The following is a 56184-nucleotide window of genomic DNA, read 5'->3' on the forward strand; positions in this document are numbered from 1 at the left end:
ACCTCCGCCTGCACGGTCGTGCCCTGGGCGTCACTCGTGATGCCGAACAGCCCCGGCCCGGCGAACCAGGCCAGGAAGATCACCAGCAGGCCGGCACCGGCCGCCACGGCCAGGGAGTTCCACCCCGGGGTGAGCCCTCTGGCGGGGTCCGATCGGTTGCGCACAATCGCCATGCTCCCAGAACCTCGCGGCAAAACACAGCGAGCCCGCTCGTCCGGGCAAGGGTGATGCCAGCGGCAGAACAGCAGGAGCCCCCTTGTCCGGGGACGGTGATACCGCAGGTCCCCCGCTACCGCTCGATCGTCTCCGCGGCGGTCACCTTCCGGATGTAGAGCAGCTTGTCGCCCGGCTCGATCGCGTCCGCCTGCGGCGCGTCCACGCGATACAGGACGCCGTCGCGGACGACACCCAGCACGATGTCCGACAGATGCCGCGGCGATCCGCCCTCTTCGGACGGTTCCACCGGGCGTTCGGCGATCGCGAGACCGGACTCGGGGGTGAGCAGGTCCTCGACCATGTCGACCACCAGTGGCGTCGACGTCGCCATGCCGAGCAGGCGCCCGGCGGTCTCGCTCGACACCACGACCTGGTTCGCGCCCGACTGCTTGAGCAGGTGGACGTTCTCCGCCTCCCGCACCGACGCCACGATGTGCGCCTTCGGGGCCAGTTCGCGCGCGGTCAGCGTGACCAGCACCGCGGTGTCGTCCCGGTTCGGGGCGACGACGACGGCCTTGGCCCGCTGCACGCCGGCGACCCGCAGGACGTCGGCGCGGGTGGCCGAGCCGTGCACGGTCACCAGACCGAGCGAGGTGGCCGCTTCGAGGGCCTGCTGGTCGGTGTCGACGACGACGATGTGATCGGGTTCGGTGTTCTCGTCCCCGAGCAGCGCGTTGACCGCCGACCGGCCCTTCGTGCCGAATCCCACGACGACCGTGTGGTCACGCACCTTGGTCCTCCACTTTTGGATCTTGAAAGCCTGGCGAGAGCGCTCGGTGAGCACTTCGAGTGTGGTACCGACCAGGACGATGAGGAACAGCACTCGCAGCGGGGTGATCACCAGGACGTTCACCAGCCGCGCGGACGACGTCGCCGGGGCGATGTCGCCGTAACCGGTGGTCGACAGCGACACGGTCGCGTAATAGAGGCTGTCGAGGAAGCTGAGCCCGTCGCCGTTGGCGTCGCGGTAACCGTCCCTGTCGAGGTAGACGATCAGCACGGTCGCCAGCAGGGCGAGCATCGCGCCGATGATCCGCTTCAGGATCGACCGCAGCGGGCTGACCGTCAGTTCCGGCATCCGGATGACGCCGACGAGCTCATGGTCCGGGCGGTCGCTCAGCCTGACCGGGAAACGCTTGAGAACCCTCATGCACAGGCTCCGGCCTGGTCCGCGTCACTCACGGTCGGGAGGATAGCCGACGAACCTTGCGTTCAGCTCGGTATGCGAAGCTCAGGGCATGTCTTCGGATTCCAAGCCGTCTCAGCGGCCCGCATATTTCCTCGCCGGTCTGCTCGGCGCGGCCGGGGTCCTGCACTTCGTCCAGCCGAAACCCTTCGACGCCATCATCCCGAAGCAGCTTCCGGGTTCGCCTCGGGCGTGGACCTACGGCTCCGGGGTCGCCGAGCTGGGCGTCGCCGCCGCGGTCGCCGCTCCCAAAACTCGCCGTCTCGGCGGGCTCGCGGCCGCGCTGCTGTTCGTGGTGGTCCTGCCGGGGAACGTGAAGATGGCCGCCGACGCCGACCGCCGGAAGGCCCCGAAGGCCTTGCGCGCGGCTTTCTGGGCCCGCGTCCCGCTCCAGATCCCGCTCGTGACCTGGGCCCTGAAGGTGCGCGACCGCGCCTGACCCCCGCCGCGTTTCGTCCTCTAGTTGCGGTACTTGCACGCGCAAGTACCGCAACGAGAGGACGAAACGCTAGATCGTCGGGACGCTTCGCAGCAGGTTTCGCAGGCCTTCGGCGTCCAGCAGATCCGCCGGGCTGACGGTCTTGTCGTGTTTCACGTAGTGGAACGCCGCCCGCACCTTTTCGACCGGGATCTTCTTCAGCGCGGCCCACGCCAGCCGGTACGCCGCCAGCTGCACCGCCAGCGGCGCGAGCCGGTCTTTCTCCGGGACGGCACCGGTCTTCCAGTCGACGACCGTCCAGCCGCCGTCGGAGTCGGCGAACACGGCGTCCATCCGCCCGCGCACCGTCACGCCCACGACGTCGGCCGAGAACGGGATCTCGACGGCGTGCGGCACCCGGTTCGCCCACTCGCTCTTCTCGAACGCCGTCTGCAACGCCTCCAGCTCGGAATCGGGCGCCTCGTCGACGTCCGCCGCACCCGGCAGATCGTCGATCTCCAGCAGCTGTTCACCGCCGAACCGCTGCTCCAGCCAGCCATGGAACGCCGTCCCTCGGCGAGCGTAAGTGTTGGGGCGCACGGGAAGCGGCCGCCGCAGCCGTTTGGCCAGCGCGGCCGGATCGGCCGACAGCTCCACCAGCTGACTCACCGAAAGATGCGGCGGCAGCACGACCTGCTGGACGCGGTTCTGCGCCCGCGCGCGCTCTTCCAGCAGCACCTTGGTGTCGGAGATCCAGCCGTCCGGATCTTCCTCCTCCTCGGAGTCGCCTTCTTCCGCTTCCTCCATGGCACCGAGCACCATGTCGACCCCGTTGGTGACACCCTCCCGCCGCGGCCACAGCGGATCGACCGGCCATCGCGCCTTGCGTGAGTCCGCGACCAGCGGGTTCTCCCCGTCGCTCTCCGGCTCGTCCGCCCAGTGCTCGATCCGCCCGACCGAGTTCCCCCGCATCACCTCGCCGATTTCGAGTAGGAACTCCGACGGCCCCTTCGGCCGCGCACTGCTCTCGTTCCACCAGTGGCCGGAAACCAGCAGCGTGCGCTCGGAGCGGGTCAGCGCGACGTAGCAGAGTCGCCGCTCCTCATCCGCCTCCCGCGCGACGAAGCCCTCTTCGTGCAGCTCCAGCGCTTCCTGAACTTCCTTGCGGTCATACCCCTCGGCGACCCGCAACTCCGGCAGGTCCTCCGAGTCCCCGCGCAGCGCGGCCGGGAGCGCGGTCGAGGTCCGCAGCCACGACGACGACCGCCGCCTCCCGGGGAAGACCTCCTTGACCAGGTGCGGAACCGCGACGATCCGCCATTCGAGCCCCTTGGCCGAGTGCACGGTCAAAACCTGGACCCGGTCCGGGACGACCTCCACCTCGCCGGGGGTGAGCCCGTCTTCCGCGTGCGCGGCCGTGTTCAGGTAGTCCACAAAGGACAGCAGGGTGGCCGTCGGCGAGGTCTCGGCGAAATCCGTGACGACGTCGGCGAAAGCGTCCAGATGCGCCCGTCCGGCGGGCCCGGGGCGAGCCAGCGATTCGACGTCGAGCAGCATCGTGCGTTCCACGTCGGCGACCAGTTCGGGCAACGACTGGTCGAGACGGCGGCGCAACGCCGAAAGCTCGCCACCCACCCGGCGGATCCGCCGATACCCTTCCGCCGAATAGCGTTCCGCGGTACCGGGATCGTCGATCGCGTCGGCGAGCCCCGCCTGTTCGACCCGTTCGGTCACCAGCACCGGTTCGTCCACATCGGACTTGCCCGAAGACGGGACGGGCGAAGAAAGTTCACCGGCACGGCGCCACAACGCCGCGAGGTCGGCCGCCGCGATCCGCCAGCGCGCACCGGTCAGCAACCGCGCGGCCGCACTGCCCGCGAGCGGATCGGCGAGCACCCGCAACGTACTGACCAGGTCCGCGACCTCGGGTTCGTCGAGAAGGCCGCCGAGCCCGACGACCTCCACCGGGAGCCCGCGGGCCCGCATTTCGACCGCGATCGGCGCCATGTCGGCACGACGGCGCACCAGCACCGCGGCCGTCGGCGGTTTTCCGTTCTCCTCCAAGGTTTCGAACCAGCGTTTCGCCACCGCGTCGGCCACCCACTCGCGTTCGGCGCGGACGTCCGGCAGCAGCGCGGAGGCGATGTCGGCCGTTCCGGCGCCTTCCAGCGCGCGCAGCCGCGCGACGCCCAAGCCTCGCTCCCGCAACGGTTCCGAGATCGCGTTGGCCAGTTCCAGCACCTCGGGCGGATTGCGGAAACTGGTCAGCAGCCCGAAATCCAGTGCTGGGACGAGCCGTTCGCCGTTGTCGCGCGGGAAGTCCGTGGTGAACCGGGGCAGGTTCGCCGCGCTCGCCCCGCGCCAGCCGTAGATGGCCTGCGCCGGGTCGCCCACCGCCGTCACCGGCATCGGCGGATGTTCGACGCCGCCGAACAGCGACCGCAGCAGGATCCGCTGGGCGTGCCCGGTGTCCTGGTACTCGTCGAGCAGGACGGCGCCGTACCGCTCGCGTTCCCCCGCGACCACCGCCGGATAGCTGTCGGCGAGCTGCGCGGCCAGCGACATCTGGTCGGCGAAGTCGAGCGCGCCCTCCGCCCGCTTCCGCGTGTGGTACGCCTCGACCAGCGGAAGGAGCGCGAGCCGGAACCGTTGCGCCGTCATGACTTCGGCCAGTTTTTGGGGCAACGCCGCGCGCTGCCCTTTGGCCCGTGGCGCTTTCTCGATGACATCGCACAGCCAGGACGTGTACTGCGCCAGCCGTTCGGTTTCGACCAGGTGCTCGCCGAGTTCCCCGGCCAGCGCCAGCAGCTGCGCCGTCACCGTGGAGGGCACGCGATCGGTGTCGAGATCGTTGTCCCAAGTGGACACCACGCGATGCGAGAACTGCCAAGAGGACGTCTCCGAAAGGAGCCGCACCCCGGGCTGGACCGGTAGCCGCAGGCCGTGTTCGGACAGCAGCCGCCCGGCGTACGCGTGATAGGTGAGCACCGTCGGTTCCCCTGCGGTCACCGTCGTGCGCAGGTCACCGGTCGGGTCGATCTTGTCGAGCAGGCCCGAGCCGACCAGTCGCCGGAGCCGGGTGCGGACGCGTTCGCCGAGCTGACGGGCGGCCTTGCGGGTGAAGGTCAGGCCGAGGACGCGTTCCGGCGGCACGATGCTGTTGGCCACCAGCCACACCACGCGCGCGGCCATCGTCTCGGTCTTGCCCGCGCCGGCACCCGCGACCACCAGCGACGGCTCGATGGGGGCGGCGATGACCTCGGCCTGCTCGTCGGTCGGGCTGTGCAGGCCGAGCGCGCGGGCGATCTCGGCCGGTTCGACCTGACGGCGCTGGAGTTCGGAGATCAAGGTCCGGTCACCTGCCTGCCCTCGGGCCGCAGCGGGCAGCAACCCCTTGCCGGGCAACGATCGCAGTCCGGGTTCTCGGTGACGCCGTACTCGGGCCCCGCGGCGGATCCGGCCGCCGAGCGCACCAGTTCGAGCCACTGCTTGCCGCCGTCTTCGTCGAGCGGCGCCTGCTCGCGCTGGGTGGATCCGGTCTTGTTGTTGGACTTCGCGACGTAGACCAGCCGCGCGCCACCGGGTTTCGAACCGCCCTCGACCGCACCGAGCAGCACGGCGAGCTGGTACGCGGCCAGCTGCGGATGCTGCTCGGCGTCGGAGGCGGAGATCGGGACCTTGCCGGTCTTGATGTCGATGACGACCGGGCGGCCGTCCTTGTCCATCTCGACGCGGTCGACGCGGCCGCGCAGGAGCACGCGGACGTCGTCTTCGCCGACCGGCAGCTCGACCTCGATGTCCTGCTCGACCCCGGCTTCGATCAGTTCCTTGCGGCTGGACTCCAGCCAGGTGATGAAGTTCCGCAGCATCTTCTCGACCCGCGACCGCTCGCGGCGCGAGAACCACGGCGCCCCCGCGTCGACCCGCACCCAGGCCTCGTCGAGGGCCGCGCGGATCTGCTCGTCGCTGCTGCCGCCCGCGACCGCCTGTGCGAGCCCGTGCACCAGGGTTCCGGTGACGGCCGCGAGCTGCGCCGGGTCACTGCCGCCGTGGCGTTCGATCAGCCACCGCAGCGGGCATTTGACCAGAACCTCCACAGTGGACGGTGAGATGCGGATCAGATCGCCGGGCCCGTGCACCGGTTCGCCGGTGGAGGGCTCCAGCAAGCCGTACCAGGTGCCCGGATGCGCGCCCGGCACCCCTGCGGCGGCCAGTTTGGCGAGCTGACGCGCCGCCCGCTGCCGCCTTTCGGGCTCGCTCGCTTCGTCGCAGACGACCTCGCGCAGTTCACCGACGAGCTCGGCGAGCACCAGCGAACGGCCCGCCGGTTTCATCCGCGAGTCGAGACCGCCGTCGTCCGCGCCGTTCTCCTCCAGATCGTCGATGAACCGCGAGGGCTGCTCGTCCTCCCCCGCGACCGCGCTGACCAGCAACGTCTTGCGCGCACGGCTCGCGGCGAGATAGAACAGCCGCCGCTCTTCGGCGAGGATCGGGGCGGTGGCGGACACCTTTTCGCTGTCCACGCCGGACATGAGGTCGACCAGCCGCTCCACGCCGAGCACGGAACCGCGCAGCCGCAGATCCGGCCAGCTGCCTTCCTGGACACCGGCGATCGCCACGACCGTCCACTCACGCCCGGCGGACGCGTGCGCGGTGAGCAGCGAGACACCGTCGCTCTTGATGGCCGCGGGCGCCAGCGTGCCACCGGCGATGTTCTGCGAGGACAGGTAGTCCGCGAACGAGGCGACGCTCGCCCTCGGCAACCTGTCGACATAGCGACCGGCCGCGTCGAAGAGCGCGACGATCGCGTCGAGATCCCGATCCGCCTGGGAGCCGAGGGAACCGCCACGATCGACCAACCGCAGGAAGCGCTGCTCCAGCGCGCTGTTCTGCCACAGCTCCCACAGCACCTGCTCGACGCCGTCACCGCGCACCACGGCTTGGTGCGCCGCGTGCAGCAGCCCGCCGATCCGGCGCATCGGCAGTGACTCGACCTCGGCCAGCCCGGTGAGGACGTCGTTGGTGCGCAACGCTTCCACCAGCAGTTCGTCGCTGGATCGCTGCCCGCCGCCCGCGAGTTCCAGCCTGCGCAGGCCACGACGCAGCCGCCGCAAGGCGAGTGGATCCGCGCCACCCAGCGGGGAGGACAGCAGCATCTCGGCGAGGTCGACGTCGAGCAGTTCCGGCTCCGCGGCGAGCCGCAGCATCGCCAGCAACGGCCGGACGGCGGGTTGTTTCGCGAGCGGCAGTTCCTCGGTGGCCGAACCGATCGGGACCCCGGCGGCTCGCAGCGCGCGTTGCAGAACAAGGAAAGTACGGGCGGGCGACCGGACGAGCACCGCCATCTCCGGCCACGGCACGCCGTCGACGAGATGCGCGCGGCGGAGCTGATCGGCGATCCAGCTCGCCTCGGCGGCCGGTGTCGGCATCAGGCGGACGCGGACGGCGCCGCCCTCGGCGTCCGACGCGTCGACGAGTTTGCGCTGCGGCGACGAGCCGGGCAGCACGGCGCCGAGCTTCGTGACGGCCGTGCGGATCACCGGGGCGAGCCGATGCGCGGTGGTGAGCAGGACGGTGCGCTCGCCGTCGTCGTCCGCGTCGGCGAACAGGCGGGGATCCGCGCCGCGGAAGGAGAACACGGACTGATCGGGGTCGCCCGCGACGACGAACTCGTCCGCCGCGTGCCCGATGAGCCGGATGAGCTGCGTCTGCAGCGGGTCGAGATGCTGGGCGTCGTCGACGAACAGGTGCCGGATCCGGCGCTGCTCGCGTTCGCGCAGTTCGGGGTCGTCCTCGAGCGCCAGCAGCGCGGAAGTGACCAGCTCCGCCGCGTCCAGCGCGGGCGCGCTCGCCACGCCCAGCGCGTTGCCGCCCGCGCCCTGTAGCAGCGTGACCTCTTCGTACTGGCTCCAGAAGTGCCCGGCCGCGATCCACTCTTCGCGACCGCGGCGCCTGCCGAGTTCGACCAGATCCTCCGGGCCGAGCCCGCGTTCGGCGGCGCGGAGCAGGAGGTCTCGCAGTTCCTCGGCGAAACCTGGGACGTTCAGCGCGGGCCGCAGCTGCTCCGGCCAGTCGAGCGCGCCCGCTTCGAGGTCGCCCGCGAGCAGGTCCCGGACGACGACGTCCTGTTCCGCTCCGGCCAGCAGGCGGGGCGGCGGGAGTCCGTCGGCCTGCGCCTCCATCCGCAACAGCGCGTACGCGTACGAATGCACCGTGCGCACGAGCGGCTCGCGGATCGTGCGCGGCAGCGGATCCTCTTCCGGATCGGTGGTGAGCCGGTGGGTGATGTCGGCACGCAGGACGTCGGCCGCCTTGCGGGAAGTGGTCAGGATGAGCACGCTCTCCGGATCCGCGCCCTCCGCGATACGCCGCGAGGCCGCCGACGCCAGCAACGCCGTCTTGCCCGTGCCAGGGCCGCCGAGGACCCGGCGGAAGCCGTCGGGAGCGGCCAGCAGACGGCGGGCGCCGGAGTCCCACTGGAAGGACGGCGTGCCGGTGACCGGCGTGCGGACCAGCCGCGCGTCGGTTCCTGCCGCTGTTCGCCGCCCGTTCACGCCCACGATGGAACCACGCCCCGCCGACACAACCTCGCAGCGGCACGGCAAAGTGGTCCCATGGATGACGAACTGCACGAGCGGGTGCGCGAGGTCATCGCGAGCGTGCCCGCCGGCTCGGTCGCGACTTATGGGGATATAGCGTCGGTTTCGGGCGCCCCGTCACCGCGGTTGATCGGGCGGATCCTCGGCGAGGACGGCCACGACCTGCCTTGGCACCGCATTCTGCGCGCCGACGGGACACCGGCTCCGCATCTGGTCGACGAACAGCTGCAACGGCTGCGCGAGGAGGGCGTCATGGCCGACGGCCAGCGCGTCGACCTGCGAAAATACCGGTGGCAGCGTGATCCCGATGACGACGCCGGCCTGGGCGGACTTTTTTAGGTTAGCCTCGCCTAATGAGTTACATCGAGGCGAAGGTGACCGGTGTCCGGCGGCTGACCCCGCACATGAGCAGGGTGACCTTCTCGGGGGCGTCGATGGTGGACCAGGCGCCCGACCAGTACCTGAAGGTGTTCTTCCCGCAGCCCGGTCAGGCGGAGCCCGTCCTGCCCGCGCCGCTGGACGGTGACGAAGTGCTGTCCTGGTACAGGACCTACCTCGCGATGCCCGACGACGTCCGGCCGGCGATGCGCACCTACACCGTGCGCGCGCTGCGGCCGTCGGTGCAGGAGATCGACATCGACTTCGTGCTGCACGGCGACGAAGGCCCCGCCTCCGCGTGGGCTTCGCGCGTTTCGGAGGGCGACAGGGTCGCCCTCCTGGGCCCGCACGGGCTCTACGACGTGCCCGAAGGAACGACCTGGCAACTGCTGATCGGCGACGAAACCGCGATCCCGGCGATCGGCGCGATCGTCGAGGCGCTGCCCGCCGGGACGCGGGCGCTGGTCTACGTCGAGATCGGCGACCGCGAAGACCGGCAGGTCTTCGAAACGCGGGGGACGGTGGAACTGCACTGGGTGGTGCGGGAGCCCGGCGGCCCGGTCGGCGACGCCGTGCTGGAAGCCGTGCGGAAGGCGGATCTGCCGGGCGGAACGCCTTACGCGTGGGTCTCCGGCGAGGCGAACATGGTGAAGCTGGTGCGGCGGCATCTCGTGCGGGAGCGCGGGGTCGACAAGCGGGCGATCTGCTTCACCGGGTACTGGCGGCAGGGGCTGAGCGAAGAGGCCGCTGGGCGCGAAGCCATGCGTCAGATCGAGAGCGGCGAGGTTCCGGCCGAAGAGGACTGACCGCTTCTGGTCGCCTCGTGCGCGTGCGGCATGTCTTGAAAGGGGCTTTCAGGACACTTGGCGGGCGCAGCATGTCTTGAAAGGGGCTTTTCAGGACGTTTTTCGTCCTGAAAGCCCCTTTCAAGACATCCAGGAGGGAGCGGGTTGGCAGAGCGCACGACCGCCTGCCCCCGCAAGCGACCTCAGAGGCGAGTCCCGATCACCCGAGGTGTCACCACTGCGCGTGAAGGCCCCCTTCCCTCGGCTGAGCCGAGGGAAGGGGGCCTTCACGCGCTTCACGAGGCCTGGACTCAGTGCGGCACCCACAGCGTCACCCGGGTCCCCCGCCCCGGATGCGAATCGATCGTCCCCCGCCCGCCGACCTCGGTCAGCCGCGCCATGATCGACTGGCTGATCCCGAACCCCGGCGGCCGGTCCAGCATGCTGAAGCCGGTTCCCTGATCCCGCGCGATGACGGCGATGCCGCCTTCGCGCTCTTCGACGCGAAGCACGACCTGTTTCGTCCCGGCGTGCTTCACGGTGTTTCGGAGCGCTTCGCGGACGGCGTCGCGGATGGCGGTCCGGCGCGCGTGCGAGAGGCGGTAGTCCTCTTCGTTCTCGGCCGCGACGAGCTGGGTGCGGAGGCCGTCGCGCGCCATTTCGGTGGCGACCTCGGCGAGGTCCGCCGCGAGGCCACGGGCCGACGGCGCGTCCGGGCCGACCAGTTCGCGCCGTAGTTCGGCGGCCTGTGCCCGCGCCGTCGCGCGCATTTCCGCGAGCCGTTCCGCGGCCGCGGTTTCGTCGTCCGGCGCCTCCAGGCCCATCGCTTCCAAGGTCTGGAGGACGGAGTCGTGCATGACCCGCTGGGTCCGGAGGCGTTCGGCTCGCTGCCCTCGGCGCATCCCGATCCCCAGCGCGAACCGGGTCCCGACGCCGAGCAGGATCAGGATCCCCGCCGTGGTCACCATCGCCACGACCAGCGCGATCATGCAGCCCACCGACCGGCTCACCGCGAGCGGATGGTCGATCGGGAGCCCGCCGATCCAGGTCAGGAACGCCCGGAACGGGAAAGCCGCGATCAGCAACAGGCAAGCGGCGGGCAGTCCGAACGACAACGTCCACAACGCCACCGTCCCGACCATCCAGGTCCACGCGACGTCGATGGCGAACGGCTGGATCTCGGTGGGCGCGGCCAGGGCCACGATCGTCGTGAGCACCACGCCCACCGCGAGATCCGCGTACATCAGCAGCCCGGAGGTCTTCGCCCGGATCCCGCGGCCCCGCACCACCCACCAGACCGCGATGACGTTGAGCAGCACCGCCAAGATCGTCGTGCTCAGCACCGGGACGATCCCGGCAGATCCGTTCGCGACCAGGAAACCGATGTACACCTTGGGAAACGCGGCCACGCGGTAGAAGATCGGGCCGAGCGCGGAGTAGCGGATCGCGCGCATCAGCAGCGAGTCCGCCGAGTCTTCGCGATACCGCCAGTCGGGAACGGAATCGGGATCGGGTGCCTCGTCGGCCGGGCTCGCGCCCAGTACCGAAGATCCCTTGCGCAACATCGCCCGCACGAAGGTGACCGACTCGGACATCCTCCGCCCTCCCGTGCGTTCGATGTCGAGCCTGGCAAAGGGGACCACACCCGTCAAGACGGCCGAATGCGCAGTTCCGCGACGAGAAGTTTCACCAAAGCGCCGAGCCGCTGCCGTTCGGGCTGGACGGTCGGGATTCCGGCGGCTTCCAGCGGCGCGGCCGTCACCGGTCCGACGCACGCGCACACCACCTGACCTCGCAGTGCGGCAAGGAGTTCCTCGCGACGCGGCCCCGCCAGCGCGAGCAGGTTCGCCGCCGCCGGCGCGGAAGTGAACGCCAGGGCGTGCACCCGCCCGGCGAGCACACTTTCGACGAGATCGTGCACCGGTTCGACGTCCGAAGGCGAAAGCCAGCGATACGGCTGCGCCTGGACGACGTCCGCGCCGGAATCCCGCAGCAGTCCGGTGAGTTCGGGCAGCAGGGTGCCGTGCAGCTGGACGGCGACCCGCGCCCCGCGAACCCCGGCGTCGCGCAAGCCCTCGAACAGTCCGGCGTTGCTCTCCTCCGGCGCGGAGAACTCCTCGCGCAGCCCTTCGCCGCGCACGGCACCGGCCGCTTTCGGCCCGCGCACGAAGATCCGTGACGCCGCCAGCCGTTCCAGCAGCGGTTCGCGCAGCCCCCAGCCTTCCGCCGCCGAAAGCCAGCCGCGGAACCCGGCGCCGGTGGTGACCGCGGTGAACCCGACCGGCTCGGCCAGTACGGCGTCCGTCGCCGCGCGGAGTTCGGTGTCGTCGGGCAGCGGGACGATGCGGATGGTGGGCGCGTGCAGCACGGTCGCGCCATGTCGTTCGAGGGCGGCGATGAAGTCGTCGGCCCGCCGCTCCGCGGTGATCCCGATCGTGATGCCGTCCAGGTCAGCCATAGCGCGCGCCCATCTTCCTGATCTCCTCCGCCAGCCGCTCGCGCAGCTCCGGCGGTTCGAGTACTTCGAGGTTCCCGCCGAACCGCAGCAGTTCGCCGACGGCCGACTCCCCCGGCTCGACGGCCAGTTCCATCGTCAGCCAGTCGTCCTCGTCCGGCTCGGCACCATCTTCGACGGCTTCCCGCAACGCTCGCGTGCCGACGGCGCCCAGATAGAACGGTAGGAGTATGCGGGCGAACTCGTTCAGCCGGACCACCGCCACGCGCGAGTACATCCGCTTCTCGAACTGCTCCGACCACTCCAGCCAGTAGCGCGCGAGGTCGAAGTCGGACGGCCGCTCGAAGGTCTCGCCGAGATCGTCGAGCTCCTCGATCCGGGAGACCCGGTAGGTGCGATCGGTCCCGTCGCAGCGCGCCGCGAGATACCAGTTCCCCGCCTTGAGGATCAGGCCCAGCGGGTCGAGGACGCGCTCGACCTTCTTCTGTCCCCAGCGTTCGTACCGGACCTTGATCCGCCGCGCGTGCCAGACCGCGTCGGCCAGTTCGGACAGTCGCGGCAGGCTCTCGATCCCGCGGTGCCAGCCCGGGACGTCCAGGTAGAACCGGTCGGAGACCTTGCTCGCCCCGGCGCGCAGCTCCGCGGGCATGGCCGCGTGCAGTTTGAGCTGAGCGGCGGCGAGGACCGTGCCGAGCCCGAGTTCCGCGGCCGCGCCGGGCAAACCCGCCAGCGAAAGCGATTGCGCCTCCTCCTCGGTCAGCCCGGTCAGCCGCGTGCGATAGCCGTCGACCAGCTGGTACCCGCCCGTGCGCCCGCGCTCGGCGTACACCGGCACGCCTGCCGCGGACAGCGCCTCGACGTCGCGGTAGACCGTCCGGACCGAGACCTCCAGCTCGGCCGCCAGCTCCTCGGCCGTCATCCGGCCGCGGTTCTGCAGCAGGAGGAGGACCGACAGGAGTCTGCTCGCGCGCATGAATCCAGTATCCCCCTAAAACCTGACACATCCTGACAGGTATGGCTGACAGGGTGAACCCATGAACACCTTCGCCATGAAGAACTGGGAAGAAAACGTCGTCAGCGGCACGGAAGGCGGCCCGCGCGTCGCCTACGCCCACGCCACGCTCGCCTACAGCGGGCTGATCGACGGCGAGTCGATCGTGGACTACCTGCTGTACTACGCGGGTGAGGGCTACGACGGCGGCGGCACGACCGCGCCGGGATTCGAACGCGTCGAAGGCAGCGTGGACGGGCACAAGGGAAGCTTCGTGATCAAGCACGACACCGGGTTCGACGCGCAGGGCATCTCGTCGACGTTCACGGTGGTCGAAGGCTCCGGAACGGGTGAACTCGCCGGGATCACCGGGTCCGGCACCACCACGGGCGTCCTCGGTGAGCCGACGATGTCGTACACGCTCGAATACTCGCTCTAGGGAGGACAAGTGCTCGAGGTCGATCGCGAGCAGGTGCTGGCGTACCGGATCGCGGCGCACGGGCTGCACCGCGAGGAGACGGACCCGGCCGCGGCGGCCGTGTTCGACCTCGGCCTGCAGGATTCCGTGCGCGACACCGCGCTGCTGGGCCTCGCGGCCCGGATCGACGGCGACGTGACGCCCGCGGTCTGGGACGACGATCGCTTCGTACTCGCCTGGACGCATCGCGGCGCCCCGCATTTCCACCGCCGCGCGGAACTGGACGCGATCAGGGCGGCGCTCGTCCCGCTCGACGAGAAGGACGCGATGGCCCGGATCCTCTGGCAGCGCAAGCAGGTCGAGGACGCGGGCAGGTCCGCGACGGACGCGCTGTTCACCGCGGCGAAGGCGATCCGCGAGGTCGTCACCGGGCTGCAGACCAAGGGAACGGCGAGCGGCGCTGTCACGAAACTGATCCCCGAAGGGCTCTCGTACGCCTGCCGGGGCTGCGGCGTCGTCCACATCTACGAGCAGTTGATGCGGGTCGCGTCGATCCACGCCGGCGTCCGGCTGGAGCCGGGCGCGACCCCGGCGACGTTGGCACCACTGGAAAGGCGGGGCAGGCTCAAAACCACACCGGACGTCGGCGCGGCCACTCGCGTCGTCGAGGGCTACCTGCGGATCAACGGTCCGGCCGCCCCCGGTGACGCCGCCATCTACGTCGGCACGACACGCACCGGGGTCGACGCGATGTGGCCGGATGGCCTGGTCGAGGTCCGGGTCGACGGCAAGAAGGCCTTCCTGCCGGAAGACCGGGTACCGCTGCTGGAGAACCCACCGGAGCCGGACGTGGTCCGCCTGCTGCCGCCACTGGACCCGTTCGTCCAGGCGCGGGATCGCGCCGTTCTGGTGCCGGACAAGGCCAGGCAGAAGGAGGTCTGGAAGATCCTCGGCAACCCCGGCGTCCTGCTGGCCGACGGCGAGATCGCCGGGGTCTGGCGGGCCAAGGCGAGCGGGAAGAAGCGGCTCGACTTCACCGCCACCCCGTTCAACGCCTTCCGCCCGGCCGTGCGGAAGGCGGCCGAGGCGGAGGCCGCCCGTGTCGCGCTGGCGCGGGAGTTCCCCGATTTCCGCGTCACCTGGTCCTGACGGCGGTCCGATCGGTCCCATTCCGGGTGCCCAAGAGGTAGCCCATCGCGCAACCGCTTGCCGCCGATGATCACGGCGGCGACCGTCGAGGTCATGAGCACACAGACCGAACAGCGGACGATCACGAGCAACTGGGCGGCCACGGGCGACTTGCCCTGGCCACGTTTGTGGAACGGCCAGAACGAAGGTCCCGTCCTGTTGCCGGACGGGAGAGTCCTCGCCGCGGGCGGTGGCGACAATCGCGGCGCGGTGTCGTACGCCGACGCCGCCCTCTACGACCCTCAGACCGGACAATGGACGGTCACCGGATCGCTCGCGACCAGCCGCCGCCTGCACACGCTGACCGTGCTGCCGAACGGGAAAGTGCTGGCCGCCGGCGGCTTCCACGGACATCCGTCGACCTCGCCCAACAACCTCGCCTCGGCGGAGATCTTCGACCCGGCGACAGGCACCTGGAGCCCGACCGGATCCCTGCGCACCGGCCGCAGCAACCACAGCGCGCTCCTGCTGTCGGACGGCCGGGTACTGGTGATGGGCGGCGCGACCGACCCGCCGGGGCTCGAATCCCTGGTGATCGCGTCCGCGGAGATCTACGACCCGGCGACGGGCACCTGGACCGAAACCGCGCCGATGATCCACGCCAGGGCGGCGTTCCCCGCGGCGCCGCTGCCGGACGGCAAGGTGCTGGTCGCCGCGGGCACCATCGAAACCGGCGGTGACCTCGTCGGACTGACCTTCTGCGAGATCTACGACCCGGCCGCGGGCACCTGGACGCCTACCGCCCCGATCGGCACCCCGGCGCCACCACAGAACGGACAGCCACGCGTCGGCGCACAGGCGGTCGCGCTGCCCGACGGCACGGTGCTGCTCACCGGCGGCCACTCGGGCGGGCCGCTGGACTGGAGCTACCAGCCGTTCAGCCTCAGCGAGTCCGAACGGTACGACCCGGCCACCGGCAAGTGGGCCGACGCGGCGCCGATGCAGATCCCGCGTGACGAGTTCCGCTTGGTGCGCTTGGACTCCGGCAAGATCCTCGCCATCGGCGGTCTCGAATACGGTGGCGCCGACGCCGGATACCAGAACTCCGAGATCTTCGATCCCGCCACCGGAGCCTGGGGTCCGCTGATCGGGCTCACCGTCGGCAGGACGATGTTCGGCGCGGTCAAGCTCGCGGACGGCCGGGTGCTCATCGCGGGCGGCGCCGCCGTACTGGGCAACGCCAGCCCGAACGGCAACCACGTCCTCATCACCAAAACAGACCTCTTCACCCCGTGACCCCCTCTCCCGCGGGGTCAGGGGTCGACGGCCAGGCGGTAGCCCCGTTTGACGACGGTCTGGACGAGTTTCGGGGCGCCCAAAGAGCTTCGGAGGCGCCCGATGGCGGTTTCGACGGCATGCTCTTCGCCGCCGTCGGGCAACGCGGAGATCAGCTCCCGCCGCGAGAACACCCGCCCCGGCGACTCCGCCAGCGCCCGCAGCAGCGCCATCGGCGCGGGCGCGATGTCGCACCACTGCCCGTCGACCACCGCCGCCTGACCGCGCAGTTCGATGCTCCGCCCGCCCGCCGAAAGCCGCGCCGAGCGGGCTTCGAGCGCTTCGGACACCGTCCGCGCCAGCGCCCCGATCCGCGATCGCGCGGGCTGGACCGTCGGGATCCCGAGCGCCGCCAACGGCCCCGCGGTGATCGGCCCGACGCAGGCCGCCACGACCCGTTTCTCCAGCGCCCGCACGATTCCCGGCAGCCGCCCGGTCCGCCTCGCCATCGCCAGCATCGACGCGGCGGCGGGCGCGCTGGTGAACGGCAGCGCGTGCACCGAGCCGTCGAGGACGGCGTCGAGCAGCCGGTCCAGCGGGCCGGGATCGGCCGGGCCGACCCAGCGGTACACCGGCACCTCGATCACTTCGGCCCCCGCCGCGCGAAGACTGTCCACAAAGTACGGAAGCGGCTCACCGTGCAGCTGCACCGCGATCCGCTGACCGTCCACACCGGATTCGAGCAGATGCCGCAGCACCTCGGCGTTGCTCTCCGACGCGGGCGAGTAGGCCTCCGAGAGCTCGGCCGCGCGGATCGCGCCCTTGGCCTTCGGACCGCGCGCGAGCAGCGAAGACCGCCCCAGCCTGTCCAGCAGCTCCTCCCCCAGCCCCCAGCCTTCCGCCGCCTCGATCCAGCCGCGGAAACCGATCCCGGTCGTCGCGACGACGACGTCGACCCGGTCCTGAAGCAGGCGCATGGTCGCCGACCGCAGTTCGGTGTCGTCGGCGAGCGGCACGATCCGGATCGCCGGGCCGTACCGCACGGTCGCACCCTTGCGCACGAACAGCGCGCCGAGCTCGTCCGCCCGCCGCGCCGCTGTGATCCCGATGACGAATCCCGCCAGGGGAAGGACTTCTGTCACGGCGAAGCCTCGACCTCCACCACGCCACCGGAGACCCGCACTCCGTACGCCTCGACCGAGACACCTTCGACGTCGAGGCAGGTGCCGGTCCGCAAATCGAACCGTTCCTTGTACACCGGCGAAGCCACCACCGGGACACCGCCGGCGTCACCGACGATCCCCCGCGAGAGCACCGCGGCACCACTGACCGGGTCCATATTGGACAGTGCGTACCACCGGTCGCCGGGCAGCCGGAAGATCGCCACCTGGACCCCGTCGTCGAGCAGGGCGGCGACCCCGGACCATTCGGGGACGGCGCCCGCCGCGCAGACGGCGGTCCAGGTGCGCTCGATCGAAGTCGTCACTGTTTCACCTCCGGGATGCCCAGCAGCACGGGCACCTTCTGGTCGCGTTCGGTGCGGAACGAGATCGTCGGGTCCGGCGTGCCAGGCGCGTTGACGAACGAGCTGAACTTCGCCAGCTTCTCCGGATCCTCCAGCACCCCGCGCCATTCGTCGGCGTAGTCGCCGACGTGCTTGGCCATCGCCGCGTCCAGGTCCTCGCAGATGCCGAGCTTGTCGTCGACGATCACCGCGCGCAGGTGGTCGAGTCCGCCGTCCATTTCCTCGACCCACGGCGCGGTGCGCTGCAACCGATCGGCCGTGCGGACGTAGAACATCAGGAACCGGTCGATCGTCCGGATCAGCGTCTCGGTGTCCACTTCGGACACCAGCAGATCCGCGTGCCGCGGGGTCGCGCCGCCGTTCCCGCCGACGTACAGGTTCCAGCCCTTGTCGGTGGCGATGACGCCGAAGTCCTTGCTCCGTGCCTCGGCGCATTCCCGCGCGCAGCCGGAAACCGCGGACTTCAGTTTGTGCGGCGAGCGCAGGCCCCGGTAGCGCAGCTCCAGCTCGATCGCGAGCCCGACACTGTCCTGAACGCCGTAGCGGCACCACGTCGAACCGACACACGACTTGACCGTGCGCAACGACTTCCCGTACGCGTGCCCTGACTCGAACCCGGCGTCGACGAGCCGCCGCCAGATCAGCGGGAGCTGATCCACGGTGGCGCCGAACAGGTCGATCCGCTGCCCACCGGTGATCTTGGTGTACAGCCCGAAGTCCATCGCCACCTGCGCGATCACCATGAGCTTCTCCGGCGTGACCTCGCCGCCGGGGATGCGCGGGACCACCGAGTAGGTGCCGTTGCGCTGCAGGTTCGCCAGGAACTTGTCGTTGGTGTCCTGCAGCGTCGCCTGCTCACCGGCGAGGATGTGCCCGTTGCCCAGCGTGGCCAGGATGGACGCGATCGCCGGTTTGCAGATCGCGCAGCCGGTTCCGGTGCCGTAACGGTCGATCATCTCGCTGAACGTGCTGATCCGCGTGGCCTGCAGGATCTGGAACAGCTCCGCGCGGGACTGGCCGAAGTGCTCGCACAACGCCTTCGACTGCTCGACACCACAAGCCGTCAGCAGCTTGCCCAGCAGCGGGACACAGGATCCGCACGCCGTGCCCGCCCGCGTGCAGCCCTTGATCTTGGCGACCGAATCGCAACCCTCTTCGGTGATCGCGTGCGTGATGGCGCCCTTGGAAACCGCGTTGCACGAACAGATCTGCGCGGCATCGGGCAGCGCGTCGACACCGACAGCGGCACCGCCACCGGCCGGGGCGAGGATCGCGCCCGGTTCAGCGGGCAGCGGCCTGCCGACCATCGCGCGCAGCGTGTTGAACTCGCTCGCGTCGCCGACCAGCACCCCGCCGAGCAGCGTCTTCGAGTCGTCCGAGATCACGAGTTTCTTGTAGGTCCCGGCGACGGCGTCGTTGAACGCGACCTCCAGCGCGCCCTCGGTCGCCGCGTGCGCGTCGCCGAAGCTGGCGACGTCGACACCCATGAGCTTCAGCTTCGTCGACATGTCCGGCTCGGGGAACGTGCCCTCGCCGCCGGTCAGCCGCGCGGCGACGATCTCCGCCATCGCGTAGCCGGGCGCGACGATGCCGTACACCTTGCCGTCCACGGCCGCGCATTCACCGATCGCGTACACCGCCGGATCGGACGTCCGACAGGAGTCGTCGACGAGGATCCCGCCCCGCGCGCCGACCTCCAGCCCGGACGAACGCGCGAGGTCGTCACGCGGGCGGATGCCGGCGGAGAACACGACCAGGTCGACGTCGAGTTCCGTGCCGTTGCCGAGCTTGGCGAGGTACCGTTCGCCGTCCGGCTCGATCGCGTCGGTCGAGGTTCCCGTGTGGACGGTCACGTCGAGTTCGGTGATCAGTCGCCGCAGCAGACCGCCGCCGCCCTCGTCGACCTGCAGCGGCATCAGCCTAGGCGCCATCTCGACCACGTGCGGCGAGAGTCCCATGTCCCGCAAGGCTTTCGCTGCTTCCAACCCCAGGAGCCCGCCACCGATGACGACCGCGGAACGCCGTCCGCGACCGGGTCGCTGGGCGGCTTCCCGGATGGCGTCGAGGTCCTCGATCGTCCGGTAGACGAAACAGCCGGGAAGATCGTGCCCCGGCACCGGAGGGACGAACGGCCGCGAGCCGGTCGCGAGGACGAGCGCGTCGTACGACTGCTCGTACCCGGACTCGGTGACGACCACCTTGCGCTTCCGATCCACCGAGGTCACCGCGTCACCGAGCCGCAGTTCGACCAGCGGGTCCCCGGCGTAGTCGGCGCCTTCCAGAGCCAGCGAAGCCGGATCCCAAGTGTCCACATAGGACGTCAGGGCGACCCGGTCGTAGGCGGGGCGCGCCTCTTCGGCGAGCACCACGACCTGCCATTCGCCGTTCTTGTCCTCCGCGCGCACGGCCTCCACGAGCCGGTGCGCGACCATACCGTGTCCCGCGACGACGAGTTTCCGCATCAGACCTCCGCTCCGGCGAGCGCCAGACCTCGGGTGCTCGCCACCTCCGTCTGCTGTTTGCGCAGGTACACCGCCCAGGTGACGGCGAAGCACAGCCCGTAGAAGACGAGGAAGGCGACGAACGCCGGCACCCCGCTCTCGGTGTCCGCGAACGACTGCCGGAAGGCCAGGTTGATGAACAGCCCGCCGAGCGCGCCGATCGCCCCGGCCAGCCCGATCAGCGCACCGGAAAGCTTGCGCGCCTTGAGCATTTCGAGCGCCTCGTCCGCGCCCTCGCTGATCGCGACCTTCGCCTTGGCGCGGAAGATCGCCGGGATCATCTTGTACGTCGAGCCGTTGCCGACGCCGGTGAGCACGAACAGCACGATGAACGCGACGGTGAACAGCGCCAGCGAATTCGACGTCGAAGCGAGGATCAGCACCACGGTCGCCGCGGCCATCCCGACGAACGTCACGAAGGTGACCTTGCCGCCGCCGATCCGGTCGGACAGCCAGCCGCCCGCCGGCCGCGAGAACGAGCCGAGCAGCGGTCCGAGGAAGGTCACCGCGGCCGCCTGCAACGGCGTCCGGCCGAACTGGTTCTGCAACACCAGGCCGAACGCGAAGCTGTAGCCGATGAACGAACCGAACGTGCCGACGTAGAGGAACGACATCACCCAGGTGTGCGGATCCTTGACGACCTCGCGCATCGCCTTGGTGTCGCCCTTCATCGAAGCGAGGTTGTCCATGAAGAAGTACGCGCAGGTCGCGGCGACGATGATCAGCGGGAGGTAGATCGCGAGCACCAGCCGGGGCGCGGTCGCGCCGACGGTGCCGATGACCAGCAGGCCGATCAGCTGGATCGCCGCCACGCCGAGGTTCCCGCCGCCCGCGTTGAGCCCGAGCGCCCAGCCCTTGTGCTTCTCGGGGTAGAACGCGTTGATGTTGGTCATCGACGACGCGAAGTTGCCGCCGCCGACCCCGCCGAGCGCGGCGATCAGCAGGAACGTGCCGAGCGAGGTGCCCGGTTCCATCGCGATCGCGGCCAGCGTGGTGGGTGCCAGCAGCAGCAACGCGCTGACGATCGTCCAGTTCCGGCCGCCGAACCTCGCGACGGCGAAGGTGTACAGCGGCCGCATGAGCGCGCCGATCACCGTCGGCGTCGAAACGAGCAGGAACTTGTCCGCGGCCGAGAAACCGTACTGCGGTCCCATGAACAGGACCATGACCGACCACAGTGTCCAGACGGAGAAGCCGATGTGCTCGGCCAGGATGGAGAACCAGAGGTTCCGCCGGGCGACCTTCTTCCCGGTCTCCTCCCAGAACCGCTCGTTCTCCGGCTCCCAGTGCTCGATCCAGCGCTTTCCACGAGCTGCCATGAGGTCCTCCTTGGTGGATGCGTTCGGGTTCACTGGGCGGCCAGCCATTTCGCGACCCCGCCGACGGCGTCCTTGCAGCCGCCGCAGCCGGTCGTCGCGCGGGTCGCCCCGGCGAGGGCGGGAACATCGGTGGCACCGGCACGCCAGGCCTCGACGAGCCGTCCCTTCGTCACCGCGTTGCAGCGGCAGATGACCGCCGACGCGGGCAGATCGGCCGGGCTCGACGCCGACGGCGCCCCGGCGGGCAGCGCGCGTCCCAGAAGGACGGCGAGCCGGTCTTCTGGCACCGGCGTGCCCCGGTCGTAGAGTTGCGTGATCGTCGCGGCCGCGTCGGGCAGGCCGAGCAGGATCGCGCCCGCCACCTTGTTTTCGCGGACGACGAGCTTGCCGTAGCGGCAGCCCGCCGGGTCGCTGAAGGTGAGCACCTCGGCGGTCGGGTCGTCCGCGCCGGTCATCGTCTCGCCGAGCGCGGTGAGGTCGATGCCGCGCGCCTTCAGCCGGGTCACCGCCTGGGTGCCGTGGTAGCGCGACGCGGATTTCGTCCCGGTGACCAGGTCCGCGACGACGGCGGCCTGTTCCCAAGCGGGCTGCACGAGACCGCCGAAAGCGCCGGGATGCCGGGCGCAGTCGCCGATCGCGTGGATCCGGCCGTCGCTGGTGCGCAGCAGATCGTCGACGACGATGCCGCCGTCGACGGTCAGCCCGGCGTCCACGGCCAGTTTCGTCTCAGCGCGGACACCGGTCGAGACGACGATGAGATCGGCGGGGACGTGCGTGCCGTCGTCGAGTTTGAGCCCGTCGCCGCTCACGTAGCGCGCCGCTCCGACACCGAGCCGGAAGCCGACGCCGAGTTCTTCGAGCTTTCTGGTCAGCACCCGCGCGGACTCCGCGTCCAGCTGACGTTCCATGATGTGCGGCATCGGATGCACGACGGTGACGAGGTTTCCGCGCCCCGCGAGTCCTCGCGCCGCCTCCAGGCCGAGCAGCCCGCCGCCCAGCACGGCGACCGGTGCGCCCAGTTTGGCTGCGTCGAGGATCCGGGCACAGTCGTCGAGCGTGCGGAACGCGACGACGTCCGGGCCTGATTCGAGACCTTCGACCGGCGGCATCCACGGGTTGGCGCCGGTGGCGAGCACGAGCGCGTCGTAGTCCACAGTGGACCCGTCGTCGAGGTGCACTCGCCGGGCCGTGCGGTCGATCGCCGTCGCGGCGACCCCGCGGCGCAGATCGGCCTTCGTGCGGGACGGCCAGTCGTCGTCGTGGAGCCGGACGACCTCGGGCCGCATGGTCCCGGCGACCACCGAAGACAACAGCACGCGGTTGTAGGCGGCGTGCGTCTCGGCGCCGACGACGGTGAGCCGGACGCGTTCGCCGTCGGGATCACGGCGGCGGATGTCGTCCGCCAGCCGGGCGCCCGCCATCCCGTATCCGGCGATGACCACCGACCGGGGGCTCACGCGACGACCCCGGCGGGGGCGAGCGCGACCGCGCACACCTTGAACTCGGGCATCCGGCTCGTCGGGTCGAGCGCCGGATTGGTCAGCAGGTTCGCCCGGCCCTCACCGGGAAAGTGGAACGGCAGGAACACCAGGTCCGGGCGCAGCGACGACACGCAACGGACCCGCGCGACGGTCTCCCCGCGCCGGGACCGCACGACCGCGAGGTCGCCCTCGGCCAGCCCAGCCCGGGCGGCGGTGTCGGGATGAACTTCCACGAAGGCCTCCGCTACGACGTCGTTCAGCTCCTTGACCAGCCGGGTCTGCGCACCGGACTGGTAGTGCTGCAGGACCCGGCCGGTGGTGGCCTGCAAGGGGAATTCGTCGTCGGGCACCTCGGCCGGGCCGACGTGGTCCACCGGCACGAACCGCGCGCGGCCGTCCGGGTGCGCGAAGGCGCCGAGGAACATCCGCGGCGTGCCGGGATGCGTTTCCGCCGGAACGGGCCAGTACAGCGCCTCGCCGTCGCGGAGCCTGTCGTAGGTGACGCCCGAATAGTCGGCGACACCGCCCTTGGACGCCCGGCGAAGCTCGGTGAAGACGGTCTCCGCGTCGGCGGGGAACCGGCCTTCGGGCTGACCGAGCCGCCGGGCGAGTTCGGAGAGCACGAACAGATCGGTCCGCACGCCGGACGGTGGGTCGATCGCCTTGCGCCGCAGCAGGACCCGGCCTTCGAGATTGGTCATCGTGCCGTCTTCCTCGGCCCACTGGGTGACCGGCAGGACGACGTCGGCCATCGCCGCGGTCTCCGAAAGGACGAGGTCCGAGACCACCAGGAAGTCCAAAGAGGACACCCGGTCTTGGATCTTTCCCGCCCCGGGGGAAGAAACGACGAGGTTGCTGCCGAACACCATCAACGCGCTCGGTCCGTCTTCGGTGCCGAGTGCCTCCAGCAGTTCGACGGCCGAACGGCCAGGCCCAGGCAGGGACTCCGGCGGCACACCCCAGACTCCGGCGACGTACTCGCGGGCGACGGGGTCGTCGATCTTGCGGTAGCCGGGCAGCTGGTCGGCCTTCTGCCCGTGCTCGCGTCCGCCCTGTCCGTTGCCCTGGCCGGTCAGGCAGCCGAACCCGGATCCCTTACGACCGGGAAGGCCGAGCGCGAGCGCGAGATTGATCCACGCGTTGACCATCGCCGTGCCGTTGGCGTGCTGTTCGGTGCCGCGTGCGGTGAGGATGTAGGCGTTGCGAGCCGAGGCGAGTTTGGCGGCGACGCGGCGCTGGTCCGCGGCGGAGACCCCGGTGACCTGCTCGACGCGTTCCGGCCACCACGCCGCGACCGAACGCCACAGTTCCTCGAAACCGTTCGTTCGCGCGTCCACATAGGACTGATCGAGCAGGCCGTCGGCGACCACGGCGTGCAGGATCCCTTGCGCGAGAGCGAGATCCGTGCCGGGCGCGGGTGCGAGGTGCAATCCGGCCAGTTCGGCGGTCGGGGTCCGGCGGGGGTCGACGACGATCAGGTCCGCGCCCCGCAGATGCTGCGTGAAGGGCGGCATCGTCTCGGCCGGGTTCGCGCCGATCAGCAGGACGGCGTCGGCGTCGGCGAGATCCGTGACCGGGAACGGCATCCCGCGGTCGGCGCCGAACGCCTTGATCCCGGCGGCGGCCGCCGACGACATGCAGAACCGGCCGTTGTAGTCGATCTGCGAGGTGCCCAGCGCGACGCGGGCGAATTTCCCCAGCAGGTATGACTTTTCGTTGGTGAGCCCGCCGCCGCCGAAGACGGCGACCGAGTCGGCGCCCTTCGCCGCCCGGATCTCGGTGAGCCGACGCGCGACGAGGTCGAGAGCCTGCTCCCAGGTCGCGGGCCGGAGTTCGCCGTCGGTGCGGATCAGCGGGGTCGTCAGACGGGAAGGGGAAGTAAGGAGTTCTCCCGACGTCCAGCCCTTCTGGCACAGGCCACCCGCGTTGACCGGGAAGTCGCGCGGGGTGACCCGGGCGCCGTCGAGGCTCATTCCGCACTGCAGGGCGCAGTACGGGCAGTGCGTGTCCACCGCGGTTCGGGTGGGAGCGGCGAGCGGCACGGGCACCTCCTCCAGGCGTCGATTGCGCCTGAAGGTAGGTAGGCCGTGTTACCTGGAAACTCCTGAATGTTTCAGGCGTTTGACATTGCCCACCCCCGGCGGACGTCACACGGTGAGGTGGCGCGAGGGGCTGAAGGGGCCTTTCCCGCATGCGACGCGACGAAAGCTCCCTTCACCGCGTGACATGCGGCGAAAGGCCCCTTCAGCAGCTATGCACCCGGTGTATAGACGGTGCGTATACACACTGTGTATAGTCGCCCGCATGTCCATCGGGAACACCCTGCTCGGCCTGCTCGAAGCCGGCCCCAAGCACGGTTACGACCTCAAACAGCTCTACGACAAGCAGTTCCGGCAGGACCGCCCGCTGCACTACGGGCAGGTCTACTCGACGTTGAACCGGCTCCTGAAGAACGGTCTCGTCGAGGAGAACGGCGTCGAGGCGGGCGGCGGTCCGGACCGGAAGCGGTACGCGATCACCGACGCCGGCGTCACCAACGTCGAAGAATGGCTGAAAAGTCCGGAAAACCCCTCGGTCTACCTGCAGAACACGCTCTACACCAAGGTCGTGCTCGCGATCCTCTCCGGCCGGGGCGCCCAGGATCTGCTCGACGCCCAGCGTGGCTCCCACCTCCGCGCCATGCGTGAGCTCACCACCCGCAAAACCGGCGGCGACCTCGCCGACCAGCTCATCTGCGATCACGCGCTGTTCCACCTGGAGGCGGATCTGCGGTGGCTGGAGCTCACCGCGGCCCGCCTCGACGATCTCGCGCGCCAACTGGCCCGCTGAAACCCTGGGGACCACAAAGTGGAAACACCGTTGTTACAAGGGCTGGGCCTGCACAAGGCTTTCGGCCCCGATCAGGCGCTCACCGGGGCCGGGCTGACGCTCGAAGCCGGGGAGATCGTCGCGATCATGGGCCCGTCCGGCTCGGGGAAGTCGACCCTGCTGCACTGCCTGTCCGGCATCCTGCGCCCCGACCGCGGCGAGGTGCTGTTCCGCGGCCGCGAGCTCGCGAACATGCCCGACGCCGAACGCAGTGCCTTGCGGCGCACCGAATTCGGTTTCGTCTTCCAGTTCGGGCAGCTCGTGCCGGAACTGACCTGCCTGGAAAACGTCGCGTTGCCGTTGCGGCTCGGCGGGATGAAACGCCGTCCCGCCGAGAAGATCGCGCGGGACTGGCTCGACAGGCTGGAAGTCGGCGACTCGGACGACAGCACCCCCGGCCAGGTGTCGGGCGGGCAGAGCCAGCGGGTCGCCATGGCCAGGGCGCTGATCACCGAACCGTCGGTGATCTTCGCCGACGAGCCCACGGGCGCACTGGACACGCTCAGCGGCGAGCTCGTCATGCGCCTGCTTTCCGAGACGGCGAAGCAGACCGACGCCGCCGTCGTCCTGGTCACCCACGAACCGCGGGTGGCCGCCTACTCCGACCGGGAGGTCATCGTGCGAGACGGCCGGACACGTGAACCGGTGGTGACCCGGTGACCGGACGCGAAGACCTGTTGCTGGGGTTCCGGCTGGCCGTCGGGGGTGGCCGGGGCTCGATCGTCAGGCTCGTCCTGAGCGCCGTCGGCATCGGGCTCGCGGTGGCGATCCTGCTGACCGGCGCCTCCGCGGGCACCGTCACGGAGAACCGGGACCAGCGGGCGTTCGCCTCGTACGTGCGAAGTGAACCGATCCCGGGCGTCGCCCCGCTGGCCTACCTCCCGGCGACGACCGACTTCCGCGGTCAGGCGATCTCGCTCGTCCACCTGCGGCCCACCGGGCCGAACTCGCCGATCCCGCCGGGTGTGGACCGGCTGCCCGCGCCGGGCGAGGTCTTCCTTTCGCCGAAGCTGGACGAACTCGTCGCGGCCGACACCAGCGGCCTGCTGCGGCCGCGGCTCCCCGGCAACCCGGTCGGGGTCATCGCCGCGGAGACCATGCTCAATCCGAACGACCTGGTCGCCTACGTCGGCTCGGACACGTTGCGGTCCGGCCCCATGGTCTACGGCTTCGGCGCCGAGCGCGGCTACGACGACATGGTCGAAAAGGGAGTCCTGGCGCTCCTGCTGATCGGGCTCTTCGTCCTGCTCACGCCGGTGTTCATCTTCATCGGGACGATCTCCCGGCTCGGCGGCGCCACCCGGGACCGGCGGCTCGCCGCGTTGCGGCTGGCGGGCTCGTCGGTCGGTCAGCTGCGCCGGATCACCGCGGCGGAATCGCTCGTGGGCGCCGCGGCCGGGCTCGTCGCCGGCGCCGCGTTGTTCCTGCTCTTGCGCGGCGCGGTGACGAACTTCCAGGTGTTCCGCTTCGGGCTCTACTCGAAGGACCTCACACCGGCGTGGCCACTGGTCGTGCTGATCGTGCTCCTCGTCCCCGCGCTGACCGTGGTGACGGCGTGGTTCGCCCAGCGGCACACGATCGTCGAACCGCTCGGCGTCGTCCGGGAGTCCACGCCGCCGAAGCGGCGGTTGTGGTGGCGGCTGCTGCCGATCCTCGCCGGACTCGCCTTGGTGCTCCCGGATTTCGGCGTGGCGAGCGAGCTCGGCCGGGCGGCGCTGATCGCCGGGGTGGTCCTGCTGATGCTCGGGATCCCGGCACTGCTGCCGTGGCTGCTGGAACGCGTCGTGTCCCCGATCAAGGGCGGGTCACCGTCGTTCCAGCTCGCGATCCGCCGCCTGCGGACCGACAGCGGGACGCCGTCGCGGGTGGTCGCGGGCCTCTGCGTGGTGCTCGCCGGGGCGATCGGGTTGCAGAGCCTGATGGCGGGCCAGGTCGCGTCGCAGGACAAGTACCAGGACACGACGGACGGCCGGACGATGGTCTACGCCGAGGGCCCGGTGGCGGACAAGGCGGTGGCCGCGGTACGCGCGGTGCCGGGTTCGGCCGATTTCCAGTCCGTGCGTTCGATGTTCGTCACCGCGAACCCCGCGGACGCCCTCTCCTCGCTCGCCGTCGCCGACTGCCCCACGATCGAAGCGTCGACAGGGGTCACGGGCTGCCGGGACGGCGACGTGTTCACCGAATCGGTATCACTCCACAAAGGACAGTCGGTGACGCTGACCGACGACACCAAACGGGAACAGCCCTGGACCGTTCCGGCCACGCCGCGGCCGTTCGGCGGGAAGCCGTCGGGGATCACCCAGCTCCTCGGGGTGCGCGTGTTCGTGACACCGTCGGCGATGGCGGGTGCCGACCTGTCCGCCGCCTCGGTCACGATGAGCCTGCGTGGCGGGGCGGTGAATCCGGACTTCGTCGAGCTGGTACGGAACTCGGTCGCCCCATTCGGCTGGGAGGCCACGGTGGTCGCGTACAACCGGGAACGGCTCACCGACGAGGCCCGGATGTTCGGGGACGCGCGGAACATCCTGCTCGGCGGCGCGCTGTTCATCCTGCTGCTGGCCGGGGTGAGCCTGCTCGTGCTCGCCCAGGAACAGGTCCGGGAACGGCGGCGGGCCCTCGGCGCGCTGTCCGCCACCGGGGTCCCGGTGCGCGTGATCGTCCGGTCCCTGGTGTGGCAGAACGGGATCCCGCTGCTGCTGGGGATCGTGATCGCGACGGCGACCGGGATCGGGATCGCCGCGGTGGGCAGGCGGATGTTCTGGGACGCGGTGTACATCGACTGGACCGCGGTCGGGGTGCTCGCCGCGGCGGCGATCGTGATGGTGCTGCTGGTGACGGCGTCAACGCTGCCATCCGTGCGCTCGGCGGCGAAGGCGGAGAGCCTGCGCACCGAGTGAAAGCCGGTGAAGGCCCCTTCTTTCGAGGAGGGGCCTTCACCCGTCTACAAGACGGCGCTGACGTCGCGGGCGGCGGCGCGGAGCCCGTCGTGCGCCGCTCGCGTCGACCGGGGGTCGAGAGCGTTGGCCGCCAAGCGGAAGAGGACGGCCCGCAGGAGAAGCTGGGGCCATTGCGGGAGATGTGCCCAGCGTTCGAGCAGATCGATGGTGGCGCCGCCCCAGGCCAGCGCGTCGACCGCGACGATCGCGGCGCCCCATTCACCGGGCCGGTAGTACGGCACGAAATCGACGATGCCGGGGGCCTCGTCGCCGTCGAACAGCACACCGGCGAGAAGCTCCCCGTGGACGACCTGGTCCGGCAGGTTGACCGGTCTTCGGGACCCGGCCAGCACCTCGAACCAGCGGCCGCCCTTGTTCTCGTCGAGGGACATGTCCGCCTCGCCCCACGCGAGCTTGTCGGCCAATGCCTCGATGTCGGTGCGCCGCCCCAGGAAGTCCGGCCGCGGCAGCCCCGCCGTCGCGCGGTGCAGCTTGACCGCCGTGTGCACGACCTCGTCGTACCGGTGCTCGGCCGTACCGGACACGAACCGATTCGCCGACCAGCCACCGACCACCCACCGGCCGTCGCTGGACCGGACCGGCCGCGCGACCCGCAACCCCGGCTCGTCCACGGCTTCCAGCGCCCGGGCCGTCCACAGGGTCCGCGACTTGTCCACGACCGGCTTCAGCACGAGATCGGCGTAGCGCCAGGCGGTGGTTCCGGGCATCGGCTCCGCGTCACCGTCACGTCCGCCGAACGCCGAACAGACGTGTTCCGGAGGGCTTTCTAGGGTGGCACGCACGGCACGGGACGTTACCTCGTGAACCCTTCCACGAACGAGAAGACGCGCTGGTGACGCGACGTCTCCCACCGCGCGTGAAGGCCCCCTTCCCTCGGTTCAGCCGAGGGAAGGGGGCCTTCACGCGCATCCGAAAGGTGCCGGAAACGATCAGTAGGTCGGCAGGCTCTGGTCGATCTGCCGCGCCCAGGCCAGTACGCCGCCACCGAGGTGGGTCGCGTCCTTGAACCCGGCCTGGTGCAGCGCGGCCAGGGCCTCCGCCGAGCGCGCGCCCGACTTGCAGTGCAGCACGATCGGCTTGTCCTGCGGCAGGTCCGACAGCGCCTCGCCCGAGAGGATCTTGTCCTTCGGGATCAGCGTCGCGCCCTTGATGTTCACGATCTCGTACTCGTGCGGCTCGCGGACGTCGATGAGGGCGAAGTTGTCGCCGTTGTCGAACTTGGCCTTGAGCTCCGCCGGAGTGATCGTGTGCCCCGAAGCGGCCGAAGCGGCTTCGTCGGACACGACACCGCAGAACGCTTCGTAGTCGATGAGCTCGGTGATCTGCGGGGTCTCCGGATCCTTGCGGATCTTGACCTCGCGGTACTTCATCTCGAGCGCGTCGTAGCTGACGAGCCTGCCCAGCAGCGGCTCACCGATGCCGGTGATCAGCTTGATCGCCTCGTTGACCATGATCGAGCCGATCGACGCGCACAGCACGCCCAGCACGCCACCCTCGGCGCACGACGGGACCATGCCGGGCGGCGGCGGTTCGGGGTAGAGGTCGCGGTAGTTGAGGCCCTTGCCGTTCGGCGCGTTCTCCCAGAACACGCTCGCCTGGCCCTCGAACCGGTAGATCGAGCCCCACACGTAGGGCTTGCCGGTGAGCACGGCGGCGTCGTTGACCAGGTATCGCGTGGCGAAGTTGTCGGTGCCGTCGAGGATCAGGTCGTACTGCTCGAACAGCTCCAGCGCGTTCGACGACTCGAGCCTGTCGGTGTGCAGGTGCACCCTTACGAAGGGGTTGATCTCGGCGATCGACTCCTGCGCCGACGCGGCCTTGAGCTTGCCGATGTCGGACTGGCCGTGGATGACCTGGCGGTGCAGGTTCGATTCGTCGACCTCGTCGAAGTCGACGATGCCGAGCGTGCCGACCCCGGCCGCGGCCAGGTACAGCAGCGCGGGGCTGCCGAGGCCACCGGCACCGATGACCAGCACCTTGGCGTTCTTCAACCGCTTCTGCCCGGTCACCCCGACGTCCGGGATGATCAGGTGACGGCTGTACCGGGCCACCTCTTCCTTGGTGAGCTCGGCGGCCGGCTCGACGAGCGGCGGCAGCGTGCCTGACATCGGGTCCTCCATCTCGCGTGGATCGCGGGTCGCATCCCAGTATCTACAACACGGACAGGCGGAAACGACTTCCCCTGTTTCATATCCTGGGAATTTCCAGCAGGTGAGACGGCGGAGACTAAGGTGTCTGATTCGGCCAGGAGCCCGGCTTGCAGACGAAGCCGTTCGCGGGCACCCTCCCGCGGTCACCGCCGGGGAGATTGTTCAGCTGCGCCACGAAGTCGTTGGAGACGCCGAAGGTCTGCTGCATCATCACCGGCGCGATCCCGCCGTTGACCTGGCAGCCCACGTGTTTCCCGCCCAGGGCGTGCCCGACCTCGTGATTGATGGCGTACTGGCGATATCCGGTCATGTCGCTCTCGAAGGCCATCGCCCCCCGCACCCAGCGGGCGAGGTTGATCACCACACGCTTGTCGAAGCTCGAGCGGTAGCACGACGTCTCGTAGGTGATCTGGAACATGCAGACGTCCGCGCGATGCGTCGTTTCCGGTGTGGTGAGGCTCACCCGGAAGCTGGGGTTCGGGAAACTCGCGTCCACGCGCTGGAGCGCCTTCTTGCCGTCCCACGTCCAGCTCTTGGGATTGGACAGGGTGCCCTCCACCATCGCGGCGAAGCTGTCGTCGCCCTGATAGCTGGCCGCATCGATGCCGTCCTCGACCTCGATCGTGTAGGTGAACAGCTGCCCCGTGCCCACCTTCTCGCCCTTGCCCGGCACCACGTGATAGGTGCCCTTGCCGGACTGGGTGAAGTCGCCGCCCTTGGGCAGGTCCGCGGTCGGGATCTTGAGATCGACCGGTTTGGCCGGGTTCTCCGGGAGGACGTCGCCGCCTCCGTCGACACCCGCGCCCGGCTCGCCGCCGTTGCCGGCGGAGCCGTCGGCCGAAGTGAGGCTCGCCCCGTCGGTGGCGACCGGCTCGGCGGGGCCGGTGGCGGTGTTGAACACGACCAGCGCGGTGATCACCACGAGGATCGGCAGCGCGTACACCCGCCAGCCGTAGGTCTTGGCGAAGTGCCCGATGCCGCCCTTCTGCTTGCGCTTGGCGGCACCACCCTTGGCGCCGGGCTCGTGCGGCTTCCAGGACGCGCTGAGCGGCTGGGCGCTCGTCCGGCGGCCGCCCGGGCGGTAGCGGTCTTCGTCGAGCCGCTCCGACGGCGGCGGCGACGGCCGGTACTGCCCGGTGCGCGGAGAGTCCGAGGTCCTGGGCTGGGGGCGCGCCGAACGGCGGGCGGATGCGGAGTACTGAGACCGCCGACCTTCGCCCTGCGCGTCTTGCTTCACCCGGTCCACGGGCACCAGGGTGCCATAACCGAACTGTGATGTTGTGAGCGACCGGCGCATGGTGCGGCGTGTCCTGCCCACCCGAATGGGCTACCAGGTGCCCGATTCGACCGATTCCCACATCCCCAAAACGGCCTTTGCTACGACATTCGGGCGTTCCATCTGCGCCACATGGCCGGTTCGGGGGAGAACGAGCAACCGGGCGTGCGGAAGTAGCCGAGCGGTGCGCTCGGCGCGCCGGACGGAGATCACCCGGTCGTGCTGCCCCCAGACGACGAGTGTCGGCGTGGCGACCGTCGGCGCGACGGCCCACAGCGACGCGGGTCCGCGTGCCGACCACGTCCGGAAGATGCCGAACGTGCTGCGGGCCAGCGCGGGGGTGGCCCAGGCGAAACCGGCGCGGGCAGTGTGCTCCTCTTCGAGCTCGTTCAGCCGACTCTCGGCGAAGCGGCCCGGATCGGCGAAGCACAGCTTGATGACCTGCATGGCGCGTTCGCGCGGGCCGAGCGCGGCCAGCTGACGACGTACCCGCGGACCGATCAGCGGCAGATACGCGAACGCCATCCGCGGGTCGGAAAGCCGCTTCATACTGGGCCGGAGATCCGGCATCGCGGGCGAGATCAGCGTCAGCGTCTTCACCAGCTCCGGACGGCGGGCCGCGACGAGCAGCGCGACCGCGCCGCCCATCGAGTTGCCGAGCAGGTGCACCGGCCCGGTTTCGAGGCTCTCGATGTGGCTCGCGACGATCTCGGCGTGCGCGTCGAGACTGAAGCTGAACCCGTCCGGCGGCTCCGAATAGCCGAAACCCGGCAAATCGACCGAGGTGCCGCCAGCTTGAGGCGCCAGGAGCGCGGCGAGGTCGGTCCAGTTCGTGGACGATCCGCCGAGTCCGTGGACGTAGACCGCCGTCTCGGGGCCACCCGGAGTCCGGCGGATGTGCAATTTCACCCCGCCGACACTTATTGTTTCCCCGGGCCAAGGCGGCGGTGCGGGATCCAGCGACGGCAATGACCTGCGCGAGAGCGGCACGTGGGTCAGCGGCGGGCGGTCCCGGGCGGCACGGGAAACTGAAGACGACACAGCACCAGGATGCCCGACCCTTGGCGGTCCGGCCGTACCGGCGAGTAATCTCGAGTTCACTTCACGCGGCGGTGACCCCGCCCTGCGGAGCCCCGCTCGACTGGAGGAACGATGACCGAAATGGCGCGACTGCAGGCCCGAGGCGTCCGCCTGCCGAGAACGGAACGCCGGGCCCAGCTGCTGGCCGCCGCGCAGCGGGTGTTCGCCGCGAACGGATACCACGCCGCGGCGATGGACGAGATCGCCGAAGAGGCCGGGGTCAGCAAACCGGTTCTCTATCAGCACTTCCCCGGCAAGCTTGACCTCTACATCGCACTGCTGGAGAGCCACGTCGACGAGTTGGTGCGGCGGGTCAAGGAAGCGCTCGATTCCACGACGGACAACAAGCAGCGCGTCCCGGCGACGGTCGGCGCGTTCTTCGACTTCGTGAACAACGACGCCGGCGCGTTCCGCATGGTCTTCGAGTCCGATCTGCGCGGCGAGCCCGCCGTGCAGGAGGCGGTGGATCGCGCGACGTCGGCCAGCGTCGACGCGATCACCGAGACCATCACCGCCGACGCGGGCCTCGACGAGGACAAAGCGCGGCTGCTCGCCGTCGGCCTCGTGGGTCTCTCGCAGGTCAGCGCGCGGTTCTGGCTGGCGCACCACAAGTCGATGAGCAAGGAAGAGGCCGTCGCGCTCACCGCCAACCTCGCCTGGCGAGGCATCGGCGGTGGTTTCCCGCTGCAGCACTGACTCCGCGTTCAGTCCTCTGGATGCGGTCCTTGCGCGTGCAAGGACCGCATCCAGAGGACGAATTGGCCAAGGCTCACCGGACGCCCCCGCAGAACGACCGCCACGGGATGTTCCAGCCGTGCCAGGTCTTCGCGCGGATCCTCCGCGTAGACGACGGCGTCCGCGGGCGCGCCCGGACGGGGAGCAAGGGACCTTTGCTCTCACGTTGGTCCGTCCAGCGGCATCGTGAGGGGCCTGGTTTCGGCTATGAATCGAGCGACCGCGTTGCCGATCCGCGAGGAGTAGCCCATGCCCCACATCGCGCTCGACGAGAACCTGCCCGGTATCTCCGCCCTGTTCGCCTACCGACCGGAGACGGCGGCGCCGCTCGGACAACTCGCCGAGGTCCTGCTTCGCGGCCCGAGCAGCCTCAGCGTGGGTGAACGCGAGCTGATCGGCGCGGTCGTCTCACGCGGCAACGACTGCACGTTCTGCTCCCGAAGTCACGCTGCCGTCGCCGCCGAAGCGCTCGAAGGCGGCATGCCGGTCGTCGAGGCGGCGTGGCAGGACGTCGACGGTGCACCCGTGTCGGCGAAGGTGAAGGCGCTCCTGCATGTCGCGCTGGCTGTCCGCGAAGGCGGGAAGTCCGTGAGCGAAGACCTGATCGCGGCCGCTCGCGCCGAGGGCGCGACGGACGTCGAAATCCATGACACGGTGCTGATCGCGGCCGCGTTCTGCATGTTCAACCGCTACGTCGACGGGCTGGCGACCCTCGCCCCGGACGACCAGGACGCCTACAAGGCCACGGGCATCCGCCTGCTGGAGGACGGCTACACGCGCCTCTGAAGAGAGCAAGGGACCTTTGCTATCGCTTGCCCCACCGAGAGCGACAGCAAAGGTCCCCCGCTCTCTAGACCCTCGCGGAGCTGCGGACCAGAGCCGCGATGCGGGCCGAGACCTCTTGCGCGCGTTCCTGCGGAAGCATGTGCCCCGCGCCGGGGTACCGCACGAATTCGGCGTCCGGCAGCGCGTCGGCGATGACCTTGGCGTGCGTCGTCGGGCACAGCCGGTCCCGCTCCCCCGACAGCACGATCACCGGTTTCCCTTGGAGCGCAGCGAGCGTGACGCGGCAGTCGTGCCGTGAGATCGCGTCCTGGAATCCCGCGACGCTCGCCGGATGCGCGCACAACAACTGCTCGGCGACCGAGTCCAGATCCGCCCGCTGCGGCCGCCGCCCGAAGACGAGCAGGCGCGCGCCCGGGCGCACCACCGACAGCGGCAACGGCAAGGCGTCCCGGCGGTTCTTCGCGAGCAGCTTCGCGAGCCGCCGTTCGAACCTCGCCGCGCCGCTGCCCGCGATCCCCGGCAAGCCGAGGGTGATCCGGTCCATCTCACCGGACGACGTGGCGACGAACGCGACCCCGGCGACGCGCCGGGCCACGAGTTCGGGATGACTGCGGGAAAGTTCCATGATCGTCATGCCGCCCATGGAGTGTCCGGCCAGCACGATCGGACCGTTCGGCACGCGATCTTCGATCAGCTCGGCCAGGTCGTTCGCCAACGTCGGGATCGTCGCCGTACCCGGCTTCGCCGGCGCGGAACCACCGTGCCCGCGCAGGTCGTAGCGCAGGATCCGGACGGAGTCGCCGAGCCTGGCCACCACACTGTCCCAGGTCCGGTGATCCTGGGTCCAGCCGTGCACGAGGATCAACGTGAGTTCGGAGTCGGCGGGACCGCTCGTCTCGACGTGCAGTGCGGTGCCGTCACCGGTCACGAACCGGTGCTCCCGGGACGGATCCCAGGAGACGGCACCGCGCTGCTTGACGCCCCTCATCGCTTCCCCGGCAGCAGGAACGACTTGCGCCAGAAGTACATGCCGGGTTTGCCGACCAGACCGGATTCCTGCAGGAACGGCATGATCTTCTCGCCCGCCCACCGCACGCTGTCTTGCCAATGCGGGTTGTTCATCGCGGCTTCCACGCCTTCGCGCGGCCGGATGCCGACTGCCTTGTAGACGCGCGGGTTGATGAAGGCCCGCGTCACGAAGTACGAAATGAGCGCGATGATGAACTGCTGGTAGACGATTTCCTTCTTCGTCAGCTTCGCCATGCCGCGAGTGACTTCTTCGCGGGCGAAGGTGACGTGCCGGGCTTCTTCGAGCACGTGGATGCGGTTGACCATGCGCACCAACGGCTGGATGTCCGGGTCGTTCATCTGCTCACGCTGAAGCCGGTCGAGGACCTCTTCGGCGACGAGGATCGCGCCGTAGCGCGCGGGGCCGTAGCTGATCGACGGCATCAGTTTCGCCAGCCGCCGAAGCCACGGCACCGGTCCGTAGGACGGGCAGCCGATCCGCGACGCCATCCGCGCGAACATCATGGAGTGACGGCATTCGTCCGCGATCTCGGTCAGCGCGTACTGCGCGTGCGAACTGGTCGGATCTTCGTCGTAGACCTCCTTGAGCAGCATCTGCATCAGGAGGATTTCGAACCACAGCCCGGTCGTGGCGACACTCGCGACCTCGTGCTTGCCGAGTTCGATGCGCTGCTCTTCGGACAGCGAGTCCCACAGCTTGGTGCCGTAGAGCGAGGAACGGTGGGCCGGGATGAAGCGCTTCCCCTTCACGAGAGGAGCGTTCCAGTCGATGTCGACGTCGGGGTCGTAGAACTTGTTTGCGGAGGACTTGAGCAGCCGCTCGGCTGTCTTCTCCCGGTCTGTTTCCTTCAGCGCCCGCGTCATTGCCGACACACCCCTATCTGTAACTCGCGGTAACAGTTACCTCTGGTAGCATGACTTGGGTGATCGAACGTGTCAAGCGCAACAGCAAGCAGTCGAGCAAGCACCCCACGGCGGGTGAGGCCGACACGGGCGACGCCCGCCGCGACCGCTGGCGCAAGCACCGGATCGCGCGCCGCGCGGAGTTCGTCGAGGCCGCCCTCCGCGCACTCGACACACACGGCCCGGATCTCGGCATGGAAGACGTCGCCGCCGAAGCGGGCGTCACGAAACCCGTGCTGTACAGGCACTTCGACGACAAGGCCGATCTGTACGTCGCGCTCGGGCAGCGCGGCACGGAGATCCTCTTCCAGCGGCTGATCCCGGCCATCAACTCCGAACTGGCCCCGGTCCCCCGGATCCGGATGGCGCTCGACGCGTTCTTCAGCGTCATCGAGGAGCACCCCAACCTCTACCGCTTGCTCGCACGCGGCGGCCTGCAGGAGAAGGTGCTCGTCAAGTCCGACGTCGTCGCCGAGGACAAGGAACTGATCGCCACCGCGCTCACCGCGCTGCTCGGCGACTACATGCGGATGTTCAACATGGACTCCGGCGCCGCCGAACCGTGGGCGCACGGCATCGTCGGCATGGTGCAGAGCACCGGCGAATGGTGGCTGGACCGGCGCTCGATGGGTCGCGACAGCGTCGTCGAATACCTGACGCAGATCATCTGGGCCGCGATCGACGGCCTCTCCCGGCAGCAGGGCATCGTCATCGACCCGAATCTGCCGCTCGAAGAGAACAAGGTCGTCCAGATGCGGAAGACCCAGGAAAAGCAGGTGGAGGGGCAATGAGCGAGCACGACGAAGACGGCTACGCCGGCGAAGCGGTCCTCGTGATCGACGGGACCGAGATCGCGGCCACGGTCGACCTGCGGGGCTATTTCCAGCCCATCGACGGGTACTACCGCTGGTACGGCCGCGTGGCCACCAACGAACAGGTGTCCGCGGCCGCCGGCGGCAAGAAGACCGCCGTCGAGATCCGCGCGGGCGAGTACAGCGCGAAGGGCGAACTCTCCGACCCGGACCCGTGGGACCGCTACCGCATCATGGGCACCAGCACGCCGCCGTTCCACGTGCCGACCTCGCTGGAAGAGCTGAACGAGCTCAACGCCTGACTCAAGTACGTGAAGGCCCCCTTCCCTCGGCTGAGCCGAGGGAAGGGGGCCTTCACGCGGAAAGTCAGCCCCGCCGCTGAGCGGGCACCCGAGCCGCGGCGAACAGGTACTTCGGCCAGCTCGACAGCTTGTTCATCGCCCATTCCAGCGGCCCGCGCCCGATGAACTTCCGCCACAGCACCGCGGCGGTCAGCGCGACCACCGAGAACTCGACGAAGTGCAGCACGCTGAAGATCGAATCGCCGTCGCTCTCGTCCCACAGCAGCGCGATCGCCACGAAATGCAGCACGTACGCGCTCAGCACCCGCCCGCCCAGATCCGAAAGCGGCCGCAGCACCCGCTCGAACTTCGGCATCAGCAGCTGACAGCCACCGATCACCGCCGCCGCGATCCCGATCGAGATCAGCAGGTCGAACGGCGTGTACGAAGTCCCGGTCGGCAGCAGCTCCCAGGCCCAGCTGGTGGTCGGCGGCGTGCCGTGGATCCAGGTCTGGTGGAGCCGGAAGAACTCCGACGGCGTCATGCCCGCCTGCGCGGCGGCCGGTTCCAGTGAGCGGTAGACGGCCTGCATGCCACCGAGCGGTCCGGTCGCGATCCAGGAAACGACATACCCGCCCACCGCGAGCGCCGAGCCGCCGAAGAACAGCCGTCGGCACACGCTGCGCGAGGTCAGGTCCATCCGCCCGAGGGACATCCCGGCGAACACGTACGCCATCAGCGTCAACGCGGGGAACGTCCCGGTGAGGACGAGAACGGTCGCGGCCTTCAGCAGCCCCGTCGACGTGACGTCGTCCGCGGTCAGGTCCGGCGCGAAGAACAGCAGGTCGCGGGGAAGCAGCTGAGCCCTGATCAGATGCGAGAGCAGCGGTCCGGCCACGGCGACGGCGACGGCGGCGATCGCCAGTGCCTTCGCGCTCGCGCGCAGCCATGGGATCGCGAACAGGAAACAGGCCCCGTAGTAGGCCAGGATCACCATGTAGCCGGTCTCGAGGCTGGTCAGCCACAGCCCCAGCGCCACCAGAAGCGGTGCGCGGGTCGCCAGCTTGAGCGCGACGCGCGTCCGGTCGCGGCCCAGTTTCGGGCGGCGTCCGCCGGACATCAGCGCGATCGAGACTCCGGCCAGCACCGCGAACAGCGCCGCGGAGTGGCCTTCGAACGGTTTGAACAGCACCCCGACGCCGCCTTTGGCGGGATCGGGGCCGACATGCACCGCGTACATGCCGAGTACGGCCAGACCGCGGGCGACGTCGATACCGGTCAGCCGCCCCGCGACCCGCTTGCCCAGTTCGGGAACAGTGCGCACGCTGTCGACCAGCGAGCGGTCCATCACAGTGACGCCGTCCACCTCATTTCTCGGCTAGCCCCCTGCCGTCCCCGCCATAGCGTGACGATCAAATCTGAGAGCTGGCTGAGACGCAGCGGTGACGCCACTGTGACATCCGACTACAACCCGATCGGGTTAACCACCAACAGCGAAGCCGACCTTGCGAACATCCGACGGCGCGATCTCGACGTAGGCGATCCGGTCGGTGGGCACGATGTACTTGCGGCCCTTTTCGTCGTCGAGGCGGAAGATCCCGTCGCCGGCCCTCAAGGCGTTCGCGACCAGTTCCTCGACCTCGTCGGGTGACTGGCTGCTGGACACCACGAGCTCTCGCGGCGTGTCCTTGATGCCGATCTTGACCTCCACGTGGGACCTCCGCTTGAAGTTCGAAATTACTTGTCCGACCAGGCTAGCCGACCCGGCGTCAGCCGAGCCCCAGTACCTGCATGCGCTTGGTGTGCCCCTGCTGCAACCGGCGGAACAGCGCGGCGATTCCCGAGAGGTCGCCCGACCCCTCGACGATCAGCTCGGCGAGCCCGTCCCGCTCGGCGACCACGTACTGGGCCTGCGTCAACGCCTCGCCCAGCAGGCGGCGGCCCCACAGCGCGAGCTTGTCGCGCGCCTTCGGGTCGGCCTCGATCCCGGCCGCGACTTCGCGCTCGGCGAACGCGGAATGCCCCGTGTCGGCGAGCACGGTGAGCACCAGATCCTTGGTCTCGGGGTCGAGCCAGCTGGCCATCTCGCGGTAGAGATCCGCCGCGAGGCCGTCGCCGACGTAGGCCTTCACCAGGGACTCGAGCCAGGAGCGCGGCGCCGTGGAGGCGTGCCACGCGTCGATGTGCCCCACGAACGGCCGCATCGCGTCCTCGATCGCGACGCCGTGCCCCGCGAGATGCTTGGTGAGCAGGTCGTAGTGCCCGATCTCGGCGGCGGCCATGGACGCCAGCGCGGCCCGGCCCGACAGCGTCGGCGCGGTGCGCGCGTCCTCCGCCATACGATCGAATGCGGACAATTCCCCATAGGCGAGTACGCCGAGCAAATCGACTACGCCTTCACTGATCTGCTTTGCCTCCGTCACGGCGATGAGGGTATCCCCGAACACACCCCTGACGTCGGGAAGAGACCGATCCCACCCTGGTCGGCGCGGCCAGGACCCCGGGCCGGAAAGAGACCCGTCACACCTCCTGACGCGATGGGGACTATCCGAAAAGCGCAGACCAGGTACACTGGCGGCCGGAAACGACGGATCTTCCGTCCGGACCGGAACGCTGCTGCGACTGAAGGACAGTCGGCGCGGCACCGGTCAGCACAAAGAATGATGTGCGTGCACGCCATCCTGCGGCATTCCCACGAAGGGCCGCTTCAGCGCCAGTAGCGCGGAGCCCGAGCGAATTTTCGTGGTCGAGTGTCGATCGGTGACCAGGGCAGTGCGCGCTGGTCACGAGAGAGGCGAGCACCCTGACCACGAACGAAATCACCACCGAAGAGAACACCACCACGAGCGTCCCCGAGGCCGTCGCGCTGGAGCACAGTGAGACAGGCCCGGCCGCGCTCGACGTGTCGCACCCGCTGCAGGCGGGCGCACCGGTGGAACCCGAATCCCCCACCTTCGCTTCCTTCGGCGTCAAGCCGGAGATCGTGAAGGCCCTCGTCGAGGCCGGGATCGAGCGCACCTTCGCCATCCAGGCGCTGACGCTGCCGCTGGCCATGGCCGGCGACGACCTGATCGGCCAGGCCCGCACGGGTATGGGCAAGACGCTGGGGTTCGGCGTCCCGCTGCTGCACCGGGTCGAGGTCCCCGGCGACGGCACCCCGCAGGTGCTGGTCGTCGTGCCGACCCGTGAGCTGTGCGTCCAGGTCGCGAACGACCTCAAGGGCGCGGGCAAGCACCTCGGCATCCGCACCCTGGCCATCTACGGCGGCCGTCCGTACGAGCCGCAGATCGCGGCGCTGCGCAGCGGCGTCGACGTCGTCATCGGTACCCCCGGCCGCCTGCTGGACCTGGCCGAGCAGAAGCACCTGGTGCTGGGCAAGGTCCGCGGTCTGGTGCTGGACGAGGCCGACGAGATGCTCGACCTGGGCTTCCTGCCCGACATCGAGCGCATCCTGCGGATGGTCCCGGACAAGCGCCAGACGATGCTGTTCTCGGCGACCATGCCGGGCCCGATCATCACGCTGGCCCGCACGTTCCTGACCCAGCCGACGCACATCCGCGCCGAGGAGAACGACGCCGGCGCGATCCACGAGCGCACCACCCAGTTCGTCTACCGGGCGCACTCGATGGACAAGCCCGAGCTGATCGCCCGCGCGCTGCAGGCCGAGGGCCGCGGCCTGACGATGATCTTCACCCGCACCAAGCGCACCGCGCAGAAGGTCGCCGACGAGCTCGTCGAGCGTGGCTTCGCGGCCGCCGCCGTGCACGGTGACCTGGGCCAGGGCGCCCGCGAGCAGGCGTTGCGCGCGTTCCGGGCGGGCAAGGTCGACGTGCTCGTCGCCACCGATGTCGCCGCCCGCGGTATCGACATCGACGACGTCACGCACGTGATCAACTACCAGACACCGGAGGACGAGAAGAACTACGTCCACCGCATCGGCCGTACCGGCCGCGCGGGCCGCACCGGTGTCGCGATCACCCTCGTCGACTGGGACGAACAGCCGCGCTGGAAGATGATCTCCGACACCCTCGGGCTCGACATGCCCGAGCCCGCCGAGACGTACTCGTCGTCCAAGCACCTGTTCAGCGACCTGGGTATCCCCGAGGGCACCACCGGGCGTCTCCCGCTGTCGAAGCGGACCCGCGCCGGACTTTCGGCCGAGGTCGAGGAAGACCTGGGCGGCAAGCGCCGGGGTCGTGGCCAGGGACCGGCGAAGGACAAGGACGAAGAGGCGCCCCGCAAGCGCAACCGCACGCCGCGCAAGCGGACCCGCGGTGGAGCCGACGCGGCCGCCAAGATCGAGGCGGCGGACGCCGCCGCCGCGCCTTCCGCGGAAGGCACCGAGGGCGAGACCTCGTCGGAGGGCCGCACCCGCTCGCGCCGCCGCAGCCGTGGCGCCGCGAAGCCGAGCCCGGAGGTCAGCGGTCCGGCCGTCGAGAAGGAAGCCGGCGACAGCGCCGAGCGTCCGGCTCGCCGACGCCGCCGTCGCCGTCCCTCGGCGACTTCTGATACACCTGCGTCGGCAGACTGAGTTTTCAGACCGCGGACGTGGGGAGCTAGGGGCACGTGAGCGAACGCTGGGACGCCGCGCCGGAGAACGATCCGGCGCGGCCCGTGCCCGTCGATCCCGAACAGACGTCCAACGGCACTGAGCCGGAGACCTCGGCCGTGATCGGCACCGAAGACGTGCTGGACGCCGAACCCGCCCAGCCGGTGGCCACCGAGCCGCCGCTGGCCGGGAAACGCGCCCGGCGCTCGCCGTGGAGCCGCACGCGGGATCGCTTGTTCGCCGCGGGGATCGTGGTGGTCGTCGCGGTCACCGGTGTCGTCATCGGCGTGACCAGCGACAACGCGGCGACGGTCGCGCAGGTCGCCGCCACCCTGCCGCCAGGGCTCCCGCCCGCGCCGGCGGAAGTACCCGGCTCGCTGACCGAACTGTGGCAGGCGCCGAGTTCGTCCACGCCCGTCCCGATCGGTGAGGCGAACAGCGTCGTCACCGCCGACAAGGGCGAAGTCCTCGGCCGGGACCCGTACACCGGCGACGTCCGGTGGCGGTATTCCCGCGATCTCGAACTGTGCACCGTCGCGCTCGCCGGGATCAAGGTGGACGCGGTGTACCGCAAGGACACCGGCTGCAGCGAGGTCACCCAGCTCGATGCGGGCACCGGCCGCCGCACCGCGCAGCGCAACGGCGACGCCGAACTCGGCACCCGGCTGGTCGTGGACGGCTCGCACGTCACCACGACCGGCAAGAAACTGCTCAACACCTGGCGCGACGACCTGGTCAAGAGCATGGAGTACGGCCAGGTCCCCGCCATCGTGAACGCGAACAAGCAGCCGAGGACGGGCTGCACCTACGGCACGGTGGCGGCCGCGGCGGGCAAGATCGGCGTGATCGAACGCTGCCCCGGCGACCCGGCCGACCGCTTCACCATCTACCGCGCGAGCAACGACGAAGCCGACGACCCGAAGGTCGACTACAGCACCGTGCTCGCCGGGAAGAACGCGAAACTGGTCGCGATGTCCGGCGACCTCGCGCTGATCGTGCTGCCGGAACAGAAACTGCTGGTCATCTACGGCGGCGACGGCGTGCAGAAGTCGGCGTACCCGCTCGACGTGCCCGCCGCGGACATCGCGCAGGATCCGGTGGGCGGCATCATGCCGACCGCGTGGACCGCGCAGGGCGTCTACTGGTTCACCGGCTCGAAGACCATGGCGTTCTCGCGGGACGACCTCACGCCGCGCTGGACGCTGAACAGCTCCGTCGGCCCCGGCATCACCTTCGGGGAACAGCTGGTCGTGCCGATCCAGGGCGGGCTCGCCGTCCTCGACGAGCTGACCGGCACCACGATCCGCACCGTCGGTGTCGACAGGCGCGGCTACAACGGGCCGGTGCTGCTCTCTTCGGTCGGTCCGGTGCTGCTGGAGCAGCGCGGTCCCACCCTGGCCGCCCTCAAGTGACCGCCAGGCGATAGCAAAGGACCCTTGCTATCGCCCGCCGTCATCAGGTGGTGGGCCGGGTGCGCAGCCGGCTGACTTCCTTCCAGCACCAGGTGCCGCCCTCACCGGCGAGCGTGCCGGTGGCGGTGCCCGGCCGCCCCGCGATGCTCACCGTGACCGCCACCGTGTACTTGGTCTCGGAGACCTTCGTGACCGCGCCGAGCGTGGCGTTCGACGCGTCGCCGACCCGTTCGATGATCTGGTCGATGTCCTTTTCCGCGTTCCCGCACTTGAGGGCCGTCAACGCGGCCTGATCGTGGGCGTTGATGCCGTCGACGATCGCCTGCGCGGTCCCTTCCGGGCCGGACGCCTTGTCGGCCTTGTCGTCGCCGAGGAAGAACCCGGGCGCGACGAACCCGGTGATCCCCAGCGTGACCAGCACGACGACACCGGCGGCGATGCCCACCAGCAGGCCGGTCTTGCTGGTGTTCGGCGGCGCGGGCGGCCCGCCGAAGCCCTGTCCGTACTGCTGGTTCTGGCCGTAGTGCGGCTGGCCCTGGCCCGGGTACTGCTGCTGGGGGTACGCGCCGCTCTGGTCGTAACCGCCCTGCTGGTACTGCTGCCCGGGGTACTGCTGCTGATCTGGGTACTGCTGCCCACCAGGGCCTTGCTGGGGCTGTCCTGGCTGGGGTGGGTAAGTCATCAACGGTGCCCTTCGTCCTCGCTGCGCGGCGGATGTTCCTCTACGACGCGCCCAGTGAGTTCCAAGTTTCGCCGTACCGAAGCCCTTTTCCAGGCGGATGGCAGTTTGCTGCCGTCCCGGCTAGTTCCACCAGAACAGGCTCAAAGCCGCTGTCACGCTCACCACGACCCCGAGACCCGCGAAGGCCGCGACGCGGCCAGTGCGCCCATCCGCGACCCGTTGCGCCAGCAGCGCGACCACCGCCGCGACCGGATGCCCGATCAGCATCAGCGGCCCCGGCCCCGGGGTACCGGTGAACAGGCAGATCCCGGCGATCGCGAGAACGCACACCGCGAGCACGACCATCCCGGCGGCGAGCGAACCGGTCAGCCCGCGCCAGAACCGGCCGCGTCCGGGCGTCGTGGGATCGTCCTTGCCCAGGGGCAGCGGTGCGGTCGCGAGCTCTTCGGTGTCCGGTGACGACACGTCCTCGCCTGTCCAATCCGTCGGGTCTGAAGAATCTAGGGCGCCAGCAGCTCCCACGGCTGAGACGCGGGACCGGCTTCTTGGCCCGCCGCGCAGCTGGGCCGGAAGTCGCACCATGAGCAACGGCGGCTGGGGCGAGCCGGGAACAACACGTCCTCGTCGCCGCCGGCCTTCAGGGTATCCGTTGCCAGCCGCAGGTCCCCGGCGGTCTCGTCGGCGCGCTGGAGATGTCGTTTGAGGCTCTGCTCGGTGTGTTCGGCGGCCGTGATGGTGCCGGTGGGCACGTGGTGCAGCTCGACCTGATAGCACGGCGTACGCAGCGTCCTGGCCGCGGCGACCGCGTACAGCGCCAAGGCCTGCGAAGACCGCGCCTCGTACTCGTCCGGCTCTCGGCGGCCGGTCTTGTAGTCGATGATCACCAGTTCCCGGCCACGCTGGTCGATGCGGTCGGCGCGGCCCTCGATGATGAGGCTGGGCCCGCTGCCCGGCTCGAGCGTGACGGGCGCCGAAACCCAGCGCTCCAGCCCGACCGGATCAACGCTGACGTCGTTGTGCTCGACGTACTCCGCGACCCATCCCTTGGCCCGGGCGCGATACCGGGCGGCCTGGTCGGAGTCTTCGAACCCGGCGTCCTTCCAGTGCTCGGCGACGAGCGCCATCGCCCGCTGCGGCACGCGCTTTATCACCGGCAGGTCGAACAACGCCCGCAAAGCGTTGTGCACCACCGCGCCGAGCGTGCTGTGCGCCCACGCCCCGGTGCGTGTCGGGGGCGGGCGGTCGATGTACGACATGCGGTAGCGGCGCGGGCAGTCTTCGAACGTCGCGAGGCGCGCGGGCGAGACCTTCGTCAGCTTGCGCGGCGCCTCGACGCCGAAGTCGAAACCAATCTGCTCCATCGGATCACCCCGCCCGCAACGCTACGCACCCCCACCGACACTTTTCGAGGGCATCCCCGCCGAAGAGAGCAAGGGACCTTTGCTATCGCCTGCCGGTCGGTGTCGGGGCCGGGAGCTGAAGGGGCCCATACCCGCATCCGACGCGGTGAAGGGAGCTTTCGCCGCATGACATGAGGGGAAAGGCCCCTTCAGCCCCGCCCCCCGCCCGGTCAGTTTCCGGCGATGAAGCCCTTCACCGAGTTCGCCACCAGCTCGACCGCGATGGCGGCCAGCAGCAGACCCGCGATCTTCGCCAGGAGCGTGATCCCGCTTTCCTTGATCAGCCGGATGACCACGCCCGAGTACCGCATGCACAGGTACAGCACGAAGTGCACCGTCACGATCGAAAGCGCGAGAGCCACGTACGCGCCGACGTGCCCATCGGCCTGCCGCACGAAGACGATGGTCGCGGCGATCGCGCCGGGACCGGCGAGCAGCGGCGTCCCGAGCGGCACGAGCGCGACATTGACGTCGTCGCCCGCCGCCTCGGCCTCGCCGCCGGTCTTCCCGGTCAGCAACTGCAACGCGATGAGCAGCAGCAACAGCCCGCCCGCGCCCTGCAGCGCCGGGATCCCGATGCCGAGGTACGACAGGATCGCCTGCCCCGCGACGGCGAACAGGGAGATCACCAGCAGCGAGACGAGCACCGCCTGCCGCGCGGCCTTGGCGCGGAACGCCACCGGCTTGCGGCCGGTCAGGCTCAGGAACACCGGCACCGTGCCGGGCGGGTCCATGATGACGATCAGCGTGATCGTCGCGCTCATGAACAGGCGCGCGTCGAAGAAGTCCGTGATCGTCACCGGGTCACGACCTGGTAGCCGGTCGACCGCGCGACGAGTTCTTCGAGCGCGAGCGGGTCGGTGGTCTCGTCGCCGAGATCGATGGTCTTGTTGGTGCCGTGGTAGTCGCTCGACCCGGTGCGCACGAGCCCCAGCTCCCCCGCGAGCCCGTGCAGCCGGACGCGGGTCTCCTCGTCGTGGTTCGGGTGGTCGACCTCGACGCCGGTGAGCCCGTGCGCGGCCAGCCCGGCGAGCACGTCGACGGTGATGGTCGCGCCGCGCGTGTAGGCGAAGGGATGCGCGATGACGGTGACCCCGCCCGCGTCCGTGATCATGTCGATCGCGTCCTCCACGAGCGTGTCCTGCCGCGCCACGAAGTACCCGCTGCCGTTGCCGAGGTAGCTCCCGAAGGCCTCGTTCACCGACGAGACGACGCCTGCGCGCACCAAGGCCTGCGCGAGATGCGGCCGTCCGGCCGAACCGTCTTCGGGCAGCAGCGACATGATCTCGTCGGGATCGACCGGCAGGCCGTCGGCGGCCATCCGCTCGGCCATCACGCGCAGCCGCCACCGCCGCTCCGACCTCAGCCGGGTCTGCTCGGCGACGAGCGCCGGCGACTCCGGATCGAAGAGGTAGGCCAGCAGGTGGACGCTGACGTGCCGCCCGGTCACCGGATCGACGGAGATCGTGGACAGCTCGGCGCCGGGCACCAAGGACAGCCCCGGCGGGAGTGCCTCGGCGGCCGGGGCCCAGCCGGCCGTGGTGTCGTGATCGGTGATCGCGACTACGTCGAGGCCCGCCTTCGCGGCGGCGGCGACCAGCCCGGCAGGGCTGTCGGTACCGTCGGAGGCGGTGGAGTGGGCGTGCAGGTCGATGCGCATCAGGGATGAGTATCGAGGATGCGCCAGGTCACAGCGACCCCGGGACCTGCGCTAACCGACCTTCTTCTTGCCGCGCGCCGCACGCTGCGCCTTGATCATCGAAAAGCGCTCGGCCTGCTTCTGCTTGTCGCCGAACACGAGCTCGGAGATCGTGTCGTAGAACTCTTCCGGCTTGGGCAGGTAGTCGATGCGGTTCAGCGCCTGGATCTGACCGGCCGACTCGACCACCATCGTCCCGTAGCCGAAGATCCGGCCGGTCGCCGAACGCTCGTACGTGAGGTCGGTGACCTTGGTGATCGGCATCATCAGCACCTTGGTCGTGAAGACGCCGGTGGTCATCACGAAGCGCTTGTCCGTGACGACCAGCCTCTCGACCCACCACTCCATCACCACGTACGCGAAGCGCAGGATGACGAGCAACGCGGCGTACCAGAGGATGTTCTGGATCACCCACGCGGCGGGCGGCAGCAGGTAGGACACCAGGACGCAGATGACCAGCAAGGCCACCGCCTCGAAGGTGTCCCACAGCAGCACCGCCCAGTGACGGCGAATCCTGATGACCCGTCGCTCGGTGTCGAGGAGATACTCGTCTGGATCGCGTGGGGCGAACATACCGATAGAGTATCCGCCGTCCGCTAGCTGAAGACGTTGCTGACGAAAGTGATCACCGATTCAGCCGAGTCACGCAGGAACCCGATGATGTTTCCCACGAGGCCCGCGGCCTGACCTGGCTGCGCGATCACGAAGAACAGCACCAACGCGATTCCTGCGAAAGTGAGTAGCTTTTTCGCGTTCACAGCGATCAATCCTGTCTCTTACGGTGACTGACTGCGGATACTGGCTATTCATTTTGTACCGCACCTTCCACCGGCGCGGGAGGGAAGTCCCGCGCTTGGGTCAGCCGGCGAGGGGAAGTGTACCGTACGGCTACTCTCCGTGTACAGGACAGCCATTGTCAGGAAGCCCGTGTCTACCATTCGGGAATGAACACCGTTTCGAACAGCACCGTCCGCTGTGTCGGCGGCATCGTCCACGACGAACTCGGGCGGATTCTGCTAATCCGGCGTGCGAATGAACCCGGACGTGGACTGTGGTCGGTACCCGGCGGACGCGTTGAACCCGGCGAAACGGACGAAGCGGCCGTCATACGCGAGATGCGCGAAGAGACCGGACTGGACGTGATGCCGGGCACATACGTCGGCAACGCGCGCCGCGGCCCGTTCGACATCCACGACTACGCCTGCTCGATCACCGGCGGCACTCTCCGTGCCGGGGACGACGCCGACGACGCCCGGTGGATCGACGCCGAAACCTTGATCGAACTCGACAAAGGCGGCCGATTGGCCGAACTCCTGTTCGTCACTCTCCGCGACTGGGGTGTCCTGCCCACCGCGAATGACTCACCCGCGTGACAAGCGCAGTGACCGATTCGGCGAATGACACGTGAATAAAGCAGCCGCATGAGGTGAAAAATGTCCTTGTCGATGCTTTACCGACACGCGGATGGGCCGAATGGCTAAACCGGGAGCCAGGTCATCCGTTGTCCGTGCGGGGCCGTCCTGGCCAGCGCCCGGACCTCCGGAACACCGCCGTCCCAGCGGACGAGCCCGAGGACGGCCAGGCCCGCGGGTTCCGCCAGATCGGCCCGGCCGGGCACCAAGGGCTCCAGCGTGGCGGCGTAGAACCCCTCGCTGACCCACCACAGCGGCCGATCCCCGGCGAGGTTCTTGAGCGCCTCCAGGAAGTCCGCCCGCCGCTCCCTCAGGTACGCCAGCACGTGGCTGGTCAGCACGACGAGCGGGACGTCGGCGGGCAACGTGGCGGCCGCCGACGCGAGGTCGTCGACGGCGTCACCGGTGATCAGGTCCGGCCGCTGCTTGCCCTGCGCGGCCGCGGCCGTGCGCAGGAGCCGGATCCGGTCCGGCTGGTCGGCCCAGACGCACGCTTCGAGCCAGGCCAGTTCGTCCTCGTCGGTCAGGTCCACCGGGGCACGGTCCAGGCCGGCGCGGGCGGTGACAGTCAGCTTCTTCGGCACCTTCGGCGTGACGGCGCCGGGTGCGAGGTCCAGCGCGCAGTGCAGGCCGACGGCGGCCTTCGCGGGCCCGGCGGTGAGCTGTTCGCCACCGGCGCACTGGTAGCGGTAGGCGTACTTGTCCAGGCCGAGGAGCAGGCCCGCGCTGCAGCCGACCTCGAGCAGTGCGATCTTGCCGCCCGCCTCCTTCGCCGCCGCCGTCACGGCGGGGTAGAGCAGCGCGGCCCGGCGGACCTCGTTGGTCTGGGTGTACCGCGACGAGATGATCGCCCGCGCCTTGTCCGCCCGTTCCAGCAGGAACGAGCGGAACAGCGGCCACGTCTCCGAGTCCACGCCGTCGAAACCGCCGACGGACGGGTAGTACCGCGAGAGCGGGTGGATCGGGTCGGCCTGGATGAGCCGGTGCGCGGTCGCCAGGAGCAGCGTGCCGCGCGCTTCACCGCCGCGGGCGTCGGTCAGCAGCCCGGCGACGTCGTCGTCCTCGGACGCCTTCGACGCCAGGTGCTCGTACAGCGGCGAAACACCGGCCGCCTCGACCGTCGCGAACTTCCGCAAGCGGCTCTTGATCTCATCCAGCCCGATGGGCATCGACGCGCTCCCTCTCCGGTTCCTGACAGCCGTTATTCGTGCGGCACGGGACGGCCGGGCTGCTCGCCGCCCCTGGCGTCACCGTAGGACCGCTTCGGCACCATCACCTTGCGCCGGAACACACACACGATCGTGCCGTCCTGCTTGTAACCGCGGGTCTCGACGTAGACGACACCGCGATCGTCCTTCGACTTCGACGGCGTCTTGTCCAGGACCTCGGTCTCGCCGTAGATGGTGTCACCGTGGAAGGTCGGCTTCACGTGTTTCAGCGACTCGACCTCGAGGTTCGCGATCGCCTTGCCGGACACGTCCGGCACCGACATCCCCAGCAACAGCGAGTAGACGTAGTTGCCGACCACGACGTTCTTGCCGAAGTCGGTGGTCTCCCCGGCGTAGTGCGCGTCGAGGTGCAGCGGATGGTGATTCATGGTGATGAGACAGAACAGGTGGTCGTCGTACTCGGTGACCGTTTTGCCCGGCCAGTGCTTGTAGACCGCACCGACCTCGAACTCTTCGTAATAGCGACCGAACTGCACCCATTCCTCCTGCACGAGTAACGCGGCGTGAGCCTGGGACGACAGGCATTCGTGTTGAGGAGTACCCTCGACCATTGGTGTCGGGTCGTCAACGCGACCCACACCACTGCGTAACCGTCCGCCGAGCCGAAGGAGGTGAGGAACCCGATGTCCAGTGGCGATAGTCCGCTTCCTAGTAGTCGCAGCGTTTCCGCCTTCACATCTCGCCGGATCCCCACCTGGCAGGGCTGACGAAACCGGGAACGCTGGCCTCGCCGAGCGGCCCCCCGACCGCTTGGCCCGTCGTCTTCGCGCATCAACGCACGACGTCTGCCCAGGAGATCCCATGCCTGCCATTCCCTCGCTCGGCGGCCTTCGCGGCCGGAGCAACGGCCGAGCCAAAGGCGCCCCCGAGCGCCCGCTGCCCGTCCCCCTTTCGGCGTACGTCGTCGACTGCGCGGTGTACGTGGAGGGCAAACGCCTGCCCGGCCGCTGGTCGCACTCCGAGGCCATCAAAGAGGTCCGCAAACGGCACGCCGGATTCGTCTGGATCGGCCTGCACGAGCCCGACGCGGTCCAGATCCAGGGCATCGCGGAGACCTTCGGCCTGCACGAGCTGGCCGTCGAGGACGCGCTCGAGGCGCACCAGCGGCCCAAGCTCGAGCGCTACGACGACACGCTGTTCATGGTGTTGAAGACGGTCCGCTACGTCGAGCACGAGTCGCCCGCGACGGCGAACGAGATCGTCGAGACCGGCGAGCTGATGGCGTTCCTCGGCCGCGATTTCGTGATCACCGTGCGGCACGGGAACCACTCGGGCCTGGCCAGGCTGCGCCGCGAACTCGACCAGGACCCGGAGCGGCTCGACCTCGGGCCGTCCGCGGTGCTGCACGCGATCGCGGACCACGTCGTCGACCACTACCTCGACGTCACCACCGCGATCGAGTCGGACATCGACGAAATGGAGACGCACGTCTTCGCGCCGCGCTCCAAGGTGAGCGCCGAGCAGATCTACTTCATGAAGCGCGAGGTGCTGGAACTGCGCCGCGCGGTCATGCCGCTCGGGACCCCGTTGCAGCGCCTCGCCGAGGGCTACACGCGGCTGATCCCGGACGAGGTCCGCTCCTACTTCCGCGACGTCTCCGACCACCTCACCACGGTCGCGGAGCGGGTCGCGAACTTCGACGAGCTGCTGACCACCCTTGTCGACGCGACACTGGCGAAGATCACGCTCCAGCAGAACACCGACATGCGCAAGATCACCGCGTGGGCGGCGATCATCGCGGTCCCGACGGCGCTGGCCGGTATCTACGGGATGAACTTCGACTACATGCCGGAGCTGCACTGGCGCTTCGGCTACCCGCTGGCGATGACGGTCATCTTCGGCGTCTGCATCCTGCTCTACCGAATATTCCGGAAGAACCGCTGGCTCTGACCGCTCTTCCCCTTTCGGTAGTTCTGGAGTTCCCTCATGCCAAGGATCCTGACCAACCTCAAGTTCTGGGCCCTCGCCTTCTGCGTCGTCTGGCTGGGCATCGTGATCGCGATCATCGCCAAGGACCCCGCGTTCGCGCACGGCCCCAAGTAGCGCCTCCGGCATTACGCTGGAGCGCATGAAGGCGCTGGTCGTCGCGGACGAGGTCGAGGAACGCCTGTGGACGTCCGCCGTCCACAAGCACCCGGCCGACCTCGTCATCGGTGCCGGCGACCTGCCGTACGACTACCTCGAGTTCCTGGCGAGCGCGCTCGACGTGCCGTGCGTCTTCGTCCCGGGCAACCACGATCCCGACCTGTCCGGCTACACCCGCTACGGCGGGCTGTCCATGAAGGACGGCTTTCCCGCGGTGTGGCCGGGCCCGGCGGGCGGGGTGAACGCGGACGGCCGGATCGTCGACGTCGGCGGGCTCCGGTTCGCCGGGCTCGGCGGCTCGGTCCGCTACAACGACGGCCCGAACCAGTGGACGCAACGCCAGCAGGCGCGGCGGGCCCGGCGGCTGGTGCGCCGGGCGCGGTTCCGCCGCTGGCGGGACGGGCGGGACGTCGACGTCCTGCTCACCCACGCGCCGCCGCGGCACTGCGGCGACCGCGAGGACCCGCCGCACCGCGGTTTCGACTGTCTCCATCGCACGATCGAGTTACTGCGGCCGAAATGGTTGCTGCACGGGCACATCCACCCGCACGGTGAACCCGTGCCGGACCGGGTGGTCGGCGGGACCACGGTACGGAACGTGGTCGGGCACCGGATCATGGAGTTCCTATGAAGGACACCGGATTTCCCAGGGCTGACGCGGAACACGACTTCCTCCGCGCGCGACGGCGTCAGGTGCTGTCGCGGCTGGCGAACTGGCTGCGCGGCGAGCCCGACGACGTCAACATCATGCTGCCGTTCCACGAGGTCGTCGACGCCCTCGGCTACCTCGGCGAGCGGAGGATCGGGGCGCGGGTGATCCGGCTCGACTCGATCGTCGGCAGCGTCGACCGCGGCCGCGACTTCGACCGCCGCTTCCGCCCGACGTCCGGCCGCGTCCGCGAACGCTGGGAACGGCTGGCGCTCGCGACCAGGCGCGGCGAGTCGATTCCGCCGATCGAGGTGTACCGCGTCGGCGAGCTGCATTTCATCATCGACGGGCACCACCGCGTTTCGGTGGCGCACGCGATGGCACTGTCCACAATAGAGGCGATGGTCACCGAGGTGCGGACCAAACTGGACCCGAGCGGGATCCGGTACCGCGGCGACCTGATCGTGAAGGACTACCGGCGGCTGTTCCTGGAGCGCGTCCCGCTTTCCGGGCAGTCGCGGGCTTCGGTGGTGTTCACGGACCCGTGGGACTACGCGCGGCTCGGTGAGCACGTGGAGGCGTGGGGTTTCCGGCTGATGCAGGACGAAGGCCGCTACTCGGACCGCGCGACGCTGGCGCAGCGGTGGTTCGACGAAGAATTCGTTCCGGTGGTGGCGATGCTGCGGCAAGCGGATCTGATCGGCTCGCGCACGGACGCCGAGGCTTACCTGTGGGTGGCTTGCGAACGGTACCGGCTGATCCGGACGCACCGGTGGGACGACGAGGTCTTCGAAGCGGTGCGGTCGCAGTCCCGCTGACGCGCTCCGCGCGTGTCAGGAAAGGGGCTTTCAGGACACTTTTCGTCTTGAAAGCCCCTTTCCTGACATCCGGAGAGACAGGCGTGGGCCGGAGTGGCGTGATTGGCAAGTAGTTTCACAGTGATGCCGCGTGAAGGCCCCCTTCCCTCGGCTGAGCCGAGGGAAGGGGGCCTTCACGCCACTGCAGCCAGGCGAAGGTGGCGGCAAGGCTTCGGTACAGGGGGTCGTGAGTGGCAATTCGTGTTCTAACCCGAAACGCCACTCATCCCCCACACGCACGGCGACCTACATGTGCACGGTCACCGGAGCGTCCGAGGCGGTCGCCTTCGCCGGAGCGCCGGACCTCAGCAGCAGCCCGCAGATCACCGCACCGATCACGAAGATCCACCCGCCCCAAACGAAAGCGGTCGTGTAACTGTGCACGGCCGTTTCGGCCGCGAGTTGCGGCGTAGGCGTCTTGCCTGCCGCGAAGGACGTCGCCGCGTTACCGGCCAGCGTGCTCAGCAGCGCGGTCCCGATCGAACCGCCGACCTGCTGCGCGGTGTTGACCGCCGCGGACGCGACACCGGCATCGTGCGTGTCGACCCCGAAGGTCGCGACGCTCATCGCGGGCGCCATGGCGAGGCCGATGCCGACGCCCATGATCATCAGCGGGAAGAGCACGCCGCTGGCGTAGGTGCTGGTGGTGTCGATCGCCGAGAGCCAGAACAGACCCGCCCCGGCGGTCAGCATTCCCAGTGACACCAACGGTTTCGCGCCGAACTTCGGCAGCAGCACGGCCGTCGCCGAAGTCGCGCTGGCCATCAGGGTGGCCACCATCGGCAGGAACGCGACCCCGCTCTGCACCGGCGTGAACCCGAGGTTCAGCTGGATGTAGAAGGTGAGGAACAGGAAGATCGAGAACATCCCGATGGCGAGCAGGAACATCGCGAGGTACGAGCCGCCGCGGTCGCGGTCGAGCAGCACGCGCAGCGGCAGGAGCGGGTGTTCGGCCCGCTGCTGGATCACCACGAACGCGGCCAGCAGCACGACACCGGCGGCGAGGAAACCCCAGACCGAGATCGAGGACCACGAGTCGCGCTCGGCGTTCGCGAAGCCGTAGACCAGTGCGAAGAGCCCGGCCGACGCGGTGATGGTGCCCGGGATGTCGAGCTTCGGGCGTGGGCCTTCGGTCTCGGAGTTCTTCAGCAGCACGAACGATCCGGCGAACGCGACCACCGCGAAGACGATGTTGACGTACATCGACCAGCGCCAGTCGAGGTACTCGGTCAGCACGCCGCCGAGCAGCAGGCCGATCGCCGCGCCGCCACCGCCGATCGCGCCGAAGACACCGAACGCCTTACCGCGTTCCTTCGGGTCGGTGAAGGTCGTGGTCAGCAGCGAAAGGGCCGCCGGAGCGAGAAGGGCGCCGAAGACACCCTGTGCGGCGCGGGCGACGAGCAGCATTTCAATGCTGCCGGCGGCACCGCCGATCGCCGAAACGATGGCGAAACCGGCGAGCCCGACCAGGAACGCGCGTTTGCGGCCGAAGAGGTCGGCGAGCCGACCGCCCAGCAGGAGCAGGCTGCCGAACGCGAGCGCGTAGGCGGTGACGACCCACTGGCGGGCGTCGTTCGAGAAGTTGAGGTCCTGCTGCGCCGACGGGAGCGCGATGTTCACGACGGTGGCGTCGAGCACCACCATCAGCTGGGCAAGACCGATCATCACCAGGATGAGCCATCTCCTGGCGTGGTGCGGGTTGGTGTGCTGCGCGGCGCCGGCCCCCGGCGGCGTGACGACAGCGGTGGATGACTGAGGCATACGGGCGGTTTCCTCACCGATAGTGACGGAGAAGCTATGTGGAGTAGGTATCTCCCCTTTCGTCGCCAAGGTACCCGAAAAGCGGAGAAGCGTCCTCTACTTCGTTTGTTAAGCTGGACCGATGGCACGGGACCTCGCTCCCGCCGCACCGGCGCGGCCGCTGCGGCGCGACGCTGAACTCAATCGGCAACGCATCATCGCGGCGGCACGCGATGTCTTCGGCGAACGCGGGCTCGAAGCGACGCTCGACGACGTCGCGCATCACGCGGGAGTCGGCGTCGGCACCGTCTATCGCCGCTTCCCAAGCAAGGAACACCTGGTCGAGGCCATGTTCGTCGACCAGTTCGAGACGATCCGCCAGTTCGCCGAAGAGGCGCTTCGGGCCGAAGATCCCTGGAAGGGCTTCACCGACTTCACCTGGCGCGCGGCCGAACTGCACGCCGGTGACCGCGGGTTACGTGAAGTCATGCTGTCGAACGTCTTCGGCCAGGAGCGCGTCGCCGAGGCGAAAGCACGCATGGTGCCGTTGATCACACAGCTCGTCGAGCGGGCTCAGACGGCGGGTGTCCTCCGCGCCGACATCGTGCCGACGGACATGCCGCTGCTGCACCAGATGATCGGTTCGGTCATCGAGTTCACGCACGGTATCCAGCCGGACCTGTGGCGCCGCTGCCTCGCGCTGCTCCTGGACGGCCTGCGCGCCGAACCCGGCCGCGCCACCCCGCTGCCGCATCCGCCGCTGGACTTCGAGGCGCTGGACGAAGTGATGTGCTCCTTCAGGCTGCCGAAGCTGCGTTGACCCGCGTTTCGTCCTCTAGTTGCGGTAGTTGCACGTGCAAGGACCGCAACTAGAGGACGAAAAACGGTCCAGGGAGGCTCCGGAACACCACCCCCACC

At 69.4% G+C, this 56184-nt stretch carries 52 protein-coding genes (1 of these 52 running past the window's edge); 20 read left to right on the forward strand and 32 right to left on the reverse strand.

Translation table 11 applies throughout. The annotated features are described in order from the left end of the window. Window positions 1–107: the beginning of a hypothetical protein gene (locus ACZ5IK_RS20285; protein WP_101612542.1), read on the reverse strand. It extends 301 nt beyond the left edge of the window; only the first 107 of its 408 coding nucleotides appear in the window; its start codon is at window positions 105–107; its stop codon lies beyond the left edge, outside the window. A 182-nt stretch (window positions 108–289) separates the two neighbouring features. Further along, window positions 290–1366, reverse strand: coding sequence for a potassium channel family protein (locus ACZ5IK_RS20290; protein WP_465489059.1), 1077 nt, complete (start codon window positions 1364–1366; stop codon window positions 290–292). Between the two features lie 88 nt (window positions 1367–1454). On the opposite strand from ACZ5IK_RS20290, the gene ACZ5IK_RS20295 reads away from it, so the two are divergent. Continuing rightward, entirely contained in the window at window positions 1455–1841 is a 387-nt protein-coding gene (locus tag ACZ5IK_RS20295; protein ID WP_101612540.1) for a DoxX family protein, read from the forward strand. Between the two features lie 69 nt (window positions 1842–1910). Here ACZ5IK_RS20295 and ACZ5IK_RS20300 read toward each other — a convergent pair whose 3' ends face one another. Both ACZ5IK_RS20300 and ACZ5IK_RS20305 read right to left on the reverse strand, forming a co-directional pair. Beyond that, a complete protein-coding gene (locus tag ACZ5IK_RS20300) occupies window positions 1911–5168 on the reverse strand; it encodes an ATP-dependent helicase (RefSeq protein ID WP_465489060.1) in 3258 nt (1085 codons plus the stop codon). Then, the gene (locus ACZ5IK_RS20305) at window positions 5165–8380 is read right to left on the reverse strand and encodes an ATP-dependent helicase (protein ID WP_465489061.1); all 3216 of its coding nucleotides are present in this window, start codon (window positions 8378–8380) and stop codon (window positions 5165–5167) included. Before ACZ5IK_RS20305 ends, ACZ5IK_RS20300 begins: the two co-directional genes overlap by 4 nt. Before the next feature lie 54 nt (window positions 8381–8434). On the opposite strand from ACZ5IK_RS20305, the gene ACZ5IK_RS20310 reads away from it, so the two are divergent. Both ACZ5IK_RS20310 and ACZ5IK_RS20315 read left to right on the forward strand, forming a co-directional pair. Continuing rightward, entirely contained in the window at window positions 8435–8758 is a 324-nt protein-coding gene (locus ACZ5IK_RS20310) for an MGMT family protein (RefSeq protein WP_465489062.1), read from the forward strand. 14 nt (window positions 8759–8772) lie between these two features. After that, complete coding sequence (locus tag ACZ5IK_RS20315) at window positions 8773–9603, forward strand: siderophore-interacting protein (RefSeq protein WP_465489063.1); 831 nt, start codon at window positions 8773–8775, stop codon at window positions 9601–9603. A 290-nt stretch (window positions 9604–9893) separates the two neighbouring features. Here ACZ5IK_RS20315 and ACZ5IK_RS20320 read toward each other — a convergent pair whose 3' ends face one another. The 3 genes from ACZ5IK_RS20320 to ACZ5IK_RS20330 are packed head-to-tail and all read right to left on the reverse strand — an operon-like array spanning window position 9894 to window position 13010. Further along, window positions 9894–11177 carry a sensor histidine kinase gene (locus ACZ5IK_RS20320; protein WP_101612536.1) on the reverse strand — a complete coding sequence of 428 codons (1284 nt, stop codon included), beginning with the start codon at window positions 11175–11177 and terminating at the stop codon, window positions 9894–9896. Between the two features lie 53 nt (window positions 11178–11230). Then, window positions 11231–12040, reverse strand: coding sequence for a uroporphyrinogen-III synthase (locus ACZ5IK_RS20325; RefSeq protein WP_465489064.1), 810 nt, complete (start codon window positions 12038–12040; stop codon window positions 11231–11233). Further along, on the reverse strand, window positions 12033–13010 hold the full coding sequence (locus ACZ5IK_RS20330; protein WP_465489065.1) for a helix-turn-helix transcriptional regulator: 978 nt from the start codon (window positions 13008–13010) through the stop codon (window positions 12033–12035). Before ACZ5IK_RS20330 ends, ACZ5IK_RS20325 begins: the two co-directional genes overlap by 8 nt. 61 nt (window positions 13011–13071) lie before the next feature. On the opposite strand from ACZ5IK_RS20330, the gene ACZ5IK_RS20335 reads away from it, so the two are divergent. From ACZ5IK_RS20335 to ACZ5IK_RS20345, 3 genes are all read left to right on the forward strand, one after another. Then, on the forward strand, window positions 13072–13467 hold the full coding sequence (locus ACZ5IK_RS20335; protein ID WP_465489066.1) for a DUF3224 domain-containing protein: 396 nt from the start codon (window positions 13072–13074) through the stop codon (window positions 13465–13467). A gap of 9 nt (window positions 13468–13476) precedes the next feature. Then, window positions 13477–14595, forward strand: a complete 1119-nt coding sequence (locus tag ACZ5IK_RS20340) for a DNA glycosylase AlkZ-like family protein (RefSeq protein WP_465489067.1) — start codon at window positions 13477–13479, stop codon at window positions 14593–14595. A gap of 93 nt (window positions 14596–14688) precedes the next feature. Next, window positions 14689–15870, forward strand: coding sequence for a Kelch repeat-containing protein (locus tag ACZ5IK_RS20345; protein ID WP_465489068.1), 1182 nt, complete (start codon window positions 14689–14691; stop codon window positions 15868–15870). A gap of 17 nt (window positions 15871–15887) precedes the next feature. On the opposite strand, the gene ACZ5IK_RS20350 is transcribed toward ACZ5IK_RS20345, so the two are convergent. The 6 genes from ACZ5IK_RS20350 to ACZ5IK_RS20375 are packed head-to-tail and all read right to left on the reverse strand — an operon-like array spanning window position 15888 to window position 24717. Continuing rightward, window positions 15888–16991: a uroporphyrinogen-III synthase gene (locus ACZ5IK_RS20350; RefSeq protein WP_465489069.1), complete on the reverse strand. Its 1104-nt coding sequence runs from the start codon at window positions 16989–16991 to the stop codon at window positions 15888–15890. Next, the gene (nirD, locus tag ACZ5IK_RS20355; protein ID WP_465489070.1) at window positions 16988–17335 is read right to left on the reverse strand and encodes a nitrite reductase small subunit NirD; all 348 of its coding nucleotides are present in this window, start codon (window positions 17333–17335) and stop codon (window positions 16988–16990) included. The genes ACZ5IK_RS20350 and nirD overlap by 4 nt, the downstream gene beginning before the upstream one ends. Beyond that, window positions 17332–19836, reverse strand: coding sequence for a nitrite reductase large subunit NirB (gene nirB / locus ACZ5IK_RS20360; protein WP_465489071.1), 2505 nt, complete (start codon window positions 19834–19836; stop codon window positions 17332–17334). Before nirB ends, nirD begins: the two co-directional genes overlap by 4 nt. Further along, window positions 19836–21194 (reverse strand): nitrate/nitrite transporter, encoded by a 1359-nt coding sequence (locus ACZ5IK_RS20365; RefSeq protein ID WP_465489072.1) that lies wholly within the window; start codon window positions 21192–21194, stop codon window positions 19836–19838. Before ACZ5IK_RS20365 ends, nirB begins: the two co-directional genes overlap by 1 nt. Window positions 21195–21223: 29 nt before the next feature. Next, window positions 21224–22651, reverse strand: a complete 1428-nt coding sequence (locus tag ACZ5IK_RS20370) for an FAD-dependent oxidoreductase (RefSeq protein WP_465489073.1) — start codon at window positions 22649–22651, stop codon at window positions 21224–21226. Beyond that, window positions 22648–24717 carry a molybdopterin oxidoreductase family protein gene (locus ACZ5IK_RS20375; protein ID WP_465489074.1) on the reverse strand — a complete coding sequence of 690 codons (2070 nt, stop codon included), beginning with the start codon at window positions 24715–24717 and terminating at the stop codon, window positions 22648–22650. The genes ACZ5IK_RS20370 and ACZ5IK_RS20375 overlap by 4 nt, the downstream gene beginning before the upstream one ends. 262 nt (window positions 24718–24979) lie before the next feature. Between ACZ5IK_RS20375 and ACZ5IK_RS20380 the strand changes: the two genes are divergently transcribed. The 3 genes from ACZ5IK_RS20380 to ACZ5IK_RS20390 are packed head-to-tail and all read left to right on the forward strand — an operon-like array spanning window position 24980 to window position 28440. After that, window positions 24980–25504, forward strand: coding sequence for a PadR family transcriptional regulator (locus ACZ5IK_RS20380; protein WP_465489075.1), 525 nt, complete (start codon window positions 24980–24982; stop codon window positions 25502–25504). 18 nt (window positions 25505–25522) lie between these two features. Continuing rightward, window positions 25523–26203, forward strand: a complete 681-nt coding sequence (locus tag ACZ5IK_RS20385) for an ABC transporter ATP-binding protein (protein WP_465489076.1) — start codon at window positions 25523–25525, stop codon at window positions 26201–26203. Then, the gene (locus ACZ5IK_RS20390; protein WP_465489077.1) at window positions 26200–28440 is read left to right on the forward strand and encodes an FtsX-like permease family protein; all 2241 of its coding nucleotides are present in this window, start codon (window positions 26200–26202) and stop codon (window positions 28438–28440) included. Before ACZ5IK_RS20385 ends, ACZ5IK_RS20390 begins: the two co-directional genes overlap by 4 nt. A gap of 44 nt (window positions 28441–28484) precedes the next feature. Here the strand turns inward: ACZ5IK_RS20390 and ACZ5IK_RS20395 are convergent, their stop codons facing one another. From ACZ5IK_RS20395 to ACZ5IK_RS20410, 4 genes are all read right to left on the reverse strand, one after another. After that, window positions 28485–29282 (reverse strand): TIGR02569 family protein, encoded by a 798-nt coding sequence (locus ACZ5IK_RS20395; protein WP_410605411.1) that lies wholly within the window; start codon window positions 29280–29282, stop codon window positions 28485–28487. Between the two features lie 147 nt (window positions 29283–29429). Continuing rightward, complete coding sequence (gene moeZ, locus ACZ5IK_RS20400; protein ID WP_465489078.1) at window positions 29430–30608, reverse strand: adenylyltransferase/sulfurtransferase MoeZ; 1179 nt, start codon at window positions 30606–30608, stop codon at window positions 29430–29432. A 118-nt stretch (window positions 30609–30726) separates the two neighbouring features. Next, complete coding sequence (locus tag ACZ5IK_RS20405; RefSeq protein ID WP_465489079.1) at window positions 30727–31896, reverse strand: DUF3152 domain-containing protein; 1170 nt, start codon at window positions 31894–31896, stop codon at window positions 30727–30729. A gap of 81 nt (window positions 31897–31977) precedes the next feature. After that, window positions 31978–32835 (reverse strand): alpha/beta fold hydrolase, encoded by an 858-nt coding sequence (locus ACZ5IK_RS20410; protein ID WP_465489080.1) that lies wholly within the window; start codon window positions 32833–32835, stop codon window positions 31978–31980. Window positions 32836–33078: 243 nt separating this feature from the next. Here ACZ5IK_RS20410 and ACZ5IK_RS20415 point away from each other — a divergent pair, with 243 nt between their 5' ends. Together ACZ5IK_RS20415 and ACZ5IK_RS20420 are read left to right on the forward strand one after the other, a co-directional pair. Further along, on the forward strand, window positions 33079–33702 hold the full coding sequence (locus ACZ5IK_RS20415) for a TetR/AcrR family transcriptional regulator (protein ID WP_101612519.1): 624 nt from the start codon (window positions 33079–33081) through the stop codon (window positions 33700–33702). Between the two features lie 288 nt (window positions 33703–33990). Continuing rightward, complete coding sequence (locus ACZ5IK_RS20420; RefSeq protein WP_465489081.1) at window positions 33991–34527, forward strand: carboxymuconolactone decarboxylase family protein; 537 nt, start codon at window positions 33991–33993, stop codon at window positions 34525–34527. A 64-nt stretch (window positions 34528–34591) separates the two neighbouring features. On the opposite strand, the gene ACZ5IK_RS20425 is transcribed toward ACZ5IK_RS20420, so the two are convergent. Both ACZ5IK_RS20425 and ACZ5IK_RS20430 read right to left on the reverse strand, forming a co-directional pair. After that, window positions 34592–35515 (reverse strand): alpha/beta fold hydrolase, encoded by a 924-nt coding sequence (locus ACZ5IK_RS20425; protein ID WP_465489082.1) that lies wholly within the window; start codon window positions 35513–35515, stop codon window positions 34592–34594. Continuing rightward, the gene (locus ACZ5IK_RS20430) at window positions 35512–36420 is read right to left on the reverse strand and encodes an AurF N-oxygenase family protein (RefSeq protein ID WP_465489083.1); all 909 of its coding nucleotides are present in this window, start codon (window positions 36418–36420) and stop codon (window positions 35512–35514) included. Before ACZ5IK_RS20430 ends, ACZ5IK_RS20425 begins: the two co-directional genes overlap by 4 nt. Before the next feature lie 50 nt (window positions 36421–36470). Between ACZ5IK_RS20430 and ACZ5IK_RS20435 the strand changes: the two genes are divergently transcribed. Both ACZ5IK_RS20435 and ACZ5IK_RS20440 read left to right on the forward strand, forming a co-directional pair. Further along, complete coding sequence (locus ACZ5IK_RS20435) at window positions 36471–37250, forward strand: TetR/AcrR family transcriptional regulator (RefSeq protein ID WP_101612515.1); 780 nt, start codon at window positions 36471–36473, stop codon at window positions 37248–37250. Continuing rightward, window positions 37247–37573, forward strand: a complete 327-nt coding sequence (locus tag ACZ5IK_RS20440; protein ID WP_005167612.1) for a DUF4873 domain-containing protein — start codon at window positions 37247–37249, stop codon at window positions 37571–37573. Before ACZ5IK_RS20435 ends, ACZ5IK_RS20440 begins: the two co-directional genes overlap by 4 nt. Before the next feature lie 64 nt (window positions 37574–37637). Here the strand turns inward: ACZ5IK_RS20440 and ACZ5IK_RS20445 are convergent, their stop codons facing one another. The 3 genes from ACZ5IK_RS20445 to ACZ5IK_RS20455 all read right to left on the reverse strand — a co-directional run bounded on the left by ACZ5IK_RS20445 (window position 37638) and on the right by ACZ5IK_RS20455 (window position 39975). Then, a complete protein-coding gene (locus ACZ5IK_RS20445) occupies window positions 37638–38918 on the reverse strand; it encodes a heparan-alpha-glucosaminide N-acetyltransferase domain-containing protein (protein WP_465489084.1) in 1281 nt (426 codons plus the stop codon). Between the two features lie 114 nt (window positions 38919–39032). Beyond that, complete coding sequence (locus tag ACZ5IK_RS20450) at window positions 39033–39263, reverse strand: DUF3107 domain-containing protein (RefSeq protein WP_005167610.1); 231 nt, start codon at window positions 39261–39263, stop codon at window positions 39033–39035. A 58-nt stretch (window positions 39264–39321) separates the two neighbouring features. Further along, window positions 39322–39975: a ferritin-like fold-containing protein gene (locus ACZ5IK_RS20455; protein WP_034313407.1), complete on the reverse strand. Its 654-nt coding sequence runs from the start codon at window positions 39973–39975 to the stop codon at window positions 39322–39324. A gap of 509 nt (window positions 39976–40484) precedes the next feature. Here ACZ5IK_RS20455 and ACZ5IK_RS20460 point away from each other — a divergent pair. Together ACZ5IK_RS20460 and ACZ5IK_RS20465 are read left to right on the forward strand one after the other, a co-directional pair. Next, window positions 40485–42083, forward strand: a complete 1599-nt coding sequence (locus ACZ5IK_RS20460; RefSeq protein WP_465489085.1) for a DEAD/DEAH box helicase — start codon at window positions 40485–40487, stop codon at window positions 42081–42083. 35 nt (window positions 42084–42118) lie between these two features. Next, a complete protein-coding gene (locus tag ACZ5IK_RS20465) occupies window positions 42119–43513 on the forward strand; it encodes an Rv3212 family protein (RefSeq protein WP_465489086.1) in 1395 nt (464 codons plus the stop codon). Between the two features lie 43 nt (window positions 43514–43556). Here the strand turns inward: ACZ5IK_RS20465 and ACZ5IK_RS20470 are convergent, their stop codons facing one another. The 7 genes from ACZ5IK_RS20470 to ACZ5IK_RS20500 form a co-directional block, all read right to left on the reverse strand. Further along, window positions 43557–44195, reverse strand: coding sequence for a hypothetical protein (locus ACZ5IK_RS20470; RefSeq protein WP_465489087.1), 639 nt, complete (start codon window positions 44193–44195; stop codon window positions 43557–43559). Between the two features lie 120 nt (window positions 44196–44315). After that, window positions 44316–44660 (reverse strand): hypothetical protein, encoded by a 345-nt coding sequence (locus ACZ5IK_RS20475; RefSeq protein ID WP_465489088.1) that lies wholly within the window; start codon window positions 44658–44660, stop codon window positions 44316–44318. 35 nt (window positions 44661–44695) lie between these two features. Further along, window positions 44696–45556, reverse strand: a complete 861-nt coding sequence (locus ACZ5IK_RS20480) for a RecB family exonuclease (protein ID WP_465489089.1) — start codon at window positions 45554–45556, stop codon at window positions 44696–44698. 209 nt (window positions 45557–45765) lie between these two features. Beyond that, window positions 45766–46395: a MarC family protein gene (locus ACZ5IK_RS20485; protein WP_101612508.1), complete on the reverse strand. Its 630-nt coding sequence runs from the start codon at window positions 46393–46395 to the stop codon at window positions 45766–45768. Beyond that, window positions 46392–47255, reverse strand: coding sequence for a PHP domain-containing protein (locus ACZ5IK_RS20490; protein ID WP_465489090.1), 864 nt, complete (start codon window positions 47253–47255; stop codon window positions 46392–46394). Before ACZ5IK_RS20490 ends, ACZ5IK_RS20485 begins: the two co-directional genes overlap by 4 nt. A gap of 51 nt (window positions 47256–47306) precedes the next feature. Next, window positions 47307–47867, reverse strand: coding sequence for a PH domain-containing protein (locus ACZ5IK_RS20495; RefSeq protein WP_465489091.1), 561 nt, complete (start codon window positions 47865–47867; stop codon window positions 47307–47309). Window positions 47868–47890: 23 nt separating this feature from the next. Further along, on the reverse strand, window positions 47891–48061 hold the full coding sequence (locus ACZ5IK_RS20500; protein WP_085939772.1) for a hypothetical protein: 171 nt from the start codon (window positions 48059–48061) through the stop codon (window positions 47891–47893). Between the two features lie 177 nt (window positions 48062–48238). Between ACZ5IK_RS20500 and ACZ5IK_RS20505 the strand changes: the two genes are divergently transcribed. Then, window positions 48239–48667: an NUDIX hydrolase gene (locus ACZ5IK_RS20505; protein WP_465489092.1), complete on the forward strand. Its 429-nt coding sequence runs from the start codon at window positions 48239–48241 to the stop codon at window positions 48665–48667. Between the two features lie 104 nt (window positions 48668–48771). Here the strand turns inward: ACZ5IK_RS20505 and ACZ5IK_RS20510 are convergent, their stop codons facing one another. Then, a complete protein-coding gene (locus ACZ5IK_RS20510) occupies window positions 48772–49875 on the reverse strand; it encodes a DUF2332 domain-containing protein (protein WP_465489093.1) in 1104 nt (367 codons plus the stop codon). A gap of 32 nt (window positions 49876–49907) precedes the next feature. Next, the gene (locus ACZ5IK_RS20515) at window positions 49908–50486 is read right to left on the reverse strand and encodes a MaoC family dehydratase (RefSeq protein ID WP_465489094.1); all 579 of its coding nucleotides are present in this window, start codon (window positions 50484–50486) and stop codon (window positions 49908–49910) included. Window positions 50487–50736: 250 nt separating this feature from the next. On the opposite strand from ACZ5IK_RS20515, the gene corA reads away from it, so the two are divergent. The 3 genes from corA to ACZ5IK_RS20530 all read left to right on the forward strand — a co-directional run bounded on the left by corA (window position 50737) and on the right by ACZ5IK_RS20530 (window position 53487). After that, complete coding sequence (gene corA / locus ACZ5IK_RS20520; protein ID WP_101612504.1) at window positions 50737–51825, forward strand: magnesium/cobalt transporter CorA; 1089 nt, start codon at window positions 50737–50739, stop codon at window positions 51823–51825. A 178-nt stretch (window positions 51826–52003) separates the two neighbouring features. Beyond that, a complete protein-coding gene (locus ACZ5IK_RS20525) occupies window positions 52004–52651 on the forward strand; it encodes a metallophosphoesterase family protein (RefSeq protein WP_465489095.1) in 648 nt (215 codons plus the stop codon). Next, on the forward strand, window positions 52648–53487 hold the full coding sequence (locus tag ACZ5IK_RS20530; protein WP_465489096.1) for a chromosome partitioning protein ParB: 840 nt from the start codon (window positions 52648–52650) through the stop codon (window positions 53485–53487). The genes ACZ5IK_RS20525 and ACZ5IK_RS20530 overlap by 4 nt, the downstream gene beginning before the upstream one ends. A 285-nt stretch (window positions 53488–53772) precedes the next feature. On the opposite strand, the gene ACZ5IK_RS20535 is transcribed toward ACZ5IK_RS20530, so the two are convergent. Further along, the gene (locus tag ACZ5IK_RS20535) at window positions 53773–55287 is read right to left on the reverse strand and encodes an MFS transporter (protein ID WP_465489097.1); all 1515 of its coding nucleotides are present in this window, start codon (window positions 55285–55287) and stop codon (window positions 53773–53775) included. A gap of 121 nt (window positions 55288–55408) precedes the next feature. Between ACZ5IK_RS20535 and ACZ5IK_RS20540 the strand changes: the two genes are divergently transcribed. Then, a complete protein-coding gene (locus tag ACZ5IK_RS20540; protein WP_465489098.1) occupies window positions 55409–56086 on the forward strand; it encodes a TetR/AcrR family transcriptional regulator in 678 nt (225 codons plus the stop codon). Window positions 56087–56184: the final 98 nt, after the last annotated feature.

The organism is Amycolatopsis sp. NPDC031561 (assembly GCF_055580625.1).

Excerpts from the sequence above, each read along its gene's own strand:
- ACZ5IK_RS20505 (WP_465489092.1), top strand. The coding sequence starts at position 48,239 with ATGAACACCGTTTCGAACAGCACCGTCCGCTGTGTCGGCGGCATCGTC.
- ACZ5IK_RS20320 (WP_101612536.1), bottom strand. The coding sequence starts at position 11,177 with ATGTCCGAGTCGGTCACCTTCGTGCGGGCGATGTTGCGCAAGGGATCT.
- ACZ5IK_RS20490 (WP_465489090.1), bottom strand. The coding sequence starts at position 47,255 with ATGCGCATCGACCTGCACGCCCACTCCACCGCCTCCGACGGTACCGAC.
- ACZ5IK_RS20435 (WP_101612515.1), top strand. The coding sequence starts at position 36,471 with ATGACTTGGGTGATCGAACGTGTCAAGCGCAACAGCAAGCAGTCGAGC.
- nirB (WP_465489071.1), bottom strand. The coding sequence starts at position 19,836 with ATGCGGAAACTCGTCGTCGCGGGACACGGTATGGTCGCGCACCGGCTC.
- ACZ5IK_RS20510 (WP_465489093.1), bottom strand. The coding sequence starts at position 49,875 with ATGCCCATCGGGCTGGATGAGATCAAGAGCCGCTTGCGGAAGTTCGCG.
- ACZ5IK_RS20525 (WP_465489095.1), top strand. The coding sequence starts at position 52,004 with ATGAAGGCGCTGGTCGTCGCGGACGAGGTCGAGGAACGCCTGTGGACG.
- ACZ5IK_RS20380 (WP_465489075.1), top strand. The coding sequence starts at position 24,980 with ATGTCCATCGGGAACACCCTGCTCGGCCTGCTCGAAGCCGGCCCCAAG.
- ACZ5IK_RS20535 (WP_465489097.1), bottom strand. The coding sequence starts at position 55,287 with ATGCCTCAGTCATCCACCGCTGTCGTCACGCCGCCGGGGGCCGGCGCC.
- ACZ5IK_RS20365 (WP_465489072.1), bottom strand. The coding sequence starts at position 21,194 with ATGGCAGCTCGTGGAAAGCGCTGGATCGAGCACTGGGAGCCGGAGAAC.
- moeZ (WP_465489078.1), bottom strand. The coding sequence starts at position 30,608 with ATGTCAGGCACGCTGCCGCCGCTCGTCGAGCCGGCCGCCGAGCTCACC.
- ACZ5IK_RS20515 (WP_465489094.1), bottom strand. The coding sequence starts at position 50,486 with ATGGTCGAGGGTACTCCTCAACACGAATGCCTGTCGTCCCAGGCTCAC.
- ACZ5IK_RS20415 (WP_101612519.1), top strand. The coding sequence starts at position 33,079 with ATGACCGAAATGGCGCGACTGCAGGCCCGAGGCGTCCGCCTGCCGAGA.
- ACZ5IK_RS20430 (WP_465489083.1), bottom strand. The coding sequence starts at position 36,420 with ATGACGCGGGCGCTGAAGGAAACAGACCGGGAGAAGACAGCCGAGCGG.
- ACZ5IK_RS20315 (WP_465489063.1), top strand. The coding sequence starts at position 8,773 with ATGAGTTACATCGAGGCGAAGGTGACCGGTGTCCGGCGGCTGACCCCG.
- ACZ5IK_RS20470 (WP_465489087.1), bottom strand. The coding sequence starts at position 44,195 with ATGACTTACCCACCCCAGCCAGGACAGCCCCAGCAAGGCCCTGGTGGG.
- ACZ5IK_RS20295 (WP_101612540.1), top strand. The coding sequence starts at position 1,455 with ATGTCTTCGGATTCCAAGCCGTCTCAGCGGCCCGCATATTTCCTCGCC.
- ACZ5IK_RS20540 (WP_465489098.1), top strand. The coding sequence starts at position 55,409 with ATGGCACGGGACCTCGCTCCCGCCGCACCGGCGCGGCCGCTGCGGCGC.
- ACZ5IK_RS20290 (WP_465489059.1), bottom strand. The coding sequence starts at position 1,366 with ATGAGGGTTCTCAAGCGTTTCCCGGTCAGGCTGAGCGACCGCCCGGAC.
- ACZ5IK_RS20335 (WP_465489066.1), top strand. The coding sequence starts at position 13,072 with ATGAACACCTTCGCCATGAAGAACTGGGAAGAAAACGTCGTCAGCGGC.
- ACZ5IK_RS20440 (WP_005167612.1), top strand. The coding sequence starts at position 37,247 with ATGAGCGAGCACGACGAAGACGGCTACGCCGGCGAAGCGGTCCTCGTG.
- ACZ5IK_RS20530 (WP_465489096.1), top strand. The coding sequence starts at position 52,648 with ATGAAGGACACCGGATTTCCCAGGGCTGACGCGGAACACGACTTCCTC.
- ACZ5IK_RS20480 (WP_465489089.1), bottom strand. The coding sequence starts at position 45,556 with ATGGAGCAGATTGGTTTCGACTTCGGCGTCGAGGCGCCGCGCAAGCTG.
- ACZ5IK_RS20420 (WP_465489081.1), top strand. The coding sequence starts at position 33,991 with ATGCCCCACATCGCGCTCGACGAGAACCTGCCCGGTATCTCCGCCCTG.
- corA (WP_101612504.1), top strand. The coding sequence starts at position 50,737 with ATGCCTGCCATTCCCTCGCTCGGCGGCCTTCGCGGCCGGAGCAACGGC.
- ACZ5IK_RS20345 (WP_465489068.1), top strand. The coding sequence starts at position 14,689 with ATGAGCACACAGACCGAACAGCGGACGATCACGAGCAACTGGGCGGCC.
- ACZ5IK_RS20325 (WP_465489064.1), bottom strand. The coding sequence starts at position 12,040 with ATGGCTGACCTGGACGGCATCACGATCGGGATCACCGCGGAGCGGCGG.
- ACZ5IK_RS20330 (WP_465489065.1), bottom strand. The coding sequence starts at position 13,010 with ATGCGCGCGAGCAGACTCCTGTCGGTCCTCCTCCTGCTGCAGAACCGC.
- ACZ5IK_RS20425 (WP_465489082.1), bottom strand. The coding sequence starts at position 35,515 with ATGAGGGGCGTCAAGCAGCGCGGTGCCGTCTCCTGGGATCCGTCCCGG.
- ACZ5IK_RS20310 (WP_465489062.1), top strand. The coding sequence starts at position 8,435 with ATGGATGACGAACTGCACGAGCGGGTGCGCGAGGTCATCGCGAGCGTG.
- ACZ5IK_RS20495 (WP_465489091.1), bottom strand. The coding sequence starts at position 47,867 with ATGTTCGCCCCACGCGATCCAGACGAGTATCTCCTCGACACCGAGCGA.